The organism is Bacillus sp. NMCN1, assembly GCF_002998085.1.
GTDB lineage: Bacteria > Bacillota > Bacilli > Bacillales > Bacillaceae > Bacillus.
The window spans coordinates 57,672-115,342 of the sequence record NZ_PVQL01000003.1 but is presented as its reverse complement, the minus strand read 5'-3'; the positions used below and the strand labels follow the sequence as shown (position 1 = coordinate 115,342).

Genomic DNA, 57,671 nt, shown 5'->3' with positions numbered 1-57,671 from the left:
GAAAAACTAACAGGTGATAACAAATCAACCGTTATAAACCAATTTGATAAATCATTCAAACAAGGCTACATCACATCATCAGGTATTTCTTCTAGCTCAGCGAAGGACGAAAACCTTGATAAGCTTCTAAAAGCGGTAAAAGAAACATTAGCTGAAAAATCAAAAGTATCAACAAAAACAAAAGCCATCAGTGGTGATAAGGCCGTTGTGACTGTAACTCTTACACCAATTGATGCAAGCCCGCTTGTCGATCGTTTAAAAGAAAAAGCGACTGAGTTCTACAGCAAAAACCGTACTGCGTCTTATGATGAAGCACAAAAATATTTACTCTCGATCTACCCAGAAGAGTTCAAAAAATTAGGGCCATCATCTTCTGAAGAAACAGTAGAAGTCAACATGAAGAAAAATGACATCGACCAATGGAAACTTGATTTGAACGATTACAAAACAAGCTCATTGGTTGAAAAGTTCATCAAGAACTAATGAAAAACCCCGTTCCCTGGGGTTTTTTTGTTATGATTTATCATCTGGTTTGGCGAACGTGAACCCCCTCTATCATAAAAAACCAGAATATAGTCAAGTTATCTTACTCTTGACAACATTTCTTTCTATAATCAGTGTTCCATTTCTTTAGCTTGATCACTATGAGATATTCAATCCTGATTATTCTTTTTTGTACTTAAGATTTTTTTCTGCTTATTTGTGTTAAAGATGAAATGTAAACTCGAAGTAAAAAAATGTACTCCTCATTCTTTATTTCTATTGAACTATATTATAAATCTAGCTTCTTTCCTAACTCATTATAAAAGTAAACCATCATTTTCATTCACCAACTCTTTTTTCTATTTAAGTTATTCCTTAATAAAACTCTTCGAAATATAAATAATTCCATTTTTATAAAATATTCAAAAAAAAAGGTTCTATATGCTCATTTTAAGGTAATTTTAAACTTTTTATCATTGTTATTATGCTAGAATTAATAACCACTTCAAAGAGAAAATTTACCATGAAATTAAATCATTTTTTAAGGTAATCGCTAGAATGAAGTCAAAAAAGGATATTTGGTCTATTTCTTCTAATCAGGCAAAAGGTGTTGCAGCTGGAGCTAATCGAAATGGTAAACCAATAAATGAAGTAGATAAATACGATGGTAAACCCAAGAAAGGGTATTATTATCACTGGCATCCCTATAAAAGGACTCCAAAAGCTCATGCTTTCTACGGAGGTCCTGTTAAATAGTTAATAGAGGTGAACAATGTATAATTACGAAAAGCTATATAAACAGTATTTATATAAAAAAGATCAATTGATTTTTACTAAAGAACGAGTCGCTGAGATGATAACGTCTAAATTTAGAGCTAGAGAATTTTCAAAAACAAAAATTTTAGATTTAGTAAATGATGATCACTTTGAATATACTAAGATATATAAATATTTTGTCATTGATGATCCGAGTATATTGATTCAATTGTTTTCGAATGAGGAAAAAAAGAATCATCGTGAAGAAATACTTGATAATCGTCTTCATCCCTTAAACCCCAAGAGAGTCAAAGAATGGGAGTATAATCACTTATTGCTTGATGAACAAGAAGGTAGAAGAATTGATATCATTTTAGAAAGTAAAGATGGGTTATATATTTCAGAATTTAAAGTAAGAGATAGTTGCGAAAAGCTTAACAGGTATATAAATGCTTTAATTGTAGGTGCAATTATTGAAAATGGGTTAGAAGAATATCCAGTTGATATTCATGACGAGTATTTTCAATTTTATTTAGAGAACTTGGATCAATTCGGTTTCTTAAACTGAAAAATACGGTGATCGGCATTCACCTGAAAACGCCCTCTATGATAGAGGGCGTTTCTTTATTTGGCAAGCATCCACTTTTCTTTCATAAACATGACTCTAACGGCCACAAATAAGATAACCACAACGAGCGCAGTAGAGCCTAGGGTGAGTGCAATCGACATTGGATCAATGATCCCAAACATCATTTGTTTGCATAGTGCGTGAATATTAAGGAATGGGACAGCAAAGTAATACGTATCTAGCTGCGTAGCACCTGCTCTCATGGTAAAGAACATTGGGATCACACCTAATGTAATGATCATGGACATGTACGATTGCGCTTCTTTCACTGAGCTTGAAACGACACTGAGCAGCAGTTCAATCATCGATACCATGAATGAGAAGATGATAAGCGCCGCAAACATGACGGCGATAATGCTCCACATTTGATCACCAAAGTTCAGTGCTTGTTTTAGCTTTTCTGTAAAGAGCAGCGTGGATAAAAGCAGCATGCCGATCGCCACAATTCCACTTAAAATCCCGAACATGGAGACAGCAAGCCATTTTCCGATGAGAATATGAAGTCTGCTGGCAGGAGTCAGGAACAACGCTTCAATCGATTTTCGGTCTTTTTCACCCGCTACAATATCAAGCGCAGCTGGCAAAGCTCCTGAGATAACGGAGGTCACCAAAATCATCGGAAGGAGAATCGACAAAAGCATAGCGGTCATTCCATTTTCCCCTTCATCGCCTTCTTCTACATCAACGGCCTGCACCTGAAATGGATGAATAACAGATGTGTTGATTTGATCAGCCGCTAAACGCTTTTCTACGACTTGGTTTTGATACTGCTCCAATAAGGATTGCAGCATTTGAACCGCAATGACCGAATCATCATCTGTTGTATACCCATGAATTTTAATTGCAAATGACTTTTGATGCTGAAGCATGTCGTCAGCCTCTTTCGGCATTTCTAGGTAAGCATTCGCCTTCCCATCCTTGACAGCTTGCTCGGGGTCATCAAATGTTTCAAGTGTGAGGTTTTTGACCTCTTTGATCATTTGATTCATTTCAGTTGGAAGCTGTTCATTCACTGCGACCGTATAGGTTTCATCCCCTGGATCTGCAATCATGCTTTCATAAAAGAACACCAGTCCAAGCATCGTCAAAAGAGGAATCAGCACTGTTAAGAGTAAGGTTTTTCGGTCCCTTAGCGCATCTGTCATTTCTTTTAAAAATACGGTTTTCCACATTATGAAATCCCCCTAGCGAGCTTCGACATAAAGATATAGTTCAAGTCATCACTTTGTTCCTGTGTATATAATTCTGGAAGTGTTCCTTTGTACACAAGCTCTCCTTGATGAATCATCATGACACTGTCACAAAGCTGGCTGACTTCTTCCATGATGTGGCTTGAAAAAAGGATGGTTTTATTTTGCTGCTTGAGCTGATGAATAAAGTCTCTGAAAATATTACTTGATGTGATATCCAAGCCTGTTGTCGGCTCATCAAATAAAATAATGTCAGGATCATGAATCAAGGTTCTGGCAATTGCCACCTTTTGTTTCATTCCTCTTGAGAATCCTTTCACCTTGCGATCCATATATTGTCTCATCCCAAAACGCTTTGCCAGATCCTCTATTCTTGCTTTGATTTCATGCTGGTCTAAGCCATATAATTTGCCAAAGTATTCAAGATTTTCTCGTGCCGTCAAACGATCGTAAAGCCCCGTCTCACCGCCAAACAAAACACCAATTCGCTTTTTCACTTCAGTTGCTTCTTTCACCGTATCAAAGCCTGCGACAGTGACTGTTCCGTGCGTAGGCTCTAATAATGTGGCTACGGCGCGCAATAATGTGGTTTTTCCTGCACCATTTTCTCCTAAGATGCCAACGACTTCCCCTTCCTTCACGGAAAACGTCATATGTTTCATCGCTTTTACAACCTTTTTCTTATCTTTAAACCAGCAGCTGCAATCGCTGAGAGTAATCATGTGGTTCGCCCCTTTCAACTTTCTAAGTCTATGATAGAAAAAATAACGCTTCCCTGACATAAAAATGTCGCGAAACGTCCTTTTTCTGTCTTGAAATGATCTATTTTAAAAAAACAAATGGTAAAATAGACAAATAATAAGAAGAGTCACAGGTGATTTTTATGATAAAAGTAGGTCTCGTTGATGATTACCGAATAGATTTAGAAAAGCTGCATGCCATTGTGGGCAGAATGGAGGCTGTGGACATTGTCTTTGTCACACAGTCAGCAGAGGATGCATATAAGAAGGTCAAACAGGGAGACATTGATCTGTTGTTCGCAGACATTGAAATGCCCGGAATGTCCGGTTATGAATTAGCGGATCTCATTCACTCTCACGCACTGAATGTCGATGTTGTATTTGTGACAGGAAACAGTGGATATGCGGTCCATGCGTTTGATTTAAATGTTCATGATTATATTATGAAGCCCTACCAAGCCGATCGAATTGCCAAATCTTTAGAGCGCTATCTGTCCACTAAGCAGGAGAAAAGCATCCATGGACGGCTTCTCATTAAGCAGCAGTCAGATATTCATGTGCTGCAAAAGAAGGATGTCATTTTTGTTGAGCGAACAGGCCGGTCAACCACCATTGTCACAACAACAGGAGATATCCAGACATATCAGACATTAAACGAGTTAAAGGGCGATCTGGCTGAAAAAGATTTTATCCGCTCCCACCGATCGTTTATCATCAATATTCATTACATTAAGAACTTCTCGGCGTATGCCAAAAATTCGTTTATCGTGTCTTTTGAAGGTACGGATAAAAAAGCCATGATGACCAAGCAGCAATTAGAATACTTTAAGAAATACTATTTTTAAGGAGAACGAACGTGAACGCTTTCTATCTTGGATTCCGCATGTATGCTCTCATATGGCTAGGTCTTGCATTTCACGCAGCTGTTGAAGCTTTTCTGCCGCTATCATCTGGGGTGCTGTGGCTCCTCACCTTTTGTGTGATTTGTCTTTATACATTCTTCATATACAAAAGGTTTTTGCCTCATGTGAGTGATTATGTGATGTTGGGCGCTTTTGTGCTCTTCACCTGTGCAGGTCTTTTCCTTTTTCTGACGCAAGGAAATGGGCTGAGCTCTCTTTTGGCTTTTATGATCATCATGACAGCAGATATCCTTTCATTGAAGATGATGCAGACGGAGAGACGGTTAAATGGACGGCTTCAAGAGCTGATCAACGCAGAATCAAGAACCAATGAATTGCTGCTTGAGCTGCGCAGTAAACATCATGAAACAGCTAGACATTTAAATGCCTTTTCCGCGTCGAACGACGAACATGAGATCAAGGATTTGATTCAGCAATACGTGAAACATTTCCCATGGATGAAAGGAGAAAATGCTTATTTGGCTTCAACCTTGCACCCCTTTTTTGAGCGGGCTGAAAAAGAGGACATTGTCCTTTCACTAGACCTTCAAGCACCTTTTTCATCGCTTCCCTTTTCTAAGGCGGATCAGGTTAGTTTTACTGGTAACCTGCTTGATAATGCCCTAGACGCGGCGATTGAAGCGAAGCAAGCCGGGAACGAGGGAAGCATCTCAATCACGACCTCTATACGGAGCGGGCTCTTTTTAATCCATTGTGAAAACAGCACAAAAGGAATGGAAAAACACGTGTTAGACCATTTGTTCAAAACCTATGGACGCTCGACAAAAGGCGGCGATCATGAAGGAATGGGGACGTATATCATTCATCAGCTTGTTGAAAAGGCAGACGGTACACTTGATTTCACTTACCGTTCTCCAAATTTGCGGCTCGTCATCAAAATTCCCCTCACGATGTCATAAAAAAAGGTGCAGCTAAGCACCTTTTTTATGTTAAGAGAAAATGTGGTCAATTTGATTGATTTCCTCTTTTGATAATTGAACTTCATTTGTTTTTAGGTTTTGCTGAACTTGCTCAGCTCGTTTTGCACCTGGAATAATGGCGTCGATGCCGTCCTGCGCTAAAAGCCAAGCCAGTGCGACGTGTGCCGATTCGGCGTTCTTTGATTGTGCAATTGCCTGCAGCTTGTCTACTTTTTCGAGGTTTTGAAGGAACGCCTCACCTTGGAAAAGCGGGTCCTTTGCTCGAATATCATCAAATGTCGCATCCTTCGTAAATTTCCCAGTCAACAGGCCTGACGCCAACGGGAAATAAGGAATAAAGGAAATACGATGCTCGACGCAGTATGGGAGAAGCTCCTGCTCTGCCTCACGTTTCAGCAATGAATACTCCGACTGAAGCACGTCTAAGTAGCCATCTCGGTTAAAGGCTTGAAGCTGTTCAAAATCAAGGTTTGATGCACCAATTGCCCTGATTTTCCCTTCATCCTTCAATTCCTTTAATGTGCCTGCTACTTCTTCCAGCGGCGTCCGGCCGTCCGGGAAATGCATATAGTATAAATCAATATAATCTGTTTGCAGTCGTTTCAGGCTATTTTCGACCTGCTCTCTTAAAAAGTCCCGGCTGTTATCCAGTTCAATTTGTCCGTTTACTTCTTTATGAGCCCCCTTTGTCGCAAGGACAAGGTTTTCTCTGCCGCCTCTTTTGGCAATGATCTCACCGATCAATTCCTCTGAACGGCCCAGCCCATAAATAAAAGCAGAATCTAAGAAATTGACACCTTGATCAAGAGCCGTCTCCACAAGCTCTCGTCCGGCATCTTCACTCAGGTTCGGGAACAAATTATGTCCACCTACCGCATTCGTACCAAGCCCTATCGGATTCACCTGTAAATTAGTTCGTCCAAGCGTTACCTTTTTCAAAAGCTCATCTCCCTTATCTGCTTAATCATCCTTATTTTCCCATGAATCCTTTTCAACATTCAAGTATCCTGCTCTCTGAAAATTAACCTGGAGGTGGACGGTGAGAAAATAAATGGACATATAGTCATCTCTCTGAAAGCATTAACACCTCCATTTCAAGATTTTTACCTAAAAAACATTTAAAACCCATGATAAATCTATAAATCAATTCTTATTAACTAGTATATTCGACTTACAAATTTCCTTTTATTATTGATTTTTGTGTAAATTTCTTTCAAAGATAGGGACTAAAACCTATTCCTCATCATGATTGAATTTCGATAGAATGAAAAGTGCAAATCGTCATAAGGAGATTTTCCCCTTTAACACCCGAATATACCATTCTATCTGTTTCTTTCTTCATAGTCAGATAGCGGGAATGAAATGACGAAAGAAAAGCAAAGGAGCATCAACTGTGAATCTTAAAAAAATAAGTGCACTCCTCATGATTTCATTCGTGATGATCATCTCTGCAGCCTGCCAAAGCTCAGCCAAATCCAGCAACGCTGATCAAAAATCAACAAAAACAGCAGAGGTAAAAGTCAACAGCTACGAATATACGTTACCAGAAGACTCAACAACTACGCTAAGAGACAATGAATTGGTACTAAAAGTCAACCTGACGATCACAAACAAAGGTGATAAGGCTCTTTCATTATATAGCTCTGACTTCTCCCTTTATCAGGACGATGCCAAAGTATCTGATTTAAAATTTTACGGCAGTAAAGACCGTCTTGACCTCGGTTCATTGAACAAAGGAAAATCACAATCAGGTGCTCTTTATTTCCTAGTAGACAAAGGGAAAAAATATCAGTTCGTGTACCAAGACAGCATCAAGAAAAACAGTGATTCGATTGAAATCAACCTAGATGGAAACAAAATACTGGATACAGCGAAAAAGCTGGATAACCCTGCAAAGGCGCTATCCGCTTATACCGATATGATTGTCTTTGACAAAAAGAACGATCAGTTTGCAGATTTAACGGGTGACAACCAATCAGATGTCGTCAATAAATACCACGACATGTTTGTGAAAGACTTCAAAAGAAGTGCCGGCATTTACGGAAATGAAGTAAGTGACCGTGATATTCTGTCTATGTACAAACGTATTCAAAACACCATGAAGGATAAAGCCAAAGTAGAAACAAGTGTAAAAACCATCTCTGATGACGAGGCGAAGGTTGTCGCTCAAGTAACAGGCATTGATGCTTCTAACTTAAAAGACAAGCTAGACAAGCAAAGAGAAGAATTTTACAACGGCAAGATCCGCTCTAAAGAAGAATTGTATAAGAAAAGCTTAAACATGTACGCATCTGAATTCGAAAAGCTTCCCCCAGTCTCCAGCCCAGCTGAATACGAAGTGAAAATGAAACGTAACGGGGATGGTCAGTGGAAAATTGACCTCAACGATTATAATACATCGCAGTACATGAGCGGTTTTATTAAAACAAGATAATCATGAACTAAAAAAAGACGCTGGCCCATGAAGGTGCCGCGTCTTTTCTTATGCTATACAGTCGCCTCTTGCTCTTCTTTCACCGCTTTTTCAATATCTTTAAAACGGCTCGATACAGTAGACGCACTAATGCCATACTTTTTCGCTATTTGCGCCTGAGAAAGCGGGGCATCGCTTGCAAGTGAATGAATGTAATATTCGATTCCCGCAGCAAAAGATGCTGCTTTACGGATCACAGGTGATTTCTGATCACAATAGGCTTTCCACACAGTTAAAGCGCCGTCAGTCAGGCTTTGGTCCCCGTGTTCCTTCATTCCGTCTTCAATCAGCTTAGCTGTTTCCAGCTGAACGTCGCTTGCCCAGTCCATGCGATCTGCTGTTAGACCTGTATCGCCTTCTGTTTGAGCAGATGTTTCTGATTCTTCTTCTACTTCTTGCTTCGCAAACACGCACTTCAGCACGTCAGGGAATGATTCTCTCATAAATGTACTGCGTGCCCCTCCATTTGCCTCATATGCTTCAACAAGCTGACGAACTTGAAGAAGTAGCGTATCTGTAAACTCTTTCGCAAACATCGTATATTGAATGAAAAACTCTGCTTTTTCTTCAAATTGAACAGGGAAACCAAGCACAAGACTTCCTTTTTCAGGCAGCACTGTTTGATCAGGTTTTACATCTACTTCAACCTTTTCCGCTGTCACCATATTCTCAAAGTAAAGAGACTCGTCCGTTTTTTCATTTAATAAAAGCAAAGATGGTTCCATGTCTGTCCATGATTGAACCACTTGTTTTGTTTTCGGACGGGTAATATCCTCTGCTTTCTTTGTCAGGAATTCTTGGAAGATGGTTTCTTTCTGATCCGTTAATGGACGGAAGAAAATGCCCCATACACTTAAATGGAAAACTGAAATTTGTTGCGTTTCTTTATCCATATCTGCAAGGAAAGAAAACTCATTAATGAATTGATTGATGGCTCTCTGATGCTTAGAGAAAGCATAATTCATTAAATCCTTTTGAACTTGTACAGCTTCCTTAAACACAAGCTCAGACGTTTGTTCTCCGCCTGACTTTTGACCACAGCAATGTTTATATTTTTTTCCGCTTCCGCATGGGCAGAGCGCATTTCGTTTAATTTTTCCCAAAATAAAACCTCCGACATTCTAGTCTAACCTCACTATTTTAACAAACGATTGCACAGGAGAGTTTTATTTTCAAGAAAAAAGAAAAATCAGAATGATCAGTTAAATAACAAAGATACATGAAGATCACGACAGATCATAGGAATAGCAGTCTTTTTCTGTTTATTTTCTCCAATCATTCCAACAGATTTTCTTCAGCTCATTCCTTCAAATAACTGCTTTGCTTCAAAATAAAAGATTTGAACAAACTTCTTCGTATTGACTCTGCCCGTCGATCCTGCGGATGAGGAAGTCTTCTGCATTTCTTTCATTCTTTGGCTGACATCGGTAAAGTCAAAAAACTTCGACGCATAGTGCTCAAACTTAGGATTCGAGAAATCTGTTAATCCTAGTGAAGCAAAATGATTCAAGGAATGATGTATAGCTCGTCTAATCCGCTGCTCTGCCGCTTTCACTTCCCTCATCACTTCTACATCGGTCGCCCCATGATCGAGCTTTCTCTCTGCCGTTTTGATAAATAGCTGCTTTAGCGGCGGGAAATTGACCTCATGAGAATTGGCTGACTGTGTTTCATGTAAGTAGATCAGGATCTCTAGTAAATCCTTAGAACCGCTCTCTCCGACAATTCCTAGTTCGGATAGAAGGAATTCCCCTGCCTCTTTCATCGTCCTTCTCTTCGCCCCAGCGCCCGTCGTATCATGAGAAATCACAGGCTCTAACGGCAGCACATGGCGAAGTGAAGCTTGAATATCATATATCGATTTCTCCAGCTTGATCCGCTCCATGACTTTTCGAATCACACTGACGATTTCAATTCGATTGACAGGTTTATGAATATAATATTCGATCCCTAATTCATAGGCTTCTGCCATCATCTCTTTCGCCTCTACTTGGGAAATCATCATGATTTTACCTTTGAATTCAGGGTGAATATGACGAATTGTTTGAATGCCATCTCTAGCAGGCATTAAAAGATCAATCAGAAGGATGTCTACTTTTTTTAGGTTCAATGAATGTGCTTCTAATCCCACTCCGTCATCGGCTTCATCCACGACCTCTCCCAAATCTTCATCCTCAATGATTTGACCTAAAATCGAGCGTATTGCACGATCATCATCTGCAATGAAAAATCGCATACACTCACCCTCTCTGTATTAAATTTTGTATAGGTAGGATTAGCTGAAAAGCTGTTCCCTTTATTTCTCTTTGTTCGATTTTAATCTGGCCTCCAAGCTCTTTAACCAGCTCTTTCACATAGGATAAACCAATCCCAGTTGATGGTGTTCCATATGCATCAAATTTGGAAGTATAGCCTGGATCAAATACAATTTCTTTCATTTTTTCAGGAATCCCCGGTCCATCATCTTCAATCCGAATCTCTATTTTATCATGACTTCCTTTCAATACGAGTGAGATCATTCCAGTATCCTTTATGGCTTCAACCGCATTTGCCATTAAATTATTAATGAGCGATAAGAAAATGAACACATGGTAATCATGCAAATGAATGCCTCTTATATCAGATGTAAAGGAGATGTTTTTCCCTAGAGAGAGAGCATACTTTTCTTGAATGCGGAGTACAATTTGAACTAGCTCTTCCGCCTTCATATAGTCTTGCATATTTTCCTTAGAAATCAACTTCGAAAGCCCAGCATAAATACGCTGATTGTCCTTTTTCACTTCATGGATTTCTCCTGCAAGCTTCAACAGCTCCTGACTCACTTTCTCCCCTGCTTCGTGTTCATGCAGTAGACGATAAAGCCTGTATGATTCTTGCGTAATATGCTCTGTATGTTTTAACGTTTTCTTTAAGTGAACTGTCTCTTCATATAAATTTGAAATGACCATCATCATATGCTCATTTTGTTTCATGATCTGCTTCTCTCTTGATTGTGCCTCATACAGCTTCATCATATTAAAAAAGCTGATCACCACAAAGCTGTGGGCAAACGCAATGAGAAACATATCACTCAGCTTTGATAGCGTCATCGTCGTATCAAACACTAAAAATTGTACAAACAGCTCAACAAAATCAGCCACTAATTCAATCATAAGGCCAATGATCCCAATAAAAATAGAGCGCTGTTTAAACCGTCCCGTTCGGACGGCAAAAAATAGGAAAGCATATGTAAAATAGAAAAAGAAACTTGGGAATTGCTGATAAAATGATGCAGCGAGATCAGCATTATGCTGAATCAGATCTAAGCCTACTCGAAAAAGCACAATCGCTGCACCTGTTAAAAACCCGGGCAAGAACGGTCTAGATTTCCTTAAGAGTAATAAACAAAAGAAAAACGCAGGTGCGCCAAAGCTGATCCGGAACGTCTCATTCACAGGATAAAACTTCAGTTCTCCTGCAAGCGGCACAATAACCACCATAAAAATTAATATGAATGCGTCTTTTTTAACAAGTTGGTTTAAACTCAAATGACTGACATCCCTTCCCCTTTTTGCATAGCCACAGTATACAAGGAGACTCTTTTCTTCACAACGTGCAAAAAAATAATTTTCACGGCTCCTTCTTTCCCCAAAATCCTTTTTTATGACTATTCTCCGAGGCGGCACGGTGGACCATTCAGCTACTCAGCGTTTTGGTGATTGTCTACAATAATGGGAATTGTTTAGACAATGATCGACAAACCGATTTTTATTTGTAAGTTTTTCTGTAGATTTTCGTCAGATTGTGTAGTTTCCAAGATAAATTGAATGAACAATTTTAGTGAAACTATATGTAAGCGTTTTCTGGATTTTCACTAAAAACCCTTTTTATTTTTTCGCCGCCAAAGCCTTCATTTCAACATATATTTAGGTGTAAAGGAGTGGTACAAGCAGCGCATGACAAGTTCTTTGAAGATGTGTAACATGTTTTCGTGCCTATTTGATCGCATTTTTTGTCATCCGCCAATTCAATAGGGTACTTTTTGATTTTTGATTGGAGGAATCGTATGAAAACAGCAATTTCTAATAATACACAACACGCATGCCAGTCTTCTGTTGATCAATGGGCAGAAGAAATACGTCCGTATTACAAAAACGGACAGAATGCTGGCTACATTCCAGCACTCGGAAAAGTGAATTCCTCTCAACTTGGTATCAGCGTGATAGGCCCAGATGGATCATCTGTACGTTACGGTGATTGGGACGTTCCCTTTACCCTGCAAAGTATCTCAAAAGTCATCAGCTTTATAGCTGCCTGTTTAGGAAGAGGCGTTCCTTACGTCTTGGATCGGGTAGATGTAGAGCCAACTGGTGATGCATTTAATTCCATCTACCGTCTTGAGATGCATAAACCAGGGAAGCCCTTTAATCCAATGATTAATGCTGGAGCTATTACCGTATCCTCCATCCTTCCCGGAAAGACTTCTACAGAAAAGCTAGCATATATTTTCGATTTAATCGAAAACTTAATAGGAAAGCGTCCATCTGTTAATGAAGAGGTTTATCAATCAGAATGGGCAACTGCGCACCGCAACCGGGCACTTGCTTATTATTTAAAAGAAACCAATTACTTAGAATCAGATGTCGAGGACACATTAGAAGTGTACCTAAAGCAATGTTCCATCGAGGTCACAACTGAGGACATCGCCTTGATTGGACTGATTATTTCAAGTGATGGCTACCATCCCTTTAAACAAGTCCAAGTCATCCCAAAAGATATCGCAAGACTAACAAAGGCATTGATGCTGACATGCGGCATGTATAATGCATCTGGTAATTTTGCTGCTTTCGTAGGCGTACCAGCCAAAAGTGGTGTGTCTGGAGGAATTATGGCTTGCGTTCCACCAAGCGCAAGAAGAGAATTCCCATTTCAGACAGGCTGTGGTATCGGTATTTATGGTCCCGCCATTGACGATTGTGGTAATAGCATTACCGGTGTCATGATGCTGAAAAAGCTCGCCAAAGAGTGGGATCTCAGTATTTTTTAAAGAAATAGGATGAATTAGAAGAGGTGATGTTATGAATGGTTTATTAACAACAACAAATGGTTTTCTATGGTCATATATTATTGTTGCACTATTAATTCTTGTCGGCCTTTATTTCACATTCAGGTCTCGTTTCCTTCAAGTGCGTATGCTTAAGGAAATGGTGATCGTTCTGAAAGAAGGAACAAATAAACAAAAATTTGGCGTATCACCATTCCAAGCCTTTGCTATTAGTATGGCGGCTCGGGTTGGAACTGGGAACATTACTGGGATTGCGATCGCAATTGCCATGGGTGGTCCTGGCGCTATTTTTTGGATGTGGATCCTAGCCATTATCGGTTCCGCGTCAAGCTTTGTTGAAAGTACGCTTGCCCAAGTGTATAAAGTAAAAGATAAATCAGGCTTTCGCGGTGGTCCCGCTTACTATATTGAAAGAGGCTTAAAGAAACGCTGGATGGGGATCTTGTTTGCTGTATTAATCACCATTTCTTTCGGTATTGTCTTTAATGCTGTACAGTCGAACACCATTACCATTGCTTTTGAAAATTCATTTGGCACAAATCGTTTGATCGTAGGCGTCATTATGGCTATTGGATTTAGTATCATCATTTTCGGCGGGGTCAAAACGATTGCCAAGATGGCAGAATACATTGTGGTCTTCTTAGCTGTCGCTTATATTGGTATTGCTCTTTTTGTCATGATTACAAACATTACTGAATTGCCTGGTGTTGTCCAGACTATTATTTCACATGCATTCGGTATTGAGCAGTTTGCAGGTGGTACCATGGGTGCCGTCATTATGGAAGGGATCAAACGGGGTCTATTCTCAAACGAAGCTGGGATGGGTAGCGCACCAAACGCTGCTGCAGCTGCCGTGACGAGCCACCCTGTAAAGCAAGGACTGATCCAAGCATTTGGTGTCTTAATTGATACACTGATTATTTGTACAAGTACTGCCTTTATCGTTCTTTTCTCAAGTGCATATAAAACGACAAAATTAACAGGTATTGAGCTTACTCAAGCATCTTTGAGTGAACACATCGGTCCTTGGGCTTCTGGTGTTCTTGCCATTATGGTTTTCTTATTTGCATTTAGTACGCTGATCGGGAATTATTACTATGGTGAAACGAACATTGAGTTCCTTAAATCAAGCAAAGCCTGGTTGATTGGATATCGTATTGCGGTCATTGCCATGATTTTATTCGGTGCTGTAGCAAGTGTTCCTTTTGTTTGGAATCTTGCCGATCTGTTTATGGGCTTAATGGTCATCGTCAACCTCATTGCCATTACCATGCTGTCTAAAGTCGCCTTTGCAGCATTAAAGGATTATTCACGGCAGAAAAGAGAGGGAAAAGATCCAGTCTTTTATAAAAATGCCGTTCCAAACAATGAGAACATTGAATGCTGGGACGATGAACCTGCTTCTTTGAAAAAGAATCATATCGGGTAAATCACAAAAGCTCTGGTCCTCTGACCAGAGCTTTTTTCTTTAGTTCAAAAATTCGAGTATGAGTTTGTTCACTACTTCTGGCTTTTCATGATTGATCCAATGAGAAGCATCATCGACAAAAATCAGTTGACCATTAGGGCAAATCTTCATCGTTTCCTTCGCCAGCTTTCTGCTTAAAAACTTGTCTTCCATCCCCCAGATCATGCGAACAGGTACTAAAATACGTTTAGATATCGGCTTTTCAAAGCCGCCCTTTTTGATGGCACGATACCAATTCAGCATTGAGGTCATGGCACCTGGCTGCGTCCAAGCCAGCTTATATCTTGATACATCTTCTTTTGTAAATAAGTGTGGTCGTGCAGACAGCCCAATGGCTTCATCCAGCCGTTGATAGTGATTTTCTTGAAGTGCTGCCTCTGGCACATTCGGAAGCTGAAAGAAAGCAATATAGGAGCTCTTCTTCCACTGCGGGGGATAAAACGGAAGAACCTTCATCATGACCCGCGGATGCGGCATGTTGACAATGATTAGTTTCTCTACATATTGAGAACGCGTGGATGCCAAATGCCAAGCAACTGCTCCGCCCCAATCATGACCACCCACAATCGCCTTTTGATTCGGACTAAGCGTCTTAATCAGCCCTACGATATCATCTCTCAGTTGATCTAATACGTATGACTCGATTCCTTCCGGCTTATCACTTAGATGGTAGCCCCTTTGATCAGGAACAACGACACGATAGCCTGCCTCAGCCAGGGGCATGATTTGGTTCTTCCAGCCGTACCAGAACTCAGGAAACCCGTGCAGCAGTACAAGCAGCGGGCCATCCTCAGGTCCAGCCATTGCTGTGTGAAGTGTTACACCATTTGTTTGGATCGATTGAAATTCAATTTGCTCCATCCCTTCGCCACCCTCTCCTTGTTCTTTTATTCTTCTAACATAGCATATTTTCCATTTTTCAGAAAATAAAAGCACTCCCCAAAAAAACCTTCACGATGGTGAAGGTTTTTTCGTCTTTTCAGTGTGATAGAAAACCTTTGCAGTCTAGGAAGGACGAGTACCGGAGCGGAGCGAATAGACTATTCGTGAGCACCGGAGCGCAGACCTGACACCGAATGCGAGGGTTTGTCTACACGCTGAACCTTCACCATCGTGAAGGTCTTCATCTATTTCATATAATTCAGTACCCATATTAACCCATTTTTGCGGTCCTGTACTTGTCCGTGAAGTGCACCAAAGAACGTATCCTGTAATTCGACCAGTACATCTCCGTCAGCTTCTAGCGCTTCATATACTGCCTTTAGTTCTTCTTCATTGTCAAACTGCATAATCAATCTGAGATTCTCGGGCTTTGGTGTGCGGCCAAATGTATCTGAAAAGTGAAGCAACGATTCTCCAAGGTGCAGTTCCGCATGCAGCACACGCTCTTGATATTCATTTAAAATATGAATATCTCCGCCAAAAATTCCTTGATAATATTGAAGAGATTCCTTCACATCGTCTACCACAATATAAGGACTAACACTAATCATACCCCTCATCCTCCTCTTGTTCCGTCCATCTTCTCTTTTATAGCTTATCCCAAATCGTATGAAAAAAGGCACAAATCGTCAACGGATTTGCACCTTTTTCTCATGAAGATTTCGCTAAGTGACTATGTTTGTTTGAATACGCTGCGTACATGACGACACCGATTAACAGCCAAACGCCAAAGTAAAGCCACGTCCGGCCTGGTAAGTTGAGCATAAGGAACAAGCAGCAGCCCATTGAGATAATCGGCAAGACCGGTACAAATGGAACCCGGAATCCCCTCTCAAGCTGCTGATGTGTCTTTCTCAAAATGAGCACAGATAAACTCACCATCGCAAACGTCAATAAAGCACCGATATTCGCTAAGTTGGACAGGTCCTTTAAATCAATAAACCCTGAAATAACAGCTGTCATTCCGCCAATCATCCATATGCTTGCAACAGGCGTATCACTTTTGTTTGTTTTCGAAAACACTTTAGGCAAAAGTCCGTCTCGTCCCATCGCATAAGCAATTCGAGTTGCTGCATAATTATTGGCGAAAATCACAGCCATCAATCCAATGACCGCACCGACAGAAATAATACCGGCTACGCTATTTTGATGTACACTTTGCAGTACATAGGACATAGCCTCTGTGACATTCAGTTTTGTATAGTGCACCATACCTGTCATGATCAAACAAACGACAATGTAAATGATCGTGCAAATGAGTAATGAGCCGATAATGCCAATCGGCAGGTTCCGCTGCGGATTTTTTACCTCTTCCGCAGAAGCAGAAATTGCATCAAATCCTAAAAAGGCAAAAAACACAGCAGCAGCACCGGCAATGACGCCTTCTGCACCAAACGGCATGAACGGCTGCCAATTAGCTGGCTGTACATAAAACCCGCCTACTACAATGAAAAGAACAATAATACCAAGTTTCACAAACACCATGATATTATTGAATTTTTTACTTTCCTTCGTTCCTCTAGATAAGATCCACGCAATCAGTAAGGCAATGATAATAGCTGGCAGATTCATGTATCCGCCTTGTTCCGGTCCCGCTAAGAATTGATGGGGAATTGAAATTCCAAACCCCTCAAGCAAGCTGTTGAAATAACTCGACCAGCCACTGGCGACAGCTGAAGCAGTCAGCATATAAACGGACAATAGAGTCCATCCCATCAGATGGCCGACAAGCTCACCCATCGTTGTATATGAATAAATGTACGCACTGCCGAATACAGGAAGCGCTGAAGCCATTTCTGCATAGCAAAGTGCTGCCAAACTGCACACAATCGCTGCAATGGCAAAGGAGAAAATGACAGCCGGTCCTGCATCCTTAGCCGCTGTAATTCCGGTTAACACCATGACCCCCGTGCCGATCACTGCCCCTATACCAAGGAGCGTGAGATCGAGCCCGCCCAGCGTTTTCTTTACCTTTTGCTGCCTGCTCTGTTCTAACAAATCGTGAATGTGTTTCTTACGAAGAATATGTCGCAAACCCTTTCCCTCCAAAACGTTAGAAAAACAAAAAATCATCAAATTTCATTATAGCAGAATAGGTACTACGCATTCACAACCAATTCACGTAAATCTTTCTTCATGATTTTACCAAGCTTATTTTTTGGCAGCTCCTGTGTGAAATGAATGGAGGGCACTTTGTAATCTGCCAAACGTTCCTGGCAATAGTTCACCACATCTTCTTCGCAAAAATCGACGGAATCGTCTTTTACGATATACGCACTTGGCACTTCACCATATAATTCGTCTGGTACCCCAATGACAGCTGATTCAATCACACCTGGAATTTGATCAATGACTTCTTCTACTTGGTCAGGATAGATATTATCCCCGCCGTACAGAATCACATCTTTGTATCTGCCAGTAATGAAAAGAAAACCGTCTTCATCTAGATAGCCTGCATCCCCCATATGGAACCAGCCATCTTTCAGCACCTTCTCAGTAGCGTCAGGCTGATGATAGTAGCCTAGGAAATAAAATGGACTTCTCATGACGACTTCGCCAATTTCTCCTGCTGACAATGTCTCCTCTGTCTCAGGATGCACGATTTTCACATCTACATCCGCATCCACTTTACCGGCAGAGCCCATTTTATCCTCACCCATCGCTGGATGCCACGCACTGACAATCCATGCTTCCGTACTTCCATAGCCATGCATCATCTGAATGCCAACTTCTTTGTAATCTTTAATTAAGCGTACCGGCACCTTCGTACCGCCAGAAATCGCAATTTCAAAAGAGGAGAGATCGTACGAACCGCGTTTCATTTCTTCTAGCATGTACGTGTAAGCTGATGGGAAAGCCATCATGAACGTAATTCTTTCTTTCTCAATCGTTTCTAAAATGCGTTTCGGTGTTGCATCATGTAAAAAGACAAGCGTATACCCTTCAATCGCAGCTGCGATTAGATGATTAATTGAACTCATATGATACAGAGGGTGACTCGCCAAGTACCGTTTTCCTTTCAGATCGAATCCTCGATTCCCATGTCTAGTTAAAAATTGATAGATTCGTCCATGTCCGACCATACAGCCCTTTGGATTGCCCGTTGTCCCAGAGGTGAATAAAATCATCGCTAGATCCTCTTCTGATACCTCTTCAGCAAGGTTACTTCCATCATTTGAAGCCAAAATGTCTTCAAACAGCTGTGTTGTTTTCGCATTGACACCGGATTCCACCATCAGACAATCTTCTAAAGACACATTCACTGCCGCAATGATGTCACGGAATTCTCGGTCAAAAAATAAAGCCTTTGGCTCTGCTTTTTTCAAAATACCTTCCAGCTCAAAAGAAGTAAGCTGCCAGCTAAGCGGAACTGCGACTGCTCCTGCTTTGATGGCTGCCAGCATAATCGTTGAAAAGTGATGATGGTTTTGACAAATAAAGCAAACGCGGTCTCCTTTTCGAATTCCCTTTTGATGTAAGTAATGAGCGAGCTGGTCAATGCGTTTTGCATATTCTTCAAATGTATAAGACACACCCCCGCCAGTTACCGCTTCAATTTGTGAAGAGCGTTCCATTCTGTCGTTAAGTAATGCCTGTAATGTATTCAATATCTTCATCTCCAAACGTTTGATTTACAATAGCCGATTTCCAGTGAATGGGGTTGGCAGATTTTATCTCATTCACATTCTAAAATAAAACCAGCTGAAAGTAAAATCATTTCATTTTGGAATTGTTCTTTATATTAATTGATAATATAGGTAATTTTATATCCGTCTTCCATTTTGGTTTAAATGATGATAACTATTATGATAAGATAGACCTAGTAATTGATCGGAAAATGCGAATGCAATAGGAAAAGAGGTATGGAGAATGCAACATTTCGAGCTAGAGGCAAGTTTGTTAGACCATGCGCTGACAAAGTATTTAAAGGCGACGAAACAAATAGATGAAGAGAACATCCCGAAGAACGTCACGAATGTGAAAGGGTTTATTTTACGCATCATTTATCGTCATCAATCATGTACTGTGAAAAATATTCTGCAGGAAGTTTCATTATCTCCCTCTGCAACAACAACCGCTCTCAATCACTTAGAAGATGAAGGGCTGATTATCCGCTCTCGAAATAATAATGACCGCCGTACTGTATGGATTACACTCTCTGAATCAGGTGAACAAATCGCAAAACAAATGATCGACAACCGCCAGCTGCTTGTCAATCAGCTGTTCAACCATCTTTCAGAAGAAGATAAAAAAACATTTTTTGAATTGATCGAAAAAATGATGGACGAGCACACATTAAAGGCTTAGGAATACTACTAAGCCTTTAGATTTTTTGACTTTGACAAAAGGCTAAAATGCCCTTTGTCTTCTTTTCAGCGTGATAGAAAACCTTTGCAGTCTAGGAAGGACGAGTACCGGAGCGGAGCGAATTTGACATTCGTGAGCACCGGCACGCAGGACTGACACCGAATGCGAGGGTTTGTCTACACGCTGTGATTTAGGAATACTACTAAGCCTTTTTTTATGGCTTTAAGATGACCTTTATACAATCATCCTTCTTTTCATTAAATATGTGATACGCATGAGCGGCATCATCTAACGGCAATTGATGTGTGATGATCGCTCTAGGATCAATCTCACCTGTTGTCACTTTTTGATAGAGCTTTGACATGTAGCCTCTCGCCGGAGCCTGTCCCATTTTCAGCGTGACGTTTCTTGCGAAAAAGGCACCTAATGGGAACATATTGTATAGGCCGCCGTACACACCCGTCATCTGTACTGTCCCACATTTGCGGACGGCTTTTGTGGCAATTTGAATTGGTCCAATCGTTCCGCCTTGCAGCTTGAGCTTTTGCTCAATTTTTTCAAGCGGTGACTTCTTCCCGTCCATTCCTACACAATCGATCACAACATCGGCCCCACCCTTGGTGAGCTCCTTTAACGTTTCTCCCATGTCGGGATCTTCTGTAAAATCAAATACTTCTACGCCGCTCATCCGTTTTGCATGATGCAGGCGGTAATCAATGTAATCGACCGCAATCACACGTTCTGCCCCTTTTTGCCATGCAAATTGCTGCGCCATTAGCCCAACAGGTCCACAGCCTAACACAATGACCGTATCACCTTTTTTCACACCTGCGTGCTCCACGCTCCAATAGGCAGTTGGAAGAACATCCGATAAGAACAGTAATTGTTCATCCTCCAGATCACAATCATCTGGGATCTTAAACGGGGTGTAATTACCAAAAGGCACGCGTAAATATTCTGCCTGTCCTCCCGGATAGTTCCCATATTTCTCACTATATCCAAAAAGTCCACCCGAATCGTAGTGCGGGTTTGAGTTGTCGCATTGGCTTTCTAAGTGATGATGACAATATTGGCATTGACCACATGCAACGGTAAATGGAATAACGACACGGTCTCCCTTTTTTACTGCCGTGACATCCGGTCCAACTTCCTCCACAATCCCCATTGGCTCATGCCCAATCACATAGCCGATTGGAAGCGGGAAATTCCCCTGATACAAATGTAAATCAGATCCACAAATTGCTGTTGATGTAATTCGTATGATCACATCTTCCCGATCTTGAATAGATGGCGCATCTACTTTCTTCACTGCAATGCTATTTTTCCCTTGATAAGTAACAGCTCTCACATGCATTTCCTCCTTTAGCGCAAGTCATCTGTACATAGCTTCACCTTGAATGAATGGTTCATGCATCAGATCAGGAATATTTGAAAAACAAAAATAGCCCGTCGATAGGTTCGACAGGCGCTTATTCAATCATGTGTAACGCGTTACATATTTATCCTTTTTCGACAAAGACCAAATCATATTGAGACGAAGTCTCTCGATCGATCATCAAGTTCCCTTCTTGAATAAAATAAGGACATATACTCGGGCTTTGTGATTCTTCAAACTGCTCATACAACTGCTCAATCTTTCCAGGGAGCAGCAAAAGCAAAAATTTATTAGAAGGGGACACGAATTCATAAGAATGAATCGTATCCGGCGGTATATAGGCAAAGTCACCCGGCATCAGGCAAATATTCTCTCCGTTCAATTGAAGGTTCATTTTTCCTTCAACGCAATAGAATGCTTCTGTATGTACTTGATGATAATGCGGAGGAAAAAACTTTCCCTTCGCTCCTTCAATCACAAAATGACTGAACCTGCCTCCAGTTGTTTCTGTTGTTGCAATCAGCTCATGAAGCTGACCATCCACGATATATTGCTTCCCTTCACCAGCCTCTAATACGTAGGGCTGCACTGCCTGAGGGAGCTGACTATGAAATAAAACGGAGGGCTTGGTTGTATTTGATAGCTGCCGGATGCCATGCATCAATATGAGATCGCTTTCTTTTTCAGCTTGTTGAAAGCTGGCTGCATCGAAAGCATGATCAGTCATCAGCCATTCGTTCTGCTGAAGCCTCTTCCCAATTTGCTGATAGACATCTGTCATTTGTCCGCCCAACGTATATGAAATAAACCTTGTTTTGTGACTATGCATTCTGTAGCCATGAATCGTTTTGGGCGGGATATGAATATAATCGAAGGCTGTGACCATATATTTTTTACCGTCCAGTATCACTTCAAGCTTTCCTTCCAGCACAAAAATGGTTTCAAATAAGTGCTCATGACAATGAAGTGGAAAATAAGCTCCTTTCCCACCTGTGATTAAGACAAGCTCAAACAGCTGATTCGTTTGATTTGCTTCTGCCAGTACATGAACAAGCTGATTTTTTTCCAGCCCATACAGCTTCCCTGATCCAGACACGGTATAAAAATAGGTATCCTCGGATTGCTTGATCGATTGCGGTTGCTCCGACATCCCATCACTCCTCATGACTAATTGACTATCTTTATTATATAGACCAATTGATATAATAGATAGACAATATGCGAGAGATTTTACTCTTCTCGCATAAATAAGTGTCTAAGGTAACACTTTACGTGTTCTAACGGGGTCGTTTGTTTGAGTACTGTGGTCATCGATAGACCCCCAATCACCATTGAATGAAGGAGAGAAGCCAGTTCATCCGCTTTGTTTTCTTCATATCCGCTGTTCATGAGCTTTTCTTTCACAAGCTCTTGCCAGCGGATCATTTCTTGTTTGCATGCAGCATGAAGCTGCGTATGTTCTGGCTTGGATTCTGCCGCCAGCAAGACAATCGGAATCCCTCTTTCACTTTCTTGCTCCATAAATCCCCGAATGATGTTTGTCATAAAACTTTCAATGGCGATATAAGGGTCATCCGAATAGGCAAAGCTTTCTTCAATTCGATCGATGACCTTTTGACTAATATATTCAACGGCTGCTATGGCCAGCTCTTCTTTTCCGTTTGGAAAGTAATAATAAAGAGATCCTTTAGGCGTGCCGCTCTCTCTAATGATTTGATTCAATCCTGTCGCATGATACCCCTGTTTGCGTAAAAGAAGTGCGGCCGTTTGAATAATTCTATCCTTCGTACTCACGTGTGACACTCCTTTCCCTCCATAGACAAATGTGTTTCAGCGTATGATTTGATTTGTTCCTTTCCAAATCGAGGATGTCTCCATTCCGGCTGCCAGCCGAAGCAGCCAGTCCTCTTTACCCTTTGGTGCTGTCACCTGTACCCCTAAAGGCATGCCCGCCTTAGTAAGATGAACAGGAACACTCATAGAAGGCTGACCCGTTAAGTTGGCAAGCTGTGTAAATGGTGTATAGGTCAGACTCTTTAAGAACATGTCATAAATGAGATCCTGCTGCGCTTGCATTGAGAGGGATGACACACGTAAAAGTTCAGTGATTTCCTCTTTCGAATGCATCAGCTCACCAACCTTTGGAGCTGAATAGGCAGTAGCTGGTGTCACAAAGAGATCATAGGTTTGATGAAATGACGCCATTTGTGCAGCCGCCATATCCCATGCATCAAGACTTTCTGTATAGGCAGCAGCGGTTACATTCTTGCCAGCCTCCGCCAGCACCCAAGCCACGATGTCTGTTTCTTCTGGATTGACTGGACGTCCTAATGATCGAGCCAAGGACGTGAATAATGCAGACATTTCTCCGCTGTTCATGACGTAGTATTGCTGCATTAGATGAATCCCATCTATTGCCGGCTTGGCTTCTTCTACTTGGTGACCTTGATCACTCAGCCATTTCACTGTTTGCTGAACCGCCTGCTTCGCTTCCTCACTAACCTTCGTACCAACTGGAGATTCTACACTGTAAGCAATTCGCATAGAAGAGGTACGTTTCATCAGATCTTCTTGATAGCTGCCGTCGTATAACGGCGTTTGGAAAGCCGCTTCAGGCTGAATAACTTGAAGCAGATCAAGTAGTGCTGCACTGTCCCGCACTGTTTTTGTAAGTGTAAAGTCAATGGAAGCCCCTTGCCACTGTCTTCCTACGCCTGGTCCTACCGGCGTTCTTCCTCTTGTTGGCTTGAGACCGAACAAACCTGTAAAGGATGCTGGAATCCGAATGGACCCTCCGCCATCACTTGCTCCACCAGCAGGTACGATGCCGCTTGCAACAGCTGCTGCCGTCCCGCCGCTTGAACCGCCAGGGGAATAGTCAGGATGCCAAGGGTTCCTCGTTGGACCGTGTAAAGCAGGTTCTGTTACATTCCTTAATCCGAATTCTGGTGTGTTTGTATGACCCATCATGAGAAATCCAGCCTGCTTCAATCGCTGGACAAAGTGGGAGTCCGTTTTTGCCTTTACATCCTTTAACAATGCAGCCCCTGCTGTCAGCGGTTCATTTTCCAGCCCTTGCGATATATTTTTCAGTACAAATGGAACGCCCACAAACGGCTGATTCGTATGTAATGTCTTGCTCTCTTTTAATACTTGATCTTGTCTTGTCTGAATCACCGCATTTAGTTCAGGATTGACTTCATTCAATCTAGCAAATGCAGCCTGTACAAGCTCGTCTGGCGTTACCTGCTTATTCCGTACAAGTGCTGCCAAGCCAATCGCATCATACGTCATATACTCTTTTACGTTCATCAGCATATCCTACTTTCTCTTATTATGATCTCTCTATTGTCTACTAGATTTGTATGAATTTCAATTTCAGGTTACTTGTAAAAAAACTTTCTGACAAACAATATGATTCTTCTAACCATCCTTCTTATTTCTCCGATATAATAGAGAAAAAAAGACGGAGGTCATCGTATGCAAGGAGCCATCGCCTTGAAAAAGAAAATATTCGTCGTCATCGCGTTTCTTCTTGCGTTGACAACTGCTTTGCCTTACCATTCGCAGGCAGCTGCACCGCCAAAAGAAACAGATGTCATCATCGTCTATAAAAACCAAAAAGGAAAGCAAACGGCTATTGAGGAAAGTGAAAAAGTGAACGCACAGTACATACATCTTCCCGCTGTCGCTGTGACAGCAGATGAACAAGCGGTCACCTCACTCAAAAAAGACCCAAACATTGCTTATGTGTCAAAAAACATAAAGGTCAAACTCGCTTCTTCTACTATGAAAAAAACCGCTGCCGCTACGGGTCAGGATGTATTGGTTCAAAAATCTTACAACCTGAAAAAGCTGAATGTAAAGCAAGCGATCAAAGAAGGCGTCACAGGGAAAAATGTAAAGGTAGCCGTTTTAGATACTGGTATTTTCCCACATGAGGATTTAAAGGTATCAGGCGGTAAATCATTCGTGAACTACACATCTTCCTATAAAGATGATCAAGGTCACGGCACACATGTCGCGGGCACGATTGGTGCGCTCAATAACGATTACGGCACATTCGGCGTCGCTTCTGGTGTGAAGCTTTATGCTGTGAAAGTGTTAGATAAAAAAGGAGAAGGCGAGCTGTACAGCCTGCTTCGAGGCATCGATTGGGCGATCAGCAATAAGATGGATATTATTAATTTAAGTCTAGGTTTTGAAGACAATATCCCTATCTTGCGTTCAGCAGTGGATGAAGCATACAAAAAAGGACTACTTTTGGTCGCTGCAAGCGGAAATGATGGGAAGAAGAATTATATTAGCTATCCTGCCGCGTACAATAGCGTCATTGCTGTTTCCGCAACCACTGACAAAGACAAACTCGCGTCTATCTCAAATACAGGGAAAAGCATCGAATTTTCTGCGCCTGGCGAGAACGTCATCAGCACTTATTTAAAAAATGAATATTGGTATGCAACGGGTACATCACAAGCTGCACCGCATATCACAGGGATGCTGGCGCTGTTAAAGCAGCTTCATCCGAAGAAAACAAATGCACAGCTTCGCACCTTATTGCGCAGCTATACAGTGGATCTTGGCGCAAAAGGAAAGGATCCACAATTCGGCTATGGCCGCGTGCAATATGTACCGCAATCCACCTTTTTAAAGGCTGCGACCAGCGCTGTCAAAAAAGCCGAAACATCTAAAAAGCAGACAGATGTCAATCAAGCCAAAACGAAAATTGGCCGACTCACTGCAAGTAAACAAAAAACAACACTCACCGAACGGATGAAAAAAGTACAAGGAACCATTGATATCCGTTCCGCACGTGCAAAGGTCCAAACAGCCGAAAAAAACAAAACACAGGGCGCCATTAAAAGCGCCCAAACGGCCATCAAAAAGCTAAACAAAGGCAAAGAAAAAACAAGCCTTCAAAACCGGCTCGACAAAGTCAAAAAACAGGTCGCCTATCAAAAGAAGGTGACAGACGCCAAACAAAAGGTCAAAAAAGCGGAAGCCAAACGGACAAAGAAAACAAAAGCAGCAGCTCAAAGCGCTGTCAAACAGCTAAAAGCTTCCAAAACTAAAACCGACTTACAAAAGCGATTAAACCGTATCAAGGTCTGACAGAAAAAAACGATTCCTTTCAACGAGGAATCGTTTTTTCTATTTTAACATCGGCTCAAACAAACGATGATGATATCTTCCATCAGCATCTGCTCTCACTTGATCGAGTATGCTTTCTAACGAAGCCATCACACCCTCTAATGCTCGGCGCACTGAACCTTGTTCAAAATCCGCTAAGCTCCCTGGCAATTCATCCTCATCCAACACAAAGAAATGACCATTCGGTAGAACGAGAAGATCAATAATGAGGTCTTCATACATGACCAGCTGGCCGTTGAACCATGTATCCCCCACAATATTAAAATAAGAACCTAGCTCCTTCCCTTGATCATCCCTCCAGAAGTAAATATTGTAAGGACGATCCTTCCAATAATAGGCGGTCGTATAGCTCCCTTTTGGAATAGTCAGAGCACCATCACCTGATCTCATCGTAAACGTGTCTTCAATCTTGTGAAAAAGTACAGCCTGCTGCTGCTGTGCATCTAACAGCTGACAGGTATGTTCCACAACCTTCTGATCGTATTTGATTTTTCTCTCGATTACTTCATCCCAACGATCCGCATGTAGTGAAAACAACATGTCACAACTCCCTCTGCATCTAGTTTCTCTCTTTCCAGTATACACCGATATTTTTTGAAGAAATAAAGGGATGCTGCATTTACTTATGGAAGACCTATGATGAGGTGAAATAAATGAACGGAATCACGATTCTTGAATACCTTACAGAGCTTGGACAAATCATTCTCATTTTTTGCGGCTACGCCCTTTATTGACGGCTGGTGAAAACGAAGAGAGAACGAAAGCTGTCTCCTTACGAACGCGTGTTAAAATTCTTTGTCATGTTCGGTTTAATCTCGTGGGGGTTATCATATTGGGCGCTTGAACTGTGGGCGTAAATTGAAAAAAGGAAGAGCTGTCCATAGAGGACGTGCTCTTCCTTTTATTACGCGTGATGTGATGAACCAGCCGGCTGTTCTTTTTGGATGACATATTGATAGCTCTTGACATGCGTCCCATTTTGATTCACAAATTCTTTATCTAGTGCACGCTCAAAGCCCATTCTTTCATATAGACGAATGGCAGCCTGCATTTTATCAGATGTATGAAGATACAGGACATTTTCGCCCCATGATTGCGTTAGTTCAATACTTTTACGTAACAATGACTCTGCAATTCCTTTTCCCCTGACATCGGGATCTACCCCTAAAAACCGCACGATAGCTGATGTAATGCCCATTTCGGGTTTGTCATACGCTTGCTCTGATGACCGGAACATTTGAAGCGTCCCTACGACCTTGCCTTCAAGCTCCGCCACAAGCATCAGCTCCATGTTCGGATTATCTACAGCTGCTGCAAGCGCAGCAGAATAATTTTGCCAGCCTTCCTCTGTAAATTGAGGCTCATACTGTGAATAGGATTTGATTAGTACGTGTCTGATGGCCTCATGATCTTCTTTGACTGCTTGACGAATCATCAGCTCTTGCTGCTTCATGTCAGCACCTCCTGTTGTTTATTGCTAGATATACGTATCATGCAAATACTGCATGTCGATGACCTTGTTCTTTTCTCTACTCATTCAATGTAAAGAGTCTCATTCGAAAGATCAATCATTTTGCACGGAATCATTTTTGAAAATTTCCATTGAAAAGGAACGCTTGATTCATTATGCTGTTTTGAGGAAGTATACGAGGAGTGTAATGATCATATGAGTTCTTTATCTTATCCGCAAGAATCGAAAAAAAACCGATTTCTCCTTGCTGCATTGCTTGGGTCTTTAACAGCCCTTGCACCGCTTGCAATGGATATGTATTTACCTGCTTTGCCTAATATTGCACGCGATTTTGAAGCAAGCACCGCTTTGTCCCAATTAAGTCTTATGGCTTGTCTGATTGGACTGGCGCTTGGACAGCTGATTGCAGGTCCTATTAGTGATACGGTCGGCAGAAGAAAACCGCTGATGATCGGCTTAATCATTTTTATAGCCGCATCACTTTTATGTACAGTGGTCACGTCGATTTGGACGTTCATCCTCTTAAGATTGATTCAAGGACTCGCTGGTTCAGCAGGCATTGTCATTGCACGAGCCATTGTGCGAGATCATTATGAAGGATCAGAAATGACGAAATTCTTTGCACTGCTGATGTTGATCAACGGGGTTGCTCCGGCAGCGGCACCTATCGTGGGTGGACAGATTTTACGCTTCACAACATGGCAGGGTGTGTTTGTTATACTAGGAATTCTCGGGGCGTTGATGCTGATGAGATCCATTTTTTCACTACAAGAAAGTTTACCTGCGGAGCGCAGACAGACTGGGGGCTTTCAACAGATTGTTGGCGCCATGAAAATTTTAGCGAGTGATCGTCTCTTTGTTGGGTATGCCCTCTCGCAAGGTCTTGTATTCGCAGCGATGTTTGCCTATATTTCTGGCTCACCGTTTGTGCTCCAGGATCTTTTCCACCTTTCTCCACAAGGATTTAGTGCTGCCTTTGCGGTGAATAGTCTTGGCATCATCACGGCTGGGCAGGTATTTGCCCGCGTCGCAGCGAAAATCGGCGAAGAGAAGGTTCTTCGGATTGGATTGCTGACAGCTGCCTTAGGCGGCGTCACCTTATTTTTCATGATCTCCATTGATGCAGGATTGTATGGCATTCTCATTCCGCTCTTTTTTGTGGTCTCAAGCGTTGGGATTGTCGGCACCTCTGCACCGTCTCTTGCGATGCAGCATCACGGTGCGCATGCAGGGAGTGCGGCTGCCCTGATCGGTGTCGCGCAAATGCTGCTAGGCGCATGCATGACACCTCTTGTCGGCTTAGCCGGCAGCCAAACAGCCTTTCCAATGGGCCTGATTATTATGCTTTGTGACCTTGGCGCACTTTGTTGTTATTTCTTCTTTGTTGCCCGAGTAAAAAAAAGACCCGCATAAGCGGGTTCTGATTGTAGAGAAACTCATGTTTTTCTACGATCTTTTTTATTTTTAGCGTAAGTATGATGGAGAGATTTAATGAAAAAGGCCTCCCACACCTAGCCTAGCTTCGCTAGGTGTGTGGCAATCTTCTTCATGTTCTGGCACGCAGCTGTGAGGAGAACTTGCTCACTTACATTCTGTTTTCCCCTCAACCGGTAAGTAGCGAAGCCCATGCAGTTGTTTTGAATCTGCAAAGCTTCGCTCTATTTTTTCTTTTCTTTTTTTATATGGGTCCTATCAACAAAACGCGGAAAACATACGCTAAGAGAATTTTGGAATGAAAAAAGCCTATTTTCCCTACGCTAAGAGAGTAACATCAGAAAAATACGGGTTTACAACGGTAAGGAAATCCAAAAAAACGAGAAATTAGCCTCATATGTTGTATGATTTTCGACCGTATTTAACGTTAATAAAGATGCAAAAACAGACTATTTCCTATCTTTGTTTACTTGATATATATAGTTAATAATTATAGTTTCCAACTTAAACAACGATAGGATTTTACTTGGAGGGGTGGGTATGGATAGGCTGGCTTGCCTGCTGAAACACCTGCTTCAGTCTTTCAGGACCAATCATACCCACAGAGGCTCCAAGTCAAGCCCTTAACCTCTTATCTATGATTACATATAAACAAAGGTTAAAGGTGCACCATATCAATATTTTTGATCGGATACTATATATAAGCGCCCTTTAATGGAATAACTAAAATTTGATCTCAATCCAAAAATCACTTAATTCTTCTTCAACTCACCCGTTAGCGTAAGAACATTAATTCACAATCTTATTCTCCAGACCGTGACATTTAAAGTTATAATTAGGATTTTTCCTAACCTCTTCTTTCTGAAATTCATACATGGCTATTTTATAGTTTATTTCTTCCAAGTGTTTTAAGCTTTCTTCAATTTTCTTCTGCACTTCCAATTTATGCTGTATCAACATTTCTTCTCTTTGCAAGTAGGTAGAATTCCCCTCTTCATAAAGTTCCTTATATTCTTTTATTTTAGAAAGAGGCATTCCTGTCTCTCTAAGACAACGAATAAAAGAAATCCAATCGATATGTTGCTCGCTATAAACTCTACGACCTTTTTCATCACGAGTTACATTTGGCAGTATCCCTTGCTCTTCATAAAATCTAAGTGTCTTTGCAGATATATTCAAGTTCTCCACTACATATTTCATTGAATACAACATTACTTATCCCACCTTTAGTTACAGTTACTGTAACTAAAAATATATCATAAAGGAGAATTAAAAACAAAAATACTTTATATAATCATATGAAAATTAACGCTTTACTTCCCCTTACGTTAACCAATTACACTAAAGTAGAACTTCTAATAGGGATAGTTGTAACGGCTCAGAATGGTAATAATAGTAGTCAGATTTACTCAACATTAGAAGAATATTCGATAGAGAGGTTAAAGAGATGAATCAAAAATACAGTAGGTTATTTGAATCCTTCACATTCAAAAGCGGAATAACAATTAAGAATAGAATCGTCATGGCACCTATGACAACCTGGTCAAGTAATGACGACCTTACCATTTCGGATGACGAGGTAAAGTATTACAAACAAAGAGTAAATGGAGTAGGACTCGTCATTACAGGGTGTACTCATGTTACACCTAATGGGCAAGGTTTTACGAATGAATTTGCTGGTTACCATGATGAATTTACTCCAAGTTTACGAAAATTAGCTGATGCAGCGAAAAGTGGAGGCTCACCTGCGGTACTTCAAATTTTTCATGCAGGTAATAAAGCCCTGCCTGGATTGGATGCAGTTAGTGCGAGTGCATTGCAACCCGAAGTTACTAATTTAGGTTCAACTTCAGAAACAAGAGAACTATCACATGAGGAGATCTTGTCGATTGTACGTGCTTTTGGAGACACAACAAGACGAGCAATTGAAGCCGGATTTGATGGCGTCGAGATTCATGGGGCTCATGGATTTTTAATTCAGAATTTTTGGTCGCCAGCAACGAATCAACGGACGGACCAATGGGGAGGATCACTTGAAAATCGATTGCGTTTTCCGTTGGCGATTATTGAAGAAATCAAAAATGTCATTGAAAAACATGCTTCAAAACCATTCATTATTGGATTCCGACTCTCCCCTGAAGAATCCTCCAAAGAGGATGGGTTACGTATGAAAGACACGTATGAATTAATTGATTTCCTTGTTGGACAGGATTTAGATTATATTCATGCTTCATTAGATAATGTGTCTTCTAAGCCAGTAGATAGTCAAGATGAAAAAACACGGCTTGAATTAATTCTTGAAAGAGCAAACGGTAAGGTGCCTGTGATGACTGCTGGTTCCATAATAACACCGGATGATGCTCTTAAAGCTATGGAATTAGGATTGCCGCTAATCGCCATTGGTCATGCGTTAATTATGAACCCCGATTGGGTTGAAAAAGTCGCAAATGGACGTGAAGCCGAGATCGCTTCAGAGTTGAACATTTCGAAACTCGACCAGCTTAATATTCCACAAAAACTATGGAATGTTATTCAAGCAATGCCAGGTTGGTTTAATATTGGTAAATAAAAAGTAGCCCATAGGACTACTCAGACCGTAGACAAACCCCACCTTTACTTGAAGTAAAAGTGGGGTTTTCACTTATTTTGATAAAATATATCAGTCGGCTTACGCTGGACATGGTCCTTTATAAAACGGAGAGATGGAATCTTTAAGGAAAAAATAAAGCTGTCGAGATTGTCTCGACAGCCTGAATCCGCCTAAGCGTGTTTTTTTCATCTCATGATGGCGTGGGCGTGCTACCAATTGATGGTGCGGAAAACGTTGTTCTCGTCATTTGTGTGATATGCATCTAGGTCAAAGCCTGATAGTCCAAAACCAATCGCCGTTACCATACCTCCAACAACGGTGAAAATGATGCCCCAGGTAAAGCATTTCTTCTTTAATTCATTTACCTTCATATTCTCACGACCTTCTTTCTAAACATCCCCATGAATGCCTTACTGGTTTGGACAGTCATCTGCGCGAATAGCTTTGTCATATACACCGTGGCGATGCCGCATATTAATCCTACACCTAATAGTAGGATACCAAGCCCAAACTGCGTCACCACCACATGAAAACCATCCTGATAGATAAACGGAGAACCAATGATGCTCCAACACCCTCCAAGCAGACCAGACAGCGTCAATGCACCTGTCACGAGCGGAATGCACCAAATCACCATATATACAGAAAGAATCAGCAGGATCACGGCAGCTAAAATACTTCCCCATAAAGGAAAGCCTAAAATGAGGATCGAGAGCCTTGTGATTTTTTCTCCGAGCGTCGGCACCTCCACGGTTTTAATTCCTTGTTCTTTCCTAATACCCTCAGCGATGATTTCAGGGTGTCCCACTTGATGAACAGCTTCCTGTTCACTGTAGCCATCTTCCTGATAATCCTCAATCATTTCATCGTAATATTCGATGAACCGATCACTTTCTTTTTCGCCTAGACGATGCAGGTGCTTCTCTAAGCTGGCTAAAAATTCTTTTTTATTCATTGCCCTGTCCTCCAGAAATAAAGTCGTAAATCGCCATCACTTGATCCCATTCCGCTAAAAAATGCGCCATATGCTCACGGCCGCTTTTTGTCATTCGATAGTACTTTCTTAATCGACTGTTATGTTCCTGGGAATAGGTCTCTACATAATTGTTTTGTTCTAACCGCTTTAATATCGGATATAATGTCGATTCTGAAATCTCAATACAATGGGACATATCTTTAATGATTTGATAACCATAGGAATCGCCTTTCTTTAATACCGCCAGTACACAGAATTCCAGTAAACCTTTTTTTAATTGTGCATTCATGATTACAACTCCTAACCATTTATACTATACAATACATAGTATCATGTGACAAGAGGTATAGAGTATAAAAAAAAGACCCTAATGGAATCGGGTCTTTCGTTTTTATATATTCACAAATCCTTCTCCAAACACATCACGCACGTCATGGACAACAACGAATGCGTCTCGATCAATTTTCTTGATGATTTTCTTTAGGCGCATGAGCTCTTGTTTTTGAATGACTGCGTAGAGAATCTCCTTCGATTCCTTTGAATAATGACCGCGCCCGTTTAAAATCGTCACACCTCGGTCCAGGGTGTGATTGATTTCTTCGGCAATATCATCTTTGCATGAAGATATAATCGTCACTGCCTTTTTCGTGTTAAGTCCTTCTATCACGAAGTCCATCACCTTTGTTGCCACGTACAGCATCACAATGGTGAACATTAATTTTTCTGCACCAATAATAAAGTAGGAAGCAAATACGACGATCAGATCAAAGAACAAGATGGCATAGCTCACGTTCCAGTCTAAATACTTGTTGGCAATTCTTCCGAGAATCGCAGAACCCGCCGTTGTACCGCCTGCTCTTAACACTAGACCAATTCCAATACCGATGATAATTCCTGCGAAAATCGCTCCAATGATCAATTCATGTACATTCACGACCCATGTTGTGGTCAGGTGTAAAAATAGGGAGTTACTTGCGACGGCAACCACAGTATAAATCGTCGTCTTCTTGTCCAAATATTTATACCCTACAAGCAGCAGGATGGCATTAAACACTAGGTTTGTCAGCCATGGTGCAATTTCAAACAAATAATAGAAAATGATGGACAGCCCCGTAACACCGCCTTCACCAAATTCAAGCGGAATGACAAACATGTTCACTGCTGCGGCAAATAAAAAAGAACCAATCAGAATCATTGCGATATCTTTTACACATTTTTTCAATTTCTTTCCTCCTTTTTTAAGCATATAAAAAACCCTCTTTCTACACGAAAGAAGACAGCCGTTGGACAAAATAAAAATCAAAAGACAGCGCCTTTTGATGAAGCTTTCTGAAATGAACCTTTCCATAATATATATCTCTTTTTAGAGGCTGTCAATGACTTGGTTTTCTATTATTTTGACTGCATGTTTATGCACCGAAACCCGCATGTTTTCAAGGTTTTTCTGCGATATCATGCTTTTTCCTCTCCTTGACAAAAACACTTTAGTCATTTAAACTACTGCCTCATATCATATCCATCATTTCCGACTAAAAAGGAGGGTGTTCAATTCCGATGAATCCTATTCAAAGCCGTTTACAGCCTCATGCACCTTTGATTTTAGATGGTGCACTAGCAACGGAGCTTGAACGAAAGGGCTGCGATTTAAACGATCGTTTATGGTCAGCCAAAATACTCATTGAACAGCCAGAATTGATTCAGCAAGTACACTTGGATTACTTCCAAGCCGGAGCTGACTGTGCCACAACAGCCAGCTACCAAACAACGATTGATGGCTTTGCTGAAAAAGGCTATACAAAAGAAGAAGCCATTGAACTGATGAAACGATCTGTCACTTTAGCCAAAGAGGCACGCGATCTTTTTTGGCAGGATGAAGCGCATCGTAAAGGGCGGACAAAACCATTTGTCGCAGGATCTGTGGGGCCATTCGGCGCTTATTTGTCTGATGGTTCAGAATATAAGGGAAATTACGGACTCACAGAGCAGGCACTCATTGATTTTCACAGACCAAGAATTCAGGCATTAGTAGAAGCTGGTGCAGACATTCTTGCATGTGAAACGATCCCTTGCTTAATTGAAGCAACGGCCATCGCAAAGCTGCTGCAAGATGAATTCAGTGGTGTATGTGCTTGGATTACATTCAGCGCGAAGGATGACCTTCATATTAGTGAAGGTGATTTGCTCAGAGAATGTGTACAAGCATTGGAACCTTATGAACAGATCGCTGCTGTTGGTGTAAACTGTACGCCGCCGCAATTTATCTCGTCTCTCATTCAAGAGATGAAAAAGGGGACGAGCAAGCCGATTGTCGTGTATCCAAACTCAGGGGAATTATATGATCCTGAAGAAAAGGTATGGAGCGGGGAGACGCCTCAGCATACATTTGGTGAATGTGCGCATCAATGGTATAAAGACGGCGCGCATATCATCGGCGGCTGCTGTCGGACGACCCCAGAAGATATCACAGACATCTTAAACCAAACCACATCATAGCACCACGAATCATCACACATACTTCTAAGCAAAAGGGCGGGAAGACATGGAACAAGCAAAAGATCAGTCACAACAATATCAACGAAAAATGACGAGCCGCCACCTGTTCATGCTTTCTCTAGGCGGCGTCATTGGAACAGGGCTCTTTTTAAGCTCTGGATATACCATCAATCAGGCAGGACCCGCGGGAACGATCCTTGCCTATCTTGTCGGAGCATTAATTGTGTACCTCGTGATGCTCTGTTTAGGCGAGCTGTCTGTCGCAATGCCGGTTACAGGGGCCTTTCATACGTATGCAACAAAATATATTGGACCCGGCACAGGCTATACAGTCGCTTGGCTGTACTGGCTGACATGGACAGTGGCACTCGGATCGGAATTTACAGCGGCAGGGCTTTTAATGCAGCGCTGGTTCCCAGACACTTCGGTTTGGATGTGGAGTGGCGTTTTTGCTCTTCTCATCTTTTTACTCAATGCTTTTACAGTTAAGTTTTTTGCAGAATCGGAATTTTGGTTTTCCAGCATTAAAGTAATGGCTATCATTCTCTTTATTATCCTTGGCGGAGCTGCGATGTTTGGCTTGATTCCATTAAAGGGCGGTGAGGCCGCTCCGTTCTTTTCTAACTTCACTGGAGAAGGCGGTCTTTTCCCAAACGGCTTTTTGCCAATTTTAATGACGATGCTGGCCGTCAATTTTGCTTTTTCAGGTACGGAGTTAATTGGAATTGCTGCGGGTGAAAGCGTCAATCCTGACGAGACCATTCCAAGAGCGATTCGCACAACCGTACTGCGTCTTGTCTTGTTTTTCGTTGGAACGATCGTGGTCTTAGCCGGCTTGATCCCAGTGGAAGAAGCCGGGGTGATCAAAAGTCCATTTGTTGTAGTGTTTGATCGAATCGGGATTCCATATGCTGCAGATTTCATGAATTTTGTCATTCTGACGGCGATCTTATCTGCCGCAAACTCGGGACTATACGCGTCATCCCGTATGCTCTGGTCACTTTCTGAGGAACGGACACTGCCTAAAAAACTGGCGAAGCTGACATCAAAAGGGATTCCTTTGAATGCACTGATTTTAAGTATGATCGGCGGTATTCTTTCTTTATTATCAAGTGTCATCGCACCAGAAACGGTATACCTTGTCCTTGTTTCGATCTCTGGACTGGCCGTTGTGATCGTGTGGATGGGGATTGCTGCCTCACAGTTGATGTTTCGGAAACGTTTTTTACAGGAAGGCGGGCAGCTCCATGATCTATCCTTTCGAACCCCGTTCTATCCAGTCGTTCCGATTGCTGCCTTCCTCCTCTGTCTTGCATCTGTGATCGGCATTGCCTTTGATCCCAATCAGCGGATTGCTCTCATCTGCGGCATCCCTTTCATCGCGCTCTGCTATGCTGCCTATTATGTGACAGCTTGGATTCAGAAAAAACGAGAAGAACCTGGTGTATAGCACCAGGTTTTAAGATTGTTGACAAAGGGCTAAAATTTTAATTTAGCCCTTTGTCTTCCTTTTAAGTGTGATAGAAAACCTTTGAAGTCTAGGAAGGGCGACCGGAGCACAGTCCTGACAACGAATGCGAGGGTTTGTCTACACGCTGAAACTTCCCTTTTTTTAGAAAGGGAAGTTCTCCTCTTACTTTTTCACAACAACAACCTTCACCGCTTTGCTTTCTCTTTTTCTCACATCAGAAGCGGTCACATACAAGACCGTTTTGGCTTTTTGCGGTTTTATTTGAGCAGTAAATGCGCCCTTGTTATTCGTTTTCACCGTTTTGATGACTTTCTTAGATTTGTTTTTCACTTTAATGGTCAATCCTGCACCCGCAGTTCCTTTGACCGTTTTACTTTTGACCGTTACTTTGCCCACTTTCGGCTTAGCTGGTGCTTTGCCTTTTTTGACGACTGTTTTGAGTGTTGTAGCGGCCTTTCCTTTTGAAATCTTAATGTGAAGGACTTTGTTTTTATTTTGATGCTTGATCTTCACGCTAAAGGTTCCCTGTTTACCTGCTGTGCTTTTTCCAAGCAAGGTTTTGCCTCTATACACAGAAATAGCAGCGCCGGCCTTTGCTTTACCTGTCACCTTTTGATGCTGATCCTCCACTTTGCTCACAGATGCATTCAGTTCGACAGCACTTAAAGCAGCAAATGCATTCAGTCTACCATGTCCTGTCATCCAATCGACCCCTGGAATTTTCGGATCGACAATTGGCTCATCGTTTTCATCATAGAAAACGTCATCTTTTCCATCAACAGATGTAAAGGAGATGTTATCTGCTGTGCTTTGCAAGATATTCCTTACTTGATTCGGCTTCAAGGTTGGATTTTTAGAAAGAAGTAATCCTGCTGCCGCTGCCACATATGGTGTCGCCATTGATGTCCCGCTCAGGTATGAGACATTCCCATCTGGCATTAAGCTTGGAATATCAGACCCTGGTGCAGACATGCTCAGTCCTTTACCGTAGCTTGAGAATTCAGCGGCAATATCCATACGGTTGCTTGCGCCAATGGCCATTGCGTATTTTGATGTCGCAGGATAGCCCATTTCTGGAACGCCATCATTTCCACTCGCCACGACCACTAGTACATTTCTTTGAGCCGCGTAGTTCATTGCATATTCAATCACCCGGCTGTAGTAGCCGCCAAGGCTCATGTTGATGACCTTTGCGCCTTTATCTACTGCATGCTTGATTCCAAGTGCAATATGCTCTGTATCTCCAAAACCATAGGCGTCCAGCACCTTCACCGGAATGATGCCCGTATGTTGATTGAGGCCTGCCATGGAGTAATGATTATCGGCTTTTGCGGCAATGATGCCGGCCACATGCGTACCGTGTCCATTGTCATCAATCGCATCTTTGTTTCTTCCAATGAGATTCGCACCTAAGTCCGTACGAACAGCCCCGTTTAAATCAGTCAAACGGCTATCTACACCTGTATCCACAACAGCAATCAATGTTTGCTTCATTTTGCTTGTGCCAACCAGTGTATTCATTTGCTCAAACTTGACATCAGCGCCTTTTTTTCCGCTGTTTTGCGCACTGTTTTTCAGCGGCCACTGGTAACCATACTGCACGTCATTACTCAGTGCACGATAGGTTTGAACAGGCTCCGCAAATTCAACATTCGGCATGCTGGACAGCTTTCTTGCAGTGCTTTTGATGACAGCTTTGCCTGCTTTTAAAGTCTTTCCAGCTGATTCTTGCCCTGCTGGCACATCATAGACATACATTCCTTTAAACAAAGGACTTACTGACTGCGATGTCACGCGGTTTTCTTGGATTCCATAGCTTTTCATCTTCTTTTTCGCAGATTGAAGCGTGTGGCCATCCTTTAATTTAAAAATGATCTTATTCGTCTTCACTTTCTCTTCTTTTACAAGCTTTTGCTTCTCTAATACATAACCGATCGATTTTCCTTCAAGCTGATCGATTCCAATTTTTTGACTCACTGCTTCTAATTCCTTCTTTAAATAGGCAGGACTTGCTTCTTTGAGCATATCAAAAAGGGAACGGATCGCCTGTTGTTCTTTCTCTGTCACGATATGACCGCTAAAAGCACCATTTTTCTCTACGTCATTTAGCAGTGACTTTAATGTAAGCAGATGATTGTATACCTTTTGCTGCTCATTTTTTTGTTTGATGAGCTTCGATTTGAGAAACGGCTTTGTTTTTTGAAGCACACGGCTCAGCTTCTGACCATTGGCTGTTTCATTAAAACGTTTATCTTCGATTGTACGAATCGATTGGAGAATTTCGCGCCCGTACTTTTTCTCAATAATAATGATGTCAGGCTCATCGTCTTCAGGGAAAACGGGTTCAGAAGGCGGAAGGTTAGCTCCTTTATACCCGATTGTATAGGCCGCATCCTCTTCCTCATCACGGCTGTCTTCCTCCGAACCTAAATAGAGTACTTTGACAAAGTAAGGACCTGACCATGCATGCGGAAAGTCGATCTCTGCCTCTCCACTTGCAGTGTCCACACGATATCTGGAATAAGTGTCATCCTTCGTCGCTCTGTCTTTACTTGGATAGACCGATACGGACAACACTTGTTTACTTTTTACAGAAATTTTCATATGCGTATGTTTTGCCACCTCTTGTGCAGATGGCGTGATTTGGTACCATGACTCTTCCTTTTCATTCTGTAATGTACCTGAAATGACTTCACCATTTTTTAACCCAATGGCTTCATTGACATTTGTTCCTTTACTGGCAGCTGTTGCCTCGTATCCAGGAATTGCTGCCATACAGAGAATGATGGCCATGAGTACGACCACACAGGATTTGACCTGCTTTTTGAACATGAAAAGACCCCCTTATCTTTTATGATACCTTGGAAGAATATCACAGAAATACATTTAGTAGAATCTGTTTTTTACATAATTAAACTCGTTTTAAGCTAGGATTTGAGATATACAGACAGCAAGACGAATAGCTTCATAAACTTTTTGCCATTTCAAACGGAAAATGATGCTATTTAACCATGCCGAAAAGTACATTACAATCAACTTGTAAGCGCTTAACAAACAAGAGAGAAGGGATCAGCTTGTTCCAAAAAGATCATGTTTTCACACAAGTAAACGGACGATCAAAGAATGAGATTTTACAATACATTGCCGAGAAAGCTGAAGACCTTCAGATTACAAACGATCAGACGGGGTTATTATCAGATTTGTTGACTCGCGAAGACGAAGTCTCAACAGGACTTCAGCAAGGCTTCGCTATTCCTCATACAAAAAGCTCTGCTGTACAAACGGCTTCACTTCTTTTTTTAGAGCTAGAACAGCCTATTGAATGGGGAAGCTTCGACGATTTGCCCACAAGCTATTTATTTACACTGCTCGTTCCATTAGAAGAAGCAAATGTCACACACCTGAAATTACTGTCAGGGATTGCGACAAGCCTCATGGAACCGGCTTTCATCGAAAAGATACAAGCAGGTCAAACCGCTGACTATTATTACGAAGTCATTGAACAACAATTGAAAGAGGGGATTACACAATGAAAATTGTCGGTGTCACTTCATGTCCAGCAGGGTTAGCTCATACACCAATGGCAGCAAAGGCGTTAGAGAATGCAGGTAAACAGCTCGGTCACGAGATCAAAATCGAGCAGCAAGGGATTATGGGACAGGTAAATGGCATTACAGCAGAGGAAGCACAGCAGGCTGACCTTTGTATCATTGCCTCAAATCAGCATATCAACGATGCGGAACGTTTCTCAGGCATTCCCACAGTACGTGTCGAGATTGGACGCGCATTAAAAAATGCCGAGCAAATCATCACAAAAGCTGTAGCACTTGTTGAAAAGAAAAAATCTGAATCTCAATAAACGTGAGCAATGCCATTTAGAAAGGAGCAAAGCAAAATGAAAGCTAAATTAAAAGTCATTGAAGGCCATCTCATGACCGGTATTTCTTATATTCTTCCTGTGATCATCGGCGCCTCACTTATCGTTGGTTTAGCAAAACTAGTCGGATTAGGATTTGGTGTTTCAGATTTAAACGCCTATAAGGATGCTGGCGGCATTTTACACGGCGCCTATTTAATGGAGCAGGTTGGCTGGACAGGCATTGGCTTAATGAACGTCCTGCTCGCTGGATTTATCGCCTATTCGATTGCGGATAAATCAGGGCTTGCGGCCGGTTTCATCGGTGGTGCCCTTGCCAGCTCAACGAATGCTGGATTTATCGGTGCCGTTATTGCAGGCTTCTTCGCAGGATATGTCGCTCTTTTTGTGAAACGAAAAATTCAAATTAAAGGCTCCGCAGCCGGACTTGTTCCTCTGCTCATCTTACCGCTTATTACCGTTGGCTTAACCGGACTTCTCATGTCTGTTCTGCTAGGCGGGCCATTAGGCGCTTTGAACACGGCATTAATTGAATGGATTAAAGGTATGGTCGCTGACGGCACAAGCACCCTTGCACTCGCTCTCATTCTAGGTGCGATGATTGGCTTCGATCTTGGCGGCCCAGTGAATAAATCCGCTTGGATGGCTGGTAACGCACTCTTCCTGTCAGGCGTCTACCTCCCTGCCATTCTCGTCAATATTGCGATTGTCATTCCGCCGCTTGGATACGGGCTTGCGACATTGATTCGAAAACGTAACTTCTCTCCAACCTTTAGAGAAGCCGGACGAGGCGGGCTTGTCATGGGCATTATCGGTATTACGGAAGGGGCGATTCCTTTTACCCTCGTCAATCCTTTGAAATTGATTCCGCTGAATGTCGTCGCTTGTGCTGCTGGAAGCGGTGTCGCTGCGTTATTAGGTGTCCATGACATCATGCCTCCAATTGGCGGGCTATACGGCTTCTTCTCAGTCGGAAACTGGTGGGCTTATTTAATCGGAGCTCTTACCGGCGCACTCGTCATCGGTATTGGTGCCAACTTGCTAGTGAATTTCTCTGAGAAAAAAGAACCAAATAAACCAGAAAATGAGCAGAAGCAGAAAGAAGAAGACGATTTTGACCTTGTGCTAGAAGGATAATTTGAACAAAGAAAGGTGTCGTTAATCAATGACTGTCAATGTACATGTGATTCCACATACTCACTGGGACCGGGAATGGTATTTCACCACCTCCCGCTCCCGTATCTACTTAATGAAAAGCGTAATGGACATTTTAGACACCCTTGAAACAGATGAAAGGTTCCATTACTTCATGCTCGATGCCCAGGCCTCCTTATTGGATGATTACCTGAAATGGCGTCCAGAGGATGAAAATCGAATCAAAAAGCTCGTCACAGCCAAACGTCTCATCATCGGCCCATGGTATACCCAAACCGACCAGCTCGTCATTTCAGGTGAATCGATTGTACGGAACCTGCAATATGGGATTGAACGCTGTCAGCAGTTCGGTCATGTGATGAAAGTCGGTTATGTCCCTGATTCCTTCGGTCAATCCGCACAAATGCCTCAAATTTACCGCGGCTTCGGCATTGTGGATACGGCTTTTTGGCGCGGCGTTTCAGACCATATGACGAATCACACTGAATTCAATTGGCAAGGAGCTGACGGCAGTGAAGTCTTTGCTGTGAATCTGCCATTTGGCTACTACTACGGTGGGAATATTCCTGAAAAGGATGAGGACTTACAAGCCTTTTTATCTGAAAAAATCGGCGCGCTGCAAGCAAAGGCAACCACAAAGAATGTCTATTTCCCAAATGGCTTTGACCAGGCACCGATCCGCAAAAACCTGCCTGATTTATTAGAAAAAGCCAATGAACTGGACAAGCACCACTATCAAATCAGCAGTTTAGAAGATTACATTGCAGCAGTGAAAAAAGAGCGGACGTCTTTTGAAACATTAGAAGGAGAGCTCATTCATGCAAAGCATATGCGGATTCATAAATCTATTTTTTCAACACGAGCTGATTTAAAAATCTTAAACAATCAAATTGAAAACTATCTCGTCAATGTGATGGAGCCCATCCTAACGATTAGCTATTCACTCGGACACGACTATCCGCATGATACGGTTCGCGATATTTGGTACCTCATGTTTGAAAATGCAGCGCATGACAGCATTGGCGGCTGCAATAGCGACACGACGAATCAAGATGTCTTCTTCCGCTACAAGCAGGCAAAAGAAATCGCCGAGAATCTTGTGGACTTACACATGCGCCTCATCGCCATTCGACTGCAAACAGAGCAAGAAATCACGTTTACTTTATTTAATACACTGCCTTCAAAGCGTTCTGAAGTTATTGAAGTTGAAACCTTTATCACAGAACGTCCTTTTACACTAAAAGATGCCCATGGAAAAACGCTTCACTACACAGTAAAAAGCAAAACCGATGTCACAGATTATGTGCTGGCACAGCAAATTTCTCTTAACCCAAGTAAAGATGTGTACATGCCAAAACAAGTATGGAAAGCCATTCTGCTGATTGAAGCCGCCAGCTTACCGTCCGTTGGTTATACACAAGTCAGCATGGTTTTCGATGAATCAAGCGAATCTGCATGGGAACAAACAGAAGGACGCGCGATTGAAAATACGTATTACCGCATAGCGGCAAATGACAACGGATCGCTGGACATCACAGATAAACAAACAGGCCGGACATTCTCTGAGCAAATGACCTTTGAAGACAATGGAGACGATGGAGATTCTTACAACTATTCCCCACCGCGTGAGGATCTGTATGTGTCATCCAAGAACCTTTCTTCTGCAGACATCGCAGTATCTAAAAGCAGCTTGCAACAAGAGCTGACCATCCAGCTTCAGCTCACTGTCCCGTATGACTTAGAAGAGCGCTCTCAGCAATCGGTCACGACTACACTCCCGATCACAGCGAAGGTGGCATTAAACAAAGATGAGCCTGTCATCCGTTTTCATGTCGATGTCGACAATCATGCGTTAGACCATCGTCTGCGTGTCCTCTTTGATACAGGCATCGCATCAAAGGTATCACTGAGCGATCAGCAGTTTGGAACCATCGAACGCCCAACAGAGCTCACGCAAGAGCTTGAATGGTGGAGCAATGAGCATTGGGAAGAAAAACCGATCACCATTGAACCGATGCAATCCTTTACTGCACTTCGTGATGAAGCATATGGTGTCGCTCTATTGACCGACTGTGTGAGAGAATACCAGATCACAGGAGAAGGCTACACAACGATTGCGTATACGCTCTTCCGCTGTTTCGGAAAAATGGGGAAAGAAAATCTTCTTTACCGTCCAGGCCGCGCATCTGGGGAAAAAATTGTTGAGACACCTGACGCTCAGCTGCAAGGTGCACTGTCGTTCTCATTTGGCATGCACTATAGCAAGGACGCTGTCAGCGAGGGGCACTTAGCGCAGCTTGCTAAGCGGTATACCACCCCAGTTCAATGCTACGAACGGGCAGACTTTTTAAACGGTCGTTTAATTTTCTCTTTCCGAGATGAAAAAGAAGACTTACAATCTACTTATAGCCTGCTTGACATTGAGACAGACGGAGCCATTCTAAGCGCTCTAAAAAAAGAAGAGCATGGAACAGGCATTGTCATCCGTCTCTTCAATCCATATTTAACGCGTCAAACAGCCGCTTCAATCAATAGTTCATCTCTACAACACGGAGAAACAGCGAATTTAGGCGAAACACCTGAAGGACATATACTCAAAGCACAACATGGATCATTACACATTGAACCGCTCACACCTTGTCAGGTACAAACCTACATTGTAAAGAAAAAATGAACATGTAGGGGCGGGGTCCATTTGGATTCCGCCTCTCTTTAATGGAGGGCATTGACCATGCGAATTGGAGGCATTGAAGCAGGCGGAACAAAATTTGTCTGCGGCTACGGAACAACAGATGGAACGATTGAACACATGACTTCCTTTGCAACAGGTAATCCAGATGAAACATGCCGGCAAGTGATCGATTACTTTACAAAGCATCCTGTCGATGCCATTGGAATTGGGGCATTCGGGCCTGTCGATGTAAAAGAACAAAGCCCAAGCTATGGGACGATTTTAGACACACCAAAAACAGCCTGGCGCCAATTCCCTTTCCTCTCAACCTTAAAACAAGCCCTTGGGCTCCCGATGAAGCTTGATACCGATGTGAACTGTGCAGCACTCGGAGAAGCCCGCTTTTCGGTCGAAGCAGAAAAGCCAGCTTCTTTGGTCTATATCACTGTTGGAACTGGAATAGGCGGCGGTGCCTATATTGAACACCGCCTCATTCACGGATTGTTGCATCCAGAAATGGGTCATATCACCGTTCAGCGGCATCCTCATGATTCCTACGGTGGCTGCTGCCTTATACATCATGACTGTTTAGAGGGACTGGCATCTGGACCTGCCATAGAAGGACGCTATCATACACTGGCACAAATGCTGCCAGAGGAGCATCCTGCCTGGTCACTTCATGCCTACTATCTCGGGCAGATGACCGCCAACTTATTACTCACCCTTTCACCAGAGCGCATCATTCTCGGCGGTGGTGTGATGAAACAGCCCGCTATGCTGCCGCTCATTCTTGATGAAACAGAAAAGCGGCTTGGCGGCTATTTGAAACTGCCAAAGCCTTTAAATGAAATTATCACAAAGCCATCCTTTGATGGATTATCAGGTTTAATGGGCGCCATCGCTCTTGGTACTGATGCCTTACAGGCGCAAGGAGCCGCGCAATGATGCTGACGGCAGATCCTCGAACCTATCAGCTGATTCAGCGGCTATTTGAAACGAAAGGGTTCGTGAAGCTGGAGGAGCTCACTGCCTCTTTTCGCTTATCTGACCGCTCCATCCGCAATTTAATCAAAGAAGCAAATGAGCAATTAAAGGACGCTGGAGCCAAGATTAAAACGATCCGCGGAAAGGGATACACCCTATTAACGAGCGACCAAGATGCCTTCCTGCTTTGGCTTCATCAACAAAAACTTCCTGCCCGCTCTCTCGTCCCCATCATGCCAGAAGAGCGTGTACGATTTATGATGAGAAAGCTATTGCTTCAACCGGATTACTTAAAAATTGACCAGCTGGCTGAAGAACTGTTTATCAGCCGCATGACGGTCAGCAGTGATTTAAAAAAAGGACGAGAACTGTTAGCCCGTTACGGCATGACCCTTGTGTCAAAACCCGGATTTGGCTTAAAAATTGAGGGAGACGAGTTGAAAAAAAGAACATGCTATGCAGACTTACTGCTTGAGGAAGAGCCTGCACTTTCTCATATCACCGAGCGGGAGCAGCTCCATTTTCCTGATATTTCTCTTGAAACCATTCGATCTATTGTCTTGACGAACCTGCATCAAGAGTCATTGCTCATTAAAGACATTGCCTTAAAAAACTTAGTCATTCACTTAGCGATTGCGATTCAGCAGACACGAAAAAACCAGCGGATATCCGCCAGCACCACTCGTACACAAAGATCGCCAGTCTTAATGAGAATTGCCCAAAAGATCATACAGCAGATGAGCGACACCTTTCATGTCACCTTATCAGAGGATGAAACAGATTACTTAGTGATGCATCTATTGGCGAACCAAACGTGGAAAGAAGCCGCCCAGCATCAGACGACAGTGGAAGTTCAGCAGGCGGTTGCGGTCTTTCTACAGCACATTGAGAAAACAAGCGGCCACCGCTTTGCAGATGACAACATCCTGCAGCAAGACTTGATGCTGCATATGAAGCCACTATTAAATCGAATCCAATATGGCGTATCCTTACAAAATCCGCTTTTGCATGAGATCAAAGCGTCCTATCCATACCCATTTGATTTGGCTGTCAGCGGACTGAATGCCTTACAGCTAGTGCGGACGCCAAATGAGGATGAGGCCGCATATGTTGCCTTGCATATCGCTGCTTCATTTGAAAGAAGTCAGCTCGACACCTCGCAAAAAAAGAAAGCCATTATCGTGTGCGGGTCTGGATTAGGGACGGCAAGACTGCTTGAAATTAAATTGAAGGCAGCCTTTCAGCACGAACTGGACATCGTCGAGCTGTATTCCTATCAGGATTATCTCATGAGCACCACCCTGCCCTGTGATGTCATCATTACAACCGTCCCACTCGCATCAAAGGGAAAACCAGTGATTCAGGTCAGCGCCTTTTTTGAACATCATGATGTACAGCGGGTGAATGAGGTCATTCATATATTAAATGGGCACGGGACTCCCTCTAAAGAGCTGATGGCGTTTTTTCAAGAACGATTGACCTTATTGAATGCTGACCTATCCAGCAAGGACGAGGTATTAGACACACTATGCAGTCGTCTAGAGGAGCATCAGCTAGTATCGCCTTCTTTTCGGTCCTCGGTGCTTGAGCGGGAGCAAATGTCGTCTACCTATCTTGGCAGAGGAATGGCTATGCCACACCCGCTCATCACAAATGAAGGCACCTCCTGCGTAGCCATCGCACACTTAAAACAGCCAATTGACTGGCAGGGAGATCAAGTATCACTTGTCTTTTTATTAGCCATTCATAAGGATGACGCAGCCTGCATGAATCAATTCTTTGAACAGGCCGTCGATTTACTGGACAATCCAGACCGCATTCACTTCCTGAAGCAAGCAAAAACATTTGATGAGTTGATGGATGCATTGTTTCAATAAGATCAAACAAAAGGCCGCCCAGCTATTGATGAGGCGGCCTTCGTGTGATTGAGAATCATCAATCGTATATGACATTTTTTCCTTCTTCACTTAATTTCTTTAAAGAGCTCAGCATATGATCGATTTCTTCATCGGAATGTCTTTCCCATGAACCTAATTCTGCGACGATTTTCAAAGGGGATTTCGACCGATAAGAACGTGTTGGGTTACCCGGAAATTTTTTGTCAGTCACATTCGGATCATGTTCAAACTCGCCTAACGGTTCTACAAGATAAATTCTCTCTTTCGCATCAGATCTTGCTAATTCAGCACCCCATTTAGCTGCGTTTAATGTTCCAGTGAAATAGATATGATTTGATTTTTGATCCTGATAATTCGATAAGTACTGCGGTTCAAGCAGATCTCCAATCTTCAATTCTGCTTTCGTCCCATGGAAAAATGGGCCAGGATCTAAAACCTGCTCATTGTCATTCATACAGCCACACCCCTTATCGTTTTTGACTTGCGTATAACAGTATACGGCCTGATCTGGGCGGAAAACAGTCTATAAACGAGATTGAATTCGGGGTATAATAATAGTAGAGAGCAAGATGTGATTCGTAAACTCCAGCAAGTTGAAAAAACAGCAAGAATACATACAAAGCAGTCTTCTTGAAAGAGATAAAAAGCTGTTAGAGGCCATAAAGAGAAACTCAAGAAACTAAATAATTAATTGCGGCAACGGAGCAGGAGCAGGAGGAAAAGGAAGGACAAAAAAATTTTGGTGGCAGTTTTGGAAATAGCGTATTGATGCCTAGGAAGGATATCTGATCAGGATTGAAGAAGATGAGGATACAGTAGCCAATGAGACGTTTGAGGTTATAGCTGGTTGGCGTGTTGGCACATAATCAATTAAATTTTTCAGGAAGGGTGTAATGAGATAATGAAAGATAGAGATAAGATTTGTCATATATATGCTCAAAAAAGTTGGCATATGGATTCTTATATTATTGGTAATCGTGAGGGTTTAATAGAATTAAAGAGTGCTATTGACCAAGCATTGAAAAGTAATGTTGGTCAAGCTGAATTGTTTCCATCAGATTTAGAGGATTATACAACTTACGTTGCTTTAGTTGATGATAAAGAAGAGTTGGATTCTCTTATTATGCCTTACATTGATGAGGATAATGATGATGAAAACTTGATACATCCAGTTGATATAGTTACAAGTCATGAAGAGAAAAAAAACCCTAAAAATTAGGGGTTTTTAGTGTAATATTGTTTCTCCTGGACTTGCTTTGTATTTCTTTGGTACTGATGCTCTGAGAGCATGGTGTATTTTATCTTTTGGAGCTACATGGAAATGCCAATACCAAGTTGAGGTTTTTGGTATTAAAGGGATTTTTCCATTGTCTACAGCAAATACTCTTGTTGTTTTTTTCTTTCCTTTGTGTAGGACAACAACTAAACTTCTAAGTTGTCCTTTATCATTTCTTACATCCCATTTAATTTTGTAATTTTTACCGAATCCTTTTATTCGATTTTTTAGATATTTAAGTGCAGTTCTTGCGCCTTTTGATCTGATAGCCATTAAAGCAACTCTTCCTACGGTCATTGCGATAGGTATGAAGAATACTGGTAGTGCTTGTGTTGTGATTTCACTCTGACTACTTTTCGAGTCAAGTTGTTTCATTCGGTTTTCTAAAGCTAAAAATTCTTCATTGTTGAAATATTGATCTATCACTTTATTTTGTTCTGTCTCTGACATGTTTTCGAATTCTTTTTCTGTAAATGGAAGGTTTTCTATGTATTCCCCCATTTTCATTTCAAGTTCGTCTAATTCTTTGGTAGCTTGTTCATTTTGTAGAACTGTTGGTGTTACTAACGCTTCTAATTCTTGTGAATTGATAGAGTGTGTTTCTGCTGATGCTTCTGATGAAAATGGAGTCCATATCGATATGACAAGAGCTAGGGTAATTAGGGTTAAAAGTGTTTTTTTGAACATTTTGTTTATATTCCTCCTTTTGTATTAAATTCCAAAATAAAGGTTATCAAATTAAAATGAGTGTATCAAAGGATTTAAGATAGATTTAAGAAAATTCCTTTTTTGGTTGCGGTGTCCGCAATCATTTTTTTTATTTTTTAGAACTTCGTTTTGATGAAAATTTCTGTGGTAGAATTCGTTCACTATGGAGGTGATCATGATGACCATTGAAATTCATGTGATGGATTTAGGGGCAATTATTATTTGTGGTTTGATGCTCTTTGCAGTGTGGGCTGAAGAAGAAGTATGCGATTAAAGCCTGCTTCTTTTTTATGGGGTTCGGACAGCGTCCGAGGTCTTGAATTTAGGAAAAATAATAGCCGACTTCTTCGGCGATTTTTAAAAGACGCAGAGTACTTTTTGAAGGAGGAAAACGAGAGAAAACAGAATGCACCTAAGAAGGATCGAGGTTATGAGCCAGAAAGGTGATGATTGTTTTGATTATATCTATATTGTTGATGTTGACGGGCGTTTCTTATTTTGCTATGTATATGCAAAAACGAAAGAATAATAAGCAAAACGAGAAAGGCTATAGAATGACTTTTGCGGCTATTGTCTTGTTATTGGGTATTATTGCTTCCACTGGAGGTTGAGGGCTAGATATGGCATGAGTCAACGGTAAGCGGAACGAAGTAAGCATTAAGGAGTTGACTCATTCAAGACACCTAAAAACCTGTTATTCAAACAAACTCCGGGACACTCCTATTTCCTTTGGCAATAACAATGATAGCTTCAGTTTTCTATCCTAATTCTATGTTAGCAAAATCAAATACATATCCTGCTAAAAATCAATATCCACCAATTGGACAAATGACACAAGCCGAAATGTATATGTTCCTAAAAAATGGTGCAAGATATAACCCACCACAATCTAAAGAAGCCCAAACTAAAAATATCGTCACTACAATAGCAAAAAAACTTTCTGTTCAGGCTCTTCGCAAGTCAGGAACATACTTAGAAAAGCCCTTATCAAAAGTAATAGGCAAGAAATATGCAAAGAAAGCTAAATCAGGTTTTTACAAAGTAGCAGATTATATTGAAAAAGTTCAAAATGTACAAGAAAAGGGAATATCTGCAATTTTTATACAGGCTGGTCTACCACCTGATGTAGCATTCGAAACAGCGAAATGGATTGTGATCTTCTTCGGATTATAAAAGTAAGCAGAGTTTACCAATCTGTTAAATCAAACTATCATTCTAGAACAACTCGAACAATATGATCTTGCCAATAGAGTGAACGAAGAAAAAAAGCCAACCACCCGCATAAGGTGATTGGCTTTTTTATTTGTTACTCCCCGATGTTCTCTCCATTTTGCTGAATCAGGGTTTCATACCAGTAAGAGCTCTTTTTACGAATTCTCTTCAGGTCTTTTAGGTCAAATTCATCGCGGTTGACGTAGATGAACCCGTAGCGTTTGGAGCACCCTTGGTGTGTGCTGATTAAGTCGATGGCGGACCACGGGCAGTATCCGAAGACCTCGACGCCGTCTGTGATCGCCCATTTGATTTGCTTGATATGCTTTTCTAAATAATCAATTCGGTAATCATCCTGAATCGATCCATCTTCTTCTAACTTGTCGAAAGCACCCAATCCGTTTTCCGTGATAATAAGAGGCAGCTGATAGCGGTCGTAAATTTCACGCATCGTTGATCGGAAGCCGACAGGGTCAATCTCCCAGCCAAACGCATTTTTACTTAAGAACGGGTTGTTGCCGCCTTTGTATACACCATCTTCACCAGATTTTAAATGCTGATCTCCGCCGCGTGCAAATTCATCGTTGCCATCTCCTTTACTCGCTTCAACTGTTTGAGATGTGTAGTAGTTAAAGGCAATGAAGTCAGGCTTCGCACTTTTTAAAATATCCATATCTCCCTCTTCAATGATAGGAAGAATGTCTTTTTCTTTCATGTACGCCCAAGCAAGGTTGTTATAACGGCCGAAGACTGCCATATCAAGATACAGCCAGTTACGGATTGCATTGTAATTCGCCGCAGCAAGTACATCCTCAGGCTTTGGAGATGCCGGATAAATGAGTGCAATGTTAGGCGCTGGTCCGATTTTCGCCTCTGGCAGCAAACGGTGACAAAGCGTCATGGCTTTTGCCTGAGCTACGAGCATATGATGGTTCTGCTGATACAGTTCTTTTTTCGGATTTTCTAAATTTGGATCAAGTGTACCGAGCGCAGATCCATGTAAGATCATCATGTTTTGTTCATTAATGGTCAGCCAATAGTTTACCTTCTGGCCATATTCCTTAAAGAGAACCTCAGCATAACGTTCAAACGCATCGACTGTCGCACGATTTGACCAACCGCCTTTTACTTGAAGCGCATGAGGCAGATCAAAATGATACATTGTCACGATTGGTTCAATGTCATAGCGGCGCAATTCATCAATGAGAGAATGATAGAATGCAATCCCCTTTTGATTGATCTCCCCATCTCCATCTGGAATAATTCGTGTCCACGCAATGGAGAAGCGATAAGCTTTTAAACCCATTTCTGCAAACATCTTCACATCCTCTTTATAGCGGTGATAGTGATCGCTTGCGACTTTAAAATCTGTTGTGCCTTCAGGGTAGCTTGCTCTCATATCAATGACAGAAGGCCCCTTGCCATCCTCGTTCCATGCACCTTCTACTTGATAGGCGGAAGTAGATCCGCCCCAGAAAAAGTCTTTTGGAAATGGTGCTAATGTTGAATATTTCATGAATTCTTCCTCCTCTTCATTAAACAAGATGTAAAAATGATTGTCCTGGTGTGATTTGTTTTTCTTCTGTTTCAATGATATCGCTAAACTCACCGGAATTGGTAATAATCACTGGTGTTGTGACGGACAGGCCAGAAGCTTGGATGGCTTCAATATCAAACTCTGCAAGCAGTTCACCTTCTGTGATGGTTTGCCCCTGTACGACCTTCGGGGTAAAATGCTGTCCCCCTAATTGTACGGTATCAAGACCAATGTGAATGAGTACTTCTGCTCCGCTTTCAGAGGTGAGACCGTACGCATGGCCTGTCGGGAACACCGTTGTCACGACTCCTGATACTGGTGCAAACAGCTTGCCTTCTGATGGAATGATGGCTGCGCCCTTTCCTAGTGCACTAGATGAGAATGCCTTATCCTGCACTTCCTCCAGCTTGATCACCTCGCCCTTTAAAGGACTCTTCACATGAGCTGCTTTGACCCCATGTTCATTTTCCATAGCTTGCGCAGAAACCGGTGCCGGCGTTTCATCTTCATCTACTGGATCCTTAAATCCAATCAAATAAGTCAAGACGATGGATAGAACAAACGAGACCGAGATTCCGATGATGAACCCTGTAAAGCCTTGTCCGTAGAAAATTGGAAGTGTCAGTAAACTTGGAAGCCCTGACGCAATCGCAATACTTTGAGAATAACCAATGATCGCACCGCCGACCCCCGCAGAGAGAACGGCTGCAATAAATGGTTTTTTCAAACGAAGCGTGACACCGTATACAGCTGGCTCTGTAATCCCAAACACGGCAGAAACTGCTGTCGATCCAGCCAATGATTTCAGTTTTTTATTCTTTGTTTTCAGCATAACACCGATGGAAGCACCGGCTTGTGAGAATACAGCTGGCGCAGTAGCCGGCTTGATATGATCTTTTCCATGGACTGCGATATTATTTAGAATAACTGGAACAAGTCCCCAATGGATACCGAAGATCACAAGGACCTGCCATGCCATCGCAATTAAAGCACCTGCAAGTGTAGGACTAAAGGAGAATATTTTCAGCAAGACAGCTGCAATGCCGTTCCCTGCATACACACCAAATGGTCCGAATACAATGAGTGTCAGCGGAACAACCGTGACAAGTAAAATCAGTGGTGTAATAAAGTTTTTGACACTTTCATGAATGACTTTGTTAAAGAAACGTTCGATATACCCCATGACAAACACTGCCAAAATGATTGGTATTACCGTCGATGTATAAGACATTAAGACGACCGGAATACCGAAGAAGGTCACATCTCCGCCGCCTTTTGACAACTCTTGAATGGTTGGGTAAATGAGTGCACCAGCAATCGTCACAGCGACAAATGGATTCGCTTTAAACTTCCTCGCCGAAGTGAATGCGAGCAGTAATGGCAAGAAGTAGAACAAGCTGTCAGACGCAGCAAATAAAATTTGGTAAGACGTATCTTCAGGTGATAACCATTTCGCGTTGATACAGATACCTAATAGGCCTTTTAAAATACCAGCACCCGCCATGACACCGAGAAGTGGTGTGAAAATACCAGAAACAATGTCGACGAATTTTCCAAAAAGGCTCGTGCTCTCTCCACCTGATTTTGCAGATGAAGAAGTGGAATCCTCTAATAGATTCGTAAACTCTCCAATTTCTCGATAAACCTCTGGTACGGTATTGCCAATGACTACTTGAAATTGGCCACCGCTTTCCATGACAGTCACAACGCCATTTAATTTTTCAATGGCTGCTTTGTCTGCTTTTGATCGGTCATTTAATGTGAAGCGAAGTCTTGTGGCGCAATGGACTAATGAATGAACGTTTTTCTCTGTGCCAATGTGTTTGATAATGTCTTCTGCTAATTGACGATAACTCATACAAATACCCCCTTTTTTTCAAAAAAATACGTTTTTGGGCAAAATAAAAACCTAAACGGGCACCAAAAATAGTCGCAACTTGCCATTGCGCTTTTTCAGTGAACGTTTAGGTTTTGCCTGCCGAACAGTCACAATCCTCTAAGACGATCATTGTGAAACCGTATTCTTTTATGTTTATGAGCAAATAGTACCACTCAGCTTTTCTCATGTCAACGCTTTCTTTTAAGAACTACCTTTATTTCTCTCGTTTGATCAATCGATTCAAATGAATGGATAGGTACAGCATCTCCTCTGATGTGAGATCTCGGTGATAGGTTTGATAGACATATTCTGCAATTTTCTTTGCACATTCGTATGCCTTCGGATATTTTACCTTGATCAGCTGATACAAGTCCTGATCTTCGCTGACAAGCATTGTTTCGTTAATCAGACGCTGGACGAAAAAGCGCAAATGCGTGAGAAAACGGTAAAAGTTGAGTGAGTCTTCATCAAATTCCATATTAAGATGATATTTCACAATGGTGAGAATGGCGTTTACTTCTTTTGTGATATTAACCGTTGTATTCATGTCCTCATTGAGCTCTGCATTAATGATATGCATGGCAATAAAGCCTGCTTCATCCTCAGGTAGTTCAATATGAAGACGCTCTTCAATCATCTCAAGACAGTCATTTGCCACAAGAAATTCATCTTTGTATAAGCGTTTAATCTCCCAAATGAGCGAATTCTCAATGAGATGATTTTTCTTCAATCGTTCGATGGCGTAATGAATATGGTCTGCGAGTGATACATGCAGACTTTCATTTAATCTCCGGTTCAGCTTTGTATGTGCATATTGAATCATTTCTTCGGTTACCTTGACCACATCATACGGAACCTCCAGAAGCAGCATTTTCATCCGCTCATGAACGGAGTGATCCTCCAGGCGGAATACTTTATCGATTAACGATTCGTCCACCGTGTCTCCGGGACGTCTTTGAAACGCGATACCTCTGCCCATGACGACGATTTCTTTTCCATGTTCATCTATCACACTAATGACATTATTGTTTAGAACTTTTTGTATCTTCAACCCCAAACACCTCCGTCTATGCCACACAATCTTCACTCAAAATATGCTCTCATCTTAACACAACTGTCAAATCACTTGGTGTTTTTATCTGACTTTTGCAATAGATTTCATCATGATTCTACCCCTTCATAGCTGGTCTGATCATTCAATTGCCTGCATACAATACTCCGAGGAGGTGACCTTCAGTGAAGGCTTTTTTCTGGTCTGTATCATTTTTATTCATGCTTCTATTTACACTCGTTTTTCTAGGAATCGTGTTTTGGGTGAGTGGACAAGGCATGGATCAGCTTTGGAGGTATATGCTCATCTCATTTGTCACAGCAGCCGTTTTGCATGGCGTCACCACTTGGCTGAGGCAGCATGTGATGCATCATTTATCAAAATAAAACGGCTGCCCGCGATATTCAGGCAGCCGTTCCTTTATTCTTTGGATGATGCGGCTTCTTGCTGAGAAGCACGCAGTTCATCATTGATTTTTTTCGCATCCTCTAGAAACTCTGTTTCAAATCCACTTTTGAGTGCCCACATATAAAACAGCAAGGCAACCACTGCAATGAGCGCCATATCCCAGCCATAATGAATGACGTTATAACCGCCAAATTTGTCACTGCCAAGGCAGGAAATCGTCATCATCACAAGTAAGTACACGACCATCCAAGCACCTGCCTTAAAGTTGCGGCCGAAGCCTTTCCACTTCGCTTTTGCTTGATAGTAAAAATAGATCGGAAGACCGATAATAATAATGAACAGCACCTGACCTGTTAACGGCCATCTCGCCCAATACAGCGTCAATGACGCAAAGACAAAACCAAGAGGAGCAATGATGCTGAGTCCTTTTATTCGAAGCGGACGATATAAATCTGTCCCTGTCTTTCTCAGTGTCATAACGGTCACTGGACCTGTCAAATAAGAAATGAGCGTCGCAACTGAAATGATTTCTGCAAGTACACCCCATCCTCTAAATAAAAACAGAAAGATAAACGATACGGCTAAGTTAAAAAACATCGCTGGACGAGGCACACCGTAAATAGGGTGCAGACGGCCAAGCACGCTTGGCATGTATTTGTTTTTTTCCATTCCATAAATCATACGGGACGTCGTCGCCGTATACGTAATCCCTGTACCAGAAGGTGATACAAACGCATCTGCATATAAAATCAGAACCAGCCAGTTAATCCCAAGCGCAATGGCAAGGTCAGCAAATGGCGAGTTAAAATTCAAATGGCCCCATCCATTCACAATCATGGACGGATCGACAGCACCAATAAAGGCGATTTGTAAAAGCACATAAATCACAGTCGCAATCAAAATGGATCCAACAATGGCGATCGGAATTGATCGACCTGGATTTTTCGCCTCACCAGCCATATTAATCGGGCTTTGGAAGCCATTGAAGGCAAACACAATTCCTGATGTCGCAACAGCTGTCAGCACACTCGCCCAGCCGTTAGGGGCAATACTTGTTCCAGAAGTAAAATTCTCACTATGAAAACCTACGAATAAGAGCGCACCAATTGTTAAGCCTGGAATGATAATTTTAAACACGGTAATGAATGTATTCGCTTTTGAAAATAACCCAACAGTCCAATAATTGAGCAGAAAGTAAATTACAAGAAGCACACTGGCGACCATGAGCCCTTCTGTCGTCAAAACCCCTTTTGTGACCAAATGGCTTGTCCACTTTGCCCACTCCCAAGGCCATGAGCTCATATACTGGACAGAAGCCACCGCCTCAACAGGAATGACGGAGACAATAGCGATCCAGTTTGCCCAAGCGGCAATAAACCCGATAAAGGAGCCGTGTGAATATTGTGTATATTTCACCATTCCGCCTGCCTCTGGAAACATCGATCCGAGTTCACTATAAGACAAAGCAATAAATAAAATCACAACCATCCCAATCAACCAGGACAAAATAGCAGCAGGACCGGCAATTTGAGCGGCACGCCAAGCACCGAAAAGCCATCCTGACCCAATGATTGAGCCAAGACCTACCATCATTAAAGCGAAAGTTCCCATTCTACGATGCAAATGATTCATGTTCATAACACCTTTCGATTAAATTACAAAGCATGTGCCCAAGTAAGCGCCTTTCTTTCATTGCAGCTCACTTTTCATTCAATTGACAAATATTTCTTCAACTAAATCTTTACCCTTATTCATTTTTTCGCCTGTTTTATTATCTCTCAATTCTCCATTTTCTGAAATAGTCGAACATGCTTATTTCTCAAGAAATCGCTTCTTCAATGATTCAATCTATTAGACTGAATAACTACCTTTACCCTTATTTTGAAAAAAAACAAAACAAAAAAGAAAGAGGAAATGAATCCCTCTTTCTTCTGTATAGAAAAAAAGGATAAAGGGGGTTCCCTCTATCCTTGTGAGATCGCTTGTTCTTGTTCAATCACAGCTAGTCTTTCTTGCACTTCTTCTTCAGACAGATTGTGCTGTTTCACATAAAGGTTACGTTCACTTGTGCGGCATTCATGGCTGCAGCTGCGCATATACTTATGCTCGCTCTCTTCCGTTGCAATCATTTTGCGGTTACATGCAGGGTTCGCACAGTTCACATAACGCTCGCAAGGCT

52 protein-coding genes and 1 pseudogene (2 of these 53 cut by a window edge) are annotated in these 57,671 nt (G+C 42.0%); 23 read left to right on the top strand and 30 right to left on the bottom strand.

Features of this window, described 5'->3' with window-relative positions; translation table 11 throughout:
* The 3 genes from C6W21_RS15300 to C6W21_RS15290 form a co-directional block, all read left to right on the top strand.
* Window positions 1–483: the 3' portion of a DUF4352 domain-containing protein gene (locus tag C6W21_RS15300; protein ID WP_106056680.1), read on the top strand. The gene continues 576 nt to the left of window position 1, outside the view; only the last 483 of its 1,059 coding nucleotides appear in the window; the start codon falls outside the window, past its left edge; it ends in the stop codon at window positions 481–483.
* Between the two features lie 558 nt (window positions 484–1,041).
* Window positions 1,042–1,239, top strand: coding sequence for a hypothetical protein (locus tag C6W21_RS15295; RefSeq protein WP_106056678.1), 198 nt, complete (start codon window positions 1,042–1,044; stop codon window positions 1,237–1,239).
* A 16-nt stretch (window positions 1,240–1,255) separates the two neighbouring features.
* The gene (locus C6W21_RS15290; RefSeq protein ID WP_106056676.1) at window positions 1,256–1,807 is read left to right on the top strand and encodes a hypothetical protein; all 552 of its coding nucleotides are present in this window, start codon (window positions 1,256–1,258) and stop codon (window positions 1,805–1,807) included.
* 56 nt (window positions 1,808–1,863) lie between these two features.
* Here the strand turns inward: C6W21_RS15290 and C6W21_RS15285 are convergent, their stop codons facing one another.
* Window positions 1,864–3,039, bottom strand: a complete 1,176-nt coding sequence (locus tag C6W21_RS15285; RefSeq protein ID WP_106056674.1) for an ABC transporter permease — start codon at window positions 3,037–3,039, stop codon at window positions 1,864–1,866.
* Entirely contained in the window at window positions 3,039–3,779 is a 741-nt protein-coding gene (locus tag C6W21_RS15280) for an ATP-binding cassette domain-containing protein (RefSeq protein ID WP_024427223.1), read from the bottom strand. Before C6W21_RS15280 ends, C6W21_RS15285 begins: the two co-directional genes overlap by 1 nt.
* Window positions 3,780–3,940: 161 nt before the next feature.
* Here C6W21_RS15280 and C6W21_RS15275 point away from each other — a divergent pair, with 161 nt between their 5' ends.
* Entirely contained in the window at window positions 3,941–4,642 is a 702-nt protein-coding gene (locus C6W21_RS15275; RefSeq protein WP_106051087.1) for a LytR/AlgR family response regulator transcription factor, read from the top strand.
* Window positions 4,643–4,653: 11 nt separating this feature from the next.
* On the top strand, window positions 4,654–5,619 hold the full coding sequence (locus C6W21_RS15270) for a sensor histidine kinase (RefSeq protein WP_106056672.1): 966 nt from the start codon (window positions 4,654–4,656) through the stop codon (window positions 5,617–5,619).
* Window positions 5,620–5,649: 30 nt separating this feature from the next.
* Here C6W21_RS15270 and C6W21_RS15265 read toward each other — a convergent pair whose 3' ends face one another.
* On the bottom strand, window positions 5,650–6,579 hold the full coding sequence (locus tag C6W21_RS15265) for an aldo/keto reductase (protein ID WP_106056670.1): 930 nt from the start codon (window positions 6,577–6,579) through the stop codon (window positions 5,650–5,652).
* A 454-nt stretch (window positions 6,580–7,033) separates the two neighbouring features.
* Here C6W21_RS15265 and C6W21_RS15260 point away from each other — a divergent pair, with 454 nt between their 5' ends.
* Window positions 7,034–8,074 carry a DUF4352 domain-containing protein gene (locus tag C6W21_RS15260; RefSeq protein WP_106056668.1) on the top strand — a complete coding sequence of 347 codons (1,041 nt, stop codon included), beginning with the start codon at window positions 7,034–7,036 and terminating at the stop codon, window positions 8,072–8,074.
* Between the two features lie 53 nt (window positions 8,075–8,127).
* On the opposite strand, the gene C6W21_RS15255 is transcribed toward C6W21_RS15260, so the two are convergent.
* The 3 genes from C6W21_RS15255 to C6W21_RS15245 form a co-directional block, all read right to left on the bottom strand.
* The gene (locus C6W21_RS15255; protein WP_106051083.1) at window positions 8,128–9,216 is read right to left on the bottom strand and encodes an SEC-C metal-binding domain-containing protein; all 1,089 of its coding nucleotides are present in this window, start codon (window positions 9,214–9,216) and stop codon (window positions 8,128–8,130) included.
* Between the two features lie 191 nt (window positions 9,217–9,407).
* Window positions 9,408–10,349, bottom strand: coding sequence for a response regulator (locus C6W21_RS15250; protein ID WP_106051082.1), 942 nt, complete (start codon window positions 10,347–10,349; stop codon window positions 9,408–9,410).
* 4 nt (window positions 10,350–10,353) lie between these two features.
* Window positions 10,354–11,640: an ATP-binding protein gene (locus C6W21_RS15245; RefSeq protein WP_106051081.1), complete on the bottom strand. Its 1,287-nt coding sequence runs from the start codon at window positions 11,638–11,640 to the stop codon at window positions 10,354–10,356.
* Between the two features lie 518 nt (window positions 11,641–12,158).
* Between C6W21_RS15245 and C6W21_RS15240 the strand changes: the two genes are divergently transcribed.
* Together C6W21_RS15240 and C6W21_RS15235 are read left to right on the top strand one after the other, a co-directional pair.
* Window positions 12,159–13,139 (top strand): glutaminase, encoded by a 981-nt coding sequence (locus C6W21_RS15240; RefSeq protein ID WP_008342152.1) that lies wholly within the window; start codon window positions 12,159–12,161, stop codon window positions 13,137–13,139.
* Window positions 13,140–13,170: 31 nt separating this feature from the next.
* On the top strand, window positions 13,171–14,586 hold the full coding sequence (locus C6W21_RS15235) for an alanine/glycine:cation symporter family protein (protein WP_106051080.1): 1,416 nt from the start codon (window positions 13,171–13,173) through the stop codon (window positions 14,584–14,586).
* A 39-nt stretch (window positions 14,587–14,625) separates the two neighbouring features.
* Here the strand turns inward: C6W21_RS15235 and C6W21_RS15230 are convergent, their stop codons facing one another.
* The 4 genes from C6W21_RS15230 to C6W21_RS15215 form a co-directional block, all read right to left on the bottom strand.
* Window positions 14,626–15,486, bottom strand: coding sequence for an alpha/beta fold hydrolase (locus C6W21_RS15230; RefSeq protein ID WP_106056666.1), 861 nt, complete (start codon window positions 15,484–15,486; stop codon window positions 14,626–14,628).
* Window positions 15,487–15,752: 266 nt separating this feature from the next.
* Entirely contained in the window at window positions 15,753–16,118 is a 366-nt protein-coding gene (locus tag C6W21_RS15225) for a VOC family protein (protein WP_106051078.1), read from the bottom strand.
* Between the two features lie 100 nt (window positions 16,119–16,218).
* On the bottom strand, window positions 16,219–17,601 hold the full coding sequence (locus C6W21_RS15220; protein WP_106051077.1) for an amino acid permease: 1,383 nt from the start codon (window positions 17,599–17,601) through the stop codon (window positions 16,219–16,221).
* A 65-nt stretch (window positions 17,602–17,666) separates the two neighbouring features.
* Complete coding sequence (locus tag C6W21_RS15215) at window positions 17,667–19,175, bottom strand: class I adenylate-forming enzyme family protein (RefSeq protein WP_106051076.1); 1,509 nt, start codon at window positions 19,173–19,175, stop codon at window positions 17,667–17,669.
* A 262-nt stretch (window positions 19,176–19,437) separates the two neighbouring features.
* On the opposite strand from C6W21_RS15215, the gene C6W21_RS15210 reads away from it, so the two are divergent.
* Window positions 19,438–19,875 carry a MarR family winged helix-turn-helix transcriptional regulator gene (locus C6W21_RS15210; protein WP_060595459.1) on the top strand — a complete coding sequence of 146 codons (438 nt, stop codon included), beginning with the start codon at window positions 19,438–19,440 and terminating at the stop codon, window positions 19,873–19,875.
* A 214-nt stretch (window positions 19,876–20,089) separates the two neighbouring features.
* On the opposite strand, the gene C6W21_RS15205 is transcribed toward C6W21_RS15210, so the two are convergent.
* The 4 genes from C6W21_RS15205 to C6W21_RS15190 form a co-directional block, all read right to left on the bottom strand.
* Complete coding sequence (locus C6W21_RS15205; protein ID WP_106056664.1) at window positions 20,090–21,223, bottom strand: zinc-dependent alcohol dehydrogenase; 1,134 nt, start codon at window positions 21,221–21,223, stop codon at window positions 20,090–20,092.
* A gap of 151 nt (window positions 21,224–21,374) precedes the next feature.
* Window positions 21,375–22,400, bottom strand: coding sequence for a quercetin 2,3-dioxygenase (locus tag C6W21_RS15200; protein ID WP_106056662.1), 1,026 nt, complete (start codon window positions 22,398–22,400; stop codon window positions 21,375–21,377).
* A gap of 80 nt (window positions 22,401–22,480) precedes the next feature.
* Entirely contained in the window at window positions 22,481–23,044 is a 564-nt protein-coding gene (locus tag C6W21_RS15195; protein ID WP_106051073.1) for a TetR/AcrR family transcriptional regulator, read from the bottom strand.
* A 36-nt stretch (window positions 23,045–23,080) separates the two neighbouring features.
* Window positions 23,081–24,562: an amidase gene (locus C6W21_RS15190; protein WP_189318208.1), complete on the bottom strand. Its 1,482-nt coding sequence runs from the start codon at window positions 24,560–24,562 to the stop codon at window positions 23,081–23,083.
* 168 nt (window positions 24,563–24,730) lie between these two features.
* Here C6W21_RS15190 and C6W21_RS15185 point away from each other — a divergent pair, with 168 nt between their 5' ends.
* Window positions 24,731–26,362, top strand: coding sequence for a S8 family peptidase (locus C6W21_RS15185; RefSeq protein WP_106056658.1), 1,632 nt, complete (start codon window positions 24,731–24,733; stop codon window positions 26,360–26,362).
* 39 nt (window positions 26,363–26,401) lie between these two features.
* Here C6W21_RS15185 and C6W21_RS15180 read toward each other — a convergent pair whose 3' ends face one another.
* Entirely contained in the window at window positions 26,402–26,941 is a 540-nt protein-coding gene (locus C6W21_RS15180; RefSeq protein ID WP_106056656.1) for a ribonuclease FAU-1 family protein, read from the bottom strand.
* A gap of 364 nt (window positions 26,942–27,305) precedes the next feature.
* Window positions 27,306–27,854 (bottom strand): GNAT family N-acetyltransferase, encoded by a 549-nt coding sequence (locus C6W21_RS15170; protein WP_106051069.1) that lies wholly within the window; start codon window positions 27,852–27,854, stop codon window positions 27,306–27,308.
* Window positions 27,855–28,067: 213 nt separating this feature from the next.
* On the opposite strand from C6W21_RS15170, the gene C6W21_RS15165 reads away from it, so the two are divergent.
* Window positions 28,068–29,285 (top strand): multidrug effflux MFS transporter, encoded by a 1,218-nt coding sequence (locus tag C6W21_RS15165; RefSeq protein ID WP_106051068.1) that lies wholly within the window; start codon window positions 28,068–28,070, stop codon window positions 29,283–29,285.
* Between the two features lie 98 nt (window positions 29,286–29,383).
* Here the strand turns inward: C6W21_RS15165 and C6W21_RS15160 are convergent.
* Both C6W21_RS15160 and C6W21_RS15155 read right to left on the bottom strand, forming a co-directional pair.
* Window positions 29,384–29,555 (bottom strand): annotated as a pseudogene (locus C6W21_RS15160) (transposase); the annotation flags it as partial.
* A gap of 540 nt (window positions 29,556–30,095) precedes the next feature.
* Entirely contained in the window at window positions 30,096–30,518 is a 423-nt protein-coding gene (locus tag C6W21_RS15155; RefSeq protein ID WP_106056654.1) for a MerR family transcriptional regulator, read from the bottom strand.
* A 235-nt stretch (window positions 30,519–30,753) separates the two neighbouring features.
* Between C6W21_RS15155 and C6W21_RS15150 the strand changes: the two genes are divergently transcribed.
* A complete protein-coding gene (locus C6W21_RS15150) occupies window positions 30,754–31,875 on the top strand; it encodes an NADH-dependent flavin oxidoreductase (protein ID WP_106056652.1) in 1,122 nt (373 codons plus the stop codon).
* 230 nt (window positions 31,876–32,105) lie between these two features.
* Here the strand turns inward: C6W21_RS15150 and C6W21_RS19090 are convergent, their stop codons facing one another.
* The 4 genes from C6W21_RS19090 to C6W21_RS15135 all read right to left on the bottom strand — a co-directional run bounded on the left by C6W21_RS19090 (window position 32,106) and on the right by C6W21_RS15135 (window position 34,094).
* Window positions 32,106–32,267 (bottom strand): hypothetical protein, encoded by a 162-nt coding sequence (locus C6W21_RS19090; RefSeq protein WP_189318207.1) that lies wholly within the window; start codon window positions 32,265–32,267, stop codon window positions 32,106–32,108.
* The gene (locus C6W21_RS15145) at window positions 32,264–32,851 is read right to left on the bottom strand and encodes a DUF1700 domain-containing protein (protein ID WP_106056650.1); all 588 of its coding nucleotides are present in this window, start codon (window positions 32,849–32,851) and stop codon (window positions 32,264–32,266) included. Before C6W21_RS15145 ends, C6W21_RS19090 begins: the two co-directional genes overlap by 4 nt.
* Entirely contained in the window at window positions 32,844–33,161 is a 318-nt protein-coding gene (locus tag C6W21_RS15140; RefSeq protein ID WP_106051064.1) for a PadR family transcriptional regulator, read from the bottom strand. The genes C6W21_RS15145 and C6W21_RS15140 overlap by 8 nt, the downstream gene beginning before the upstream one ends.
* A gap of 102 nt (window positions 33,162–33,263) precedes the next feature.
* The gene (locus tag C6W21_RS15135; RefSeq protein ID WP_034320763.1) at window positions 33,264–34,094 is read right to left on the bottom strand and encodes a YitT family protein; all 831 of its coding nucleotides are present in this window, start codon (window positions 34,092–34,094) and stop codon (window positions 33,264–33,266) included.
* 332 nt (window positions 34,095–34,426) lie between these two features.
* Here C6W21_RS15135 and mmuM point away from each other — a divergent pair, with 332 nt between their 5' ends.
* Complete coding sequence (gene mmuM / locus C6W21_RS15130) at window positions 34,427–35,365, top strand: homocysteine S-methyltransferase (protein WP_106056648.1); 939 nt, start codon at window positions 34,427–34,429, stop codon at window positions 35,363–35,365.
* 46 nt (window positions 35,366–35,411) lie between these two features.
* On the top strand, window positions 35,412–36,815 hold the full coding sequence (gene mmuP / locus C6W21_RS15125; protein ID WP_106051061.1) for an S-methylmethionine permease: 1,404 nt from the start codon (window positions 35,412–35,414) through the stop codon (window positions 36,813–36,815).
* A 183-nt stretch (window positions 36,816–36,998) separates the two neighbouring features.
* On the opposite strand, the gene C6W21_RS15120 is transcribed toward mmuP, so the two are convergent.
* Entirely contained in the window at window positions 36,999–39,668 is a 2,670-nt protein-coding gene (locus C6W21_RS15120) for a S8 family peptidase (RefSeq protein ID WP_106056646.1), read from the bottom strand.
* 179 nt (window positions 39,669–39,847) lie between these two features.
* On the opposite strand from C6W21_RS15120, the gene C6W21_RS15115 reads away from it, so the two are divergent.
* From C6W21_RS15115 to C6W21_RS15090, 6 genes are read left to right on the top strand one after another with little or no spacing between them, the layout of a single operon-like run.
* Window positions 39,848–40,369 carry a PTS sugar transporter subunit IIA gene (locus C6W21_RS15115; RefSeq protein ID WP_223260991.1) on the top strand — a complete coding sequence of 174 codons (522 nt, stop codon included), beginning with the start codon at window positions 39,848–39,850 and terminating at the stop codon, window positions 40,367–40,369.
* Window positions 40,366–40,695, top strand: a complete 330-nt coding sequence (locus C6W21_RS15110; protein WP_024424400.1) for a PTS fructose transporter subunit IIB — start codon at window positions 40,366–40,368, stop codon at window positions 40,693–40,695. Before C6W21_RS15115 ends, C6W21_RS15110 begins: the two co-directional genes overlap by 4 nt.
* A gap of 36 nt (window positions 40,696–40,731) precedes the next feature.
* Window positions 40,732–41,850: a PTS fructose transporter subunit IIC gene (locus C6W21_RS15105; RefSeq protein WP_106051058.1), complete on the top strand. Its 1,119-nt coding sequence runs from the start codon at window positions 40,732–40,734 to the stop codon at window positions 41,848–41,850.
* Window positions 41,851–41,878: 28 nt separating this feature from the next.
* Window positions 41,879–44,542 (top strand): mannosylglycerate hydrolase, encoded by a 2,664-nt coding sequence (gene mngB, locus C6W21_RS15100; RefSeq protein WP_106051057.1) that lies wholly within the window; start codon window positions 41,879–41,881, stop codon window positions 44,540–44,542.
* A 57-nt stretch (window positions 44,543–44,599) separates the two neighbouring features.
* On the top strand, window positions 44,600–45,484 hold the full coding sequence (locus tag C6W21_RS15095; protein ID WP_106051056.1) for an ROK family protein: 885 nt from the start codon (window positions 44,600–44,602) through the stop codon (window positions 45,482–45,484).
* Window positions 45,481–47,400 (top strand): BglG family transcription antiterminator, encoded by a 1,920-nt coding sequence (locus C6W21_RS15090; protein ID WP_106051055.1) that lies wholly within the window; start codon window positions 45,481–45,483, stop codon window positions 47,398–47,400. The genes C6W21_RS15095 and C6W21_RS15090 overlap by 4 nt, the downstream gene beginning before the upstream one ends.
* 58 nt (window positions 47,401–47,458) lie before the next feature.
* Here the strand turns inward: C6W21_RS15090 and arr are convergent, their stop codons facing one another.
* Entirely contained in the window at window positions 47,459–47,875 is a 417-nt protein-coding gene (gene arr, locus C6W21_RS15085; RefSeq protein WP_106051054.1) for an NAD(+)--rifampin ADP-ribosyltransferase, read from the bottom strand.
* Window positions 47,876–48,322: 447 nt separating this feature from the next.
* Here arr and C6W21_RS15080 point away from each other — a divergent pair, with 447 nt between their 5' ends.
* Window positions 48,323–48,640: a hypothetical protein gene (locus tag C6W21_RS15080; protein WP_106051053.1), complete on the top strand. Its 318-nt coding sequence runs from the start codon at window positions 48,323–48,325 to the stop codon at window positions 48,638–48,640.
* A 6-nt stretch (window positions 48,641–48,646) separates the two neighbouring features.
* Here C6W21_RS15080 and C6W21_RS15075 read toward each other — a convergent pair whose 3' ends face one another.
* Entirely contained in the window at window positions 48,647–49,384 is a 738-nt protein-coding gene (locus tag C6W21_RS15075) for a hypothetical protein (protein ID WP_106051052.1), read from the bottom strand.
* Window positions 49,385–50,134: 750 nt separating this feature from the next.
* On the opposite strand from C6W21_RS15075, the gene C6W21_RS15070 reads away from it, so the two are divergent.
* Window positions 50,135–50,578 (top strand): hypothetical protein, encoded by a 444-nt coding sequence (locus C6W21_RS15070; protein WP_142392856.1) that lies wholly within the window; start codon window positions 50,135–50,137, stop codon window positions 50,576–50,578.
* Between the two features lie 133 nt (window positions 50,579–50,711).
* On the opposite strand, the gene C6W21_RS15065 is transcribed toward C6W21_RS15070, so the two are convergent.
* The 3 genes from C6W21_RS15065 to licT form a co-directional block, all read right to left on the bottom strand.
* Window positions 50,712–52,133 (bottom strand): glycoside hydrolase family 1 protein, encoded by a 1,422-nt coding sequence (locus C6W21_RS15065; RefSeq protein WP_106051050.1) that lies wholly within the window; start codon window positions 52,131–52,133, stop codon window positions 50,712–50,714.
* A 19-nt stretch (window positions 52,134–52,152) separates the two neighbouring features.
* Entirely contained in the window at window positions 52,153–54,012 is a 1,860-nt protein-coding gene (locus C6W21_RS15060; RefSeq protein ID WP_106051049.1) for a beta-glucoside-specific PTS transporter subunit IIABC, read from the bottom strand.
* Between the two features lie 235 nt (window positions 54,013–54,247).
* Complete coding sequence (licT, locus tag C6W21_RS15055) at window positions 54,248–55,084, bottom strand: BglG family transcription antiterminator LicT (protein WP_106051048.1); 837 nt, start codon at window positions 55,082–55,084, stop codon at window positions 54,248–54,250.
* A gap of 185 nt (window positions 55,085–55,269) precedes the next feature.
* Between licT and C6W21_RS15050 the strand changes: the two genes are divergently transcribed.
* Window positions 55,270–55,470, top strand: a complete 201-nt coding sequence (locus C6W21_RS15050; protein WP_106051047.1) for a hypothetical protein — start codon at window positions 55,270–55,272, stop codon at window positions 55,468–55,470.
* A gap of 34 nt (window positions 55,471–55,504) precedes the next feature.
* Here C6W21_RS15050 and aimA read toward each other — a convergent pair whose 3' ends face one another.
* Window positions 55,505–57,124 carry a glutamate/serine transporter AimA gene (gene aimA, locus C6W21_RS15045; protein ID WP_106051046.1) on the bottom strand — a complete coding sequence of 540 codons (1,620 nt, stop codon included), beginning with the start codon at window positions 57,122–57,124 and terminating at the stop codon, window positions 55,505–55,507.
* Window positions 57,125–57,456: 332 nt separating this feature from the next.
* On the bottom strand, window positions 57,457–57,671 hold the final stretch of the coding sequence (trhO, locus tag C6W21_RS15040) for an oxygen-dependent tRNA uridine(34) hydroxylase TrhO (RefSeq protein WP_106056642.1). 754 nt of this gene lie beyond the right edge of the window; 215 of the gene's 969 nt are visible here — the last part of the coding sequence; the start codon falls outside the window, past its right edge — the gene reads right to left on this strand; it ends in the stop codon at window positions 57,457–57,459.

What these genes read in the sequence shown, in the direction of transcription:
- C6W21_RS15295 (WP_106056678.1), top strand. Translation starts at nt 1,042, where the DNA reads ATGAAGTCAAAAAAGGATATTTGGTCTATTTCTTCTAATCAGGCAAAA.
- C6W21_RS15290 (WP_106056676.1), top strand. Translation starts at nt 1,256, where the DNA reads ATGTATAATTACGAAAAGCTATATAAACAGTATTTATATAAAAAAGAT.
- C6W21_RS15285 (WP_106056674.1), bottom strand. Translation starts at nt 3,039, where the DNA reads ATGTGGAAAACCGTATTTTTAAAAGAAATGACAGATGCGCTAAGGGAC.
- C6W21_RS15280 (WP_024427223.1), bottom strand. Translation starts at nt 3,779, where the DNA reads ATGATTACTCTCAGCGATTGCAGCTGCTGGTTTAAAGATAAGAAAAAG.
- C6W21_RS15275 (WP_106051087.1), top strand. Translation starts at nt 3,941, where the DNA reads ATGATAAAAGTAGGTCTCGTTGATGATTACCGAATAGATTTAGAAAAG.
- C6W21_RS15250 (WP_106051082.1), bottom strand. Translation starts at nt 10,349, where the DNA reads ATGCGATTTTTCATTGCAGATGATGATCGTGCAATACGCTCGATTTTA.
- C6W21_RS15240 (WP_008342152.1), top strand. Translation starts at nt 12,159, where the DNA reads ATGAAAACAGCAATTTCTAATAATACACAACACGCATGCCAGTCTTCT.
- C6W21_RS15235 (WP_106051080.1), top strand. Translation starts at nt 13,171, where the DNA reads ATGAATGGTTTATTAACAACAACAAATGGTTTTCTATGGTCATATATT.
- C6W21_RS15230 (WP_106056666.1), bottom strand. Translation starts at nt 15,486, where the DNA reads ATGGAGCAAATTGAATTTCAATCGATCCAAACAAATGGTGTAACACTT.
- C6W21_RS15225 (WP_106051078.1), bottom strand. Translation starts at nt 16,118, where the DNA reads ATGATTAGTGTTAGTCCTTATATTGTGGTAGACGATGTGAAGGAATCT.
- C6W21_RS15210 (WP_060595459.1), top strand. Translation starts at nt 19,438, where the DNA reads ATGCAACATTTCGAGCTAGAGGCAAGTTTGTTAGACCATGCGCTGACA.
- C6W21_RS15200 (WP_106056662.1), bottom strand. Translation starts at nt 22,400, where the DNA reads ATGTCGGAGCAACCGCAATCGATCAAGCAATCCGAGGATACCTATTTT.
- C6W21_RS15190 (WP_189318208.1), bottom strand. Translation starts at nt 24,562, where the DNA reads ATGAACGTAAAAGAGTATATGACGTATGATGCGATTGGCTTGGCAGCA.
- C6W21_RS15185 (WP_106056658.1), top strand. Translation starts at nt 24,731, where the DNA reads ATGCAAGGAGCCATCGCCTTGAAAAAGAAAATATTCGTCGTCATCGCG.
- C6W21_RS15180 (WP_106056656.1), bottom strand. Translation starts at nt 26,941, where the DNA reads ATGTTGTTTTCACTACATGCGGATCGTTGGGATGAAGTAATCGAGAGA.
- C6W21_RS15170 (WP_106051069.1), bottom strand. Translation starts at nt 27,854, where the DNA reads ATGAAGCAGCAAGAGCTGATGATTCGTCAAGCAGTCAAAGAAGATCAT.
- C6W21_RS15165 (WP_106051068.1), top strand. Translation starts at nt 28,068, where the DNA reads ATGAGTTCTTTATCTTATCCGCAAGAATCGAAAAAAAACCGATTTCTC.
- C6W21_RS15155 (WP_106056654.1), bottom strand. Translation starts at nt 30,518, where the DNA reads ATGTTGTATTCAATGAAATATGTAGTGGAGAACTTGAATATATCTGCA.
- C6W21_RS15150 (WP_106056652.1), top strand. Translation starts at nt 30,754, where the DNA reads ATGAATCAAAAATACAGTAGGTTATTTGAATCCTTCACATTCAAAAGC.
- C6W21_RS19090 (WP_189318207.1), bottom strand. Translation starts at nt 32,267, where the DNA reads ATGAAGGTAAATGAATTAAAGAAGAAATGCTTTACCTGGGGCATCATT.
- C6W21_RS15145 (WP_106056650.1), bottom strand. Translation starts at nt 32,851, where the DNA reads ATGAATAAAAAAGAATTTTTAGCCAGCTTAGAGAAGCACCTGCATCGT.
- C6W21_RS15140 (WP_106051064.1), bottom strand. Translation starts at nt 33,161, where the DNA reads ATGAATGCACAATTAAAAAAAGGTTTACTGGAATTCTGTGTACTGGCG.
- mmuM (WP_106056648.1), top strand. Translation starts at nt 34,427, where the DNA reads ATGAATCCTATTCAAAGCCGTTTACAGCCTCATGCACCTTTGATTTTA.
- mmuP (WP_106051061.1), top strand. Translation starts at nt 35,412, where the DNA reads ATGGAACAAGCAAAAGATCAGTCACAACAATATCAACGAAAAATGACG.
- C6W21_RS15120 (WP_106056646.1), bottom strand. Translation starts at nt 39,668, where the DNA reads ATGTTCAAAAAGCAGGTCAAATCCTGTGTGGTCGTACTCATGGCCATC.
- C6W21_RS15115 (WP_223260991.1), top strand. Translation starts at nt 39,848, where the DNA reads ATGCCGAAAAGTACATTACAATCAACTTGTAAGCGCTTAACAAACAAG.
- C6W21_RS15110 (WP_024424400.1), top strand. Translation starts at nt 40,366, where the DNA reads ATGAAAATTGTCGGTGTCACTTCATGTCCAGCAGGGTTAGCTCATACA.
- C6W21_RS15105 (WP_106051058.1), top strand. Translation starts at nt 40,732, where the DNA reads ATGAAAGCTAAATTAAAAGTCATTGAAGGCCATCTCATGACCGGTATT.
- mngB (WP_106051057.1), top strand. Translation starts at nt 41,879, where the DNA reads ATGACTGTCAATGTACATGTGATTCCACATACTCACTGGGACCGGGAA.
- C6W21_RS15095 (WP_106051056.1), top strand. Translation starts at nt 44,600, where the DNA reads ATGCGAATTGGAGGCATTGAAGCAGGCGGAACAAAATTTGTCTGCGGC.
- C6W21_RS15090 (WP_106051055.1), top strand. Translation starts at nt 45,481, where the DNA reads ATGATGCTGACGGCAGATCCTCGAACCTATCAGCTGATTCAGCGGCTA.
- arr (WP_106051054.1), bottom strand. Translation starts at nt 47,875, where the DNA reads ATGAATGACAATGAGCAGGTTTTAGATCCTGGCCCATTTTTCCATGGG.
- C6W21_RS15080 (WP_106051053.1), top strand. Translation starts at nt 48,323, where the DNA reads ATGAAAGATAGAGATAAGATTTGTCATATATATGCTCAAAAAAGTTGG.
- C6W21_RS15075 (WP_106051052.1), bottom strand. Translation starts at nt 49,384, where the DNA reads ATGTTCAAAAAAACACTTTTAACCCTAATTACCCTAGCTCTTGTCATA.
- C6W21_RS15065 (WP_106051050.1), bottom strand. Translation starts at nt 52,133, where the DNA reads ATGAAATATTCAACATTAGCACCATTTCCAAAAGACTTTTTCTGGGGC.
- C6W21_RS15060 (WP_106051049.1), bottom strand. Translation starts at nt 54,012, where the DNA reads ATGAGTTATCGTCAATTAGCAGAAGACATTATCAAACACATTGGCACA.
- aimA (WP_106051046.1), bottom strand. Translation starts at nt 57,124, where the DNA reads ATGAATCATTTGCATCGTAGAATGGGAACTTTCGCTTTAATGATGGTA.